The sequence below is a fragment of the Pseudoclavibacter sp. RFBG4 genome (assembly GCF_002931515.1).
Classification (GTDB): domain Bacteria; phylum Actinomycetota; class Actinomycetes; order Actinomycetales; family Microbacteriaceae; genus Pseudoclavibacter.
The window spans coordinates 1-53,407 of sequence record NZ_PSYC01000043.1 but is presented as its reverse complement, the minus strand read 5'-3'; the positions used below and the strand labels follow the sequence as shown (position 1 = coordinate 53,407).

66 protein-coding genes (1 of these 66 cut by a window edge) are annotated in these 53,407 nt (G+C 65.7%); 39 read left to right on the top strand and 27 right to left on the bottom strand.

The window, feature by feature from the left end:
• The 3 genes in view from C5E10_RS16010 to C5E10_RS16000 are tightly spaced (each overlapping or abutting the next) and all read right to left on the bottom strand, a layout consistent with a single transcriptional unit that may run on beyond the window.
• Positions 1 to 460, bottom strand: partial view of an ABC-2 transporter permease gene (locus C5E10_RS16010; protein WP_181062806.1) — the 5' portion only. Its footprint begins 179 nt before the window's first position; only the first 460 of its 639 coding nucleotides appear in the window; its start codon is at positions 458 to 460; its stop codon lies off the left edge, out of view.
• The gene (locus C5E10_RS16005) at positions 457 to 1,305 is read right to left on the bottom strand and encodes an ABC transporter ATP-binding protein (RefSeq protein ID WP_181062805.1); all 849 of its coding nucleotides are present in this window, start codon (positions 1,303 to 1,305) and stop codon (positions 457 to 459) included. Before C5E10_RS16005 ends, C5E10_RS16010 begins: the two co-directional genes overlap by 4 nt.
• On the bottom strand, positions 1,298 to 1,645 hold the full coding sequence (locus C5E10_RS16000) for a GntR family transcriptional regulator (protein ID WP_228496687.1): 348 nt from the start codon (positions 1,643 to 1,645) through the stop codon (positions 1,298 to 1,300). Before C5E10_RS16000 ends, C5E10_RS16005 begins: the two co-directional genes overlap by 8 nt.
• Positions 1,646 to 1,832: 187 nt before the next feature.
• On the opposite strand from C5E10_RS16000, the gene C5E10_RS15995 reads away from it, so the two are divergent.
• The 3 genes from C5E10_RS15995 (at position 1,833) to C5E10_RS15985 (ending at position 3,784) form a co-directional block, all read left to right on the top strand.
• A complete protein-coding gene (locus tag C5E10_RS15995; protein WP_104332477.1) occupies positions 1,833 to 2,744 on the top strand; it encodes a MerR family transcriptional regulator in 912 nt (303 codons plus the stop codon).
• 265 nt (positions 2,745 to 3,009) lie between these two features.
• Complete coding sequence (locus tag C5E10_RS15990; protein ID WP_104301194.1) at positions 3,010 to 3,204, top strand: hypothetical protein; 195 nt, start codon at positions 3,010 to 3,012, stop codon at positions 3,202 to 3,204.
• A 148-nt stretch (positions 3,205 to 3,352) separates the two neighbouring features.
• Positions 3,353 to 3,784, top strand: coding sequence for a TetR/AcrR family transcriptional regulator C-terminal domain-containing protein (locus tag C5E10_RS15985; protein ID WP_104332476.1), 432 nt, complete (start codon positions 3,353 to 3,355; stop codon positions 3,782 to 3,784).
• Between the two features lie 47 nt (positions 3,785 to 3,831).
• Here C5E10_RS15985 and C5E10_RS15980 read toward each other — a convergent pair whose 3' ends face one another.
• The 3 genes from C5E10_RS15980 to C5E10_RS15970 all read right to left on the bottom strand — a co-directional run bounded on the left by C5E10_RS15980 (position 3,832) and on the right by C5E10_RS15970 (position 5,071).
• Entirely contained in the window at positions 3,832 to 4,050 is a 219-nt protein-coding gene (locus tag C5E10_RS15980) for a helix-turn-helix transcriptional regulator (RefSeq protein WP_104332475.1), read from the bottom strand.
• A gap of 3 nt (positions 4,051 to 4,053) precedes the next feature.
• Positions 4,054 to 4,530: a hypothetical protein gene (locus C5E10_RS15975; RefSeq protein ID WP_146080313.1), complete on the bottom strand. Its 477-nt coding sequence runs from the start codon at positions 4,528 to 4,530 to the stop codon at positions 4,054 to 4,056.
• A 157-nt stretch (positions 4,531 to 4,687) separates the two neighbouring features.
• Positions 4,688 to 5,071: a GntR family transcriptional regulator gene (locus C5E10_RS15970; protein ID WP_181062804.1), complete on the bottom strand. Its 384-nt coding sequence runs from the start codon at positions 5,069 to 5,071 to the stop codon at positions 4,688 to 4,690.
• Between the two features lie 177 nt (positions 5,072 to 5,248).
• Between C5E10_RS15970 and C5E10_RS15965 the strand changes: the two genes are divergently transcribed.
• Positions 5,249 to 6,115 (top strand): chromosome condensation regulator, encoded by an 867-nt coding sequence (locus tag C5E10_RS15965; protein WP_104332472.1) that lies wholly within the window; start codon positions 5,249 to 5,251, stop codon positions 6,113 to 6,115.
• Between the two features lie 52 nt (positions 6,116 to 6,167).
• On the opposite strand, the gene C5E10_RS15960 is transcribed toward C5E10_RS15965, so the two are convergent.
• Positions 6,168 to 6,761 carry a class I SAM-dependent methyltransferase gene (locus C5E10_RS15960; protein ID WP_104332471.1) on the bottom strand — a complete coding sequence of 198 codons (594 nt, stop codon included), beginning with the start codon at positions 6,759 to 6,761 and terminating at the stop codon, positions 6,168 to 6,170.
• Between the two features lie 226 nt (positions 6,762 to 6,987).
• Here C5E10_RS15960 and C5E10_RS15955 point away from each other — a divergent pair, with 226 nt between their 5' ends.
• Together C5E10_RS15955 and C5E10_RS15950 are read left to right on the top strand one after the other, a co-directional pair.
• Positions 6,988 to 8,460: an MFS transporter gene (locus C5E10_RS15955; protein WP_104332470.1), complete on the top strand. Its 1,473-nt coding sequence runs from the start codon at positions 6,988 to 6,990 to the stop codon at positions 8,458 to 8,460.
• The gene (locus tag C5E10_RS15950; protein ID WP_104332469.1) at positions 8,453 to 9,439 is read left to right on the top strand and encodes an alpha/beta hydrolase; all 987 of its coding nucleotides are present in this window, start codon (positions 8,453 to 8,455) and stop codon (positions 9,437 to 9,439) included. The genes C5E10_RS15955 and C5E10_RS15950 overlap by 8 nt, the downstream gene beginning before the upstream one ends.
• Before the next feature lie 40 nt (positions 9,440 to 9,479).
• Here the strand turns inward: C5E10_RS15950 and C5E10_RS15945 are convergent, their stop codons facing one another.
• Positions 9,480 to 10,130, bottom strand: coding sequence for a Type 1 glutamine amidotransferase-like domain-containing protein (locus C5E10_RS15945; protein ID WP_219820383.1), 651 nt, complete (start codon positions 10,128 to 10,130; stop codon positions 9,480 to 9,482).
• 95 nt (positions 10,131 to 10,225) lie between these two features.
• On the opposite strand from C5E10_RS15945, the gene C5E10_RS15940 reads away from it, so the two are divergent.
• On the top strand, positions 10,226 to 10,852 hold the full coding sequence (locus tag C5E10_RS15940) for a hypothetical protein (protein WP_104332468.1): 627 nt from the start codon (positions 10,226 to 10,228) through the stop codon (positions 10,850 to 10,852).
• Positions 10,853 to 10,924: 72 nt separating this feature from the next.
• On the opposite strand, the gene C5E10_RS15935 is transcribed toward C5E10_RS15940, so the two are convergent.
• Both C5E10_RS15935 and C5E10_RS15930 read right to left on the bottom strand, forming a co-directional pair.
• Positions 10,925 to 11,416, bottom strand: coding sequence for a hypothetical protein (locus C5E10_RS15935; protein WP_104332467.1), 492 nt, complete (start codon positions 11,414 to 11,416; stop codon positions 10,925 to 10,927).
• Positions 11,417 to 11,531: 115 nt separating this feature from the next.
• Positions 11,532 to 11,909 (bottom strand): hypothetical protein, encoded by a 378-nt coding sequence (locus C5E10_RS15930; RefSeq protein ID WP_146080312.1) that lies wholly within the window; start codon positions 11,907 to 11,909, stop codon positions 11,532 to 11,534.
• Between the two features lie 79 nt (positions 11,910 to 11,988).
• On the opposite strand from C5E10_RS15930, the gene C5E10_RS15925 reads away from it, so the two are divergent.
• Positions 11,989 to 12,399 (top strand): hypothetical protein, encoded by a 411-nt coding sequence (locus tag C5E10_RS15925; RefSeq protein ID WP_146080311.1) that lies wholly within the window; start codon positions 11,989 to 11,991, stop codon positions 12,397 to 12,399.
• A gap of 134 nt (positions 12,400 to 12,533) precedes the next feature.
• Here the strand turns inward: C5E10_RS15925 and C5E10_RS15920 are convergent, their stop codons facing one another.
• Positions 12,534 to 13,067 (bottom strand): GNAT family N-acetyltransferase, encoded by a 534-nt coding sequence (locus C5E10_RS15920; RefSeq protein WP_104332464.1) that lies wholly within the window; start codon positions 13,065 to 13,067, stop codon positions 12,534 to 12,536.
• A gap of 236 nt (positions 13,068 to 13,303) precedes the next feature.
• Here C5E10_RS15920 and C5E10_RS15915 point away from each other — a divergent pair, with 236 nt between their 5' ends.
• From C5E10_RS15915 to C5E10_RS15880, 7 genes are all read left to right on the top strand, one after another.
• Entirely contained in the window at positions 13,304 to 14,305 is a 1,002-nt protein-coding gene (locus C5E10_RS15915; protein ID WP_104332463.1) for a hypothetical protein, read from the top strand.
• Entirely contained in the window at positions 14,302 to 14,661 is a 360-nt protein-coding gene (locus tag C5E10_RS15910; protein ID WP_104332462.1) for a GntR family transcriptional regulator, read from the top strand. Before C5E10_RS15915 ends, C5E10_RS15910 begins: the two co-directional genes overlap by 4 nt.
• A gap of 177 nt (positions 14,662 to 14,838) precedes the next feature.
• Positions 14,839 to 15,507 (top strand): hypothetical protein, encoded by a 669-nt coding sequence (locus tag C5E10_RS15905; RefSeq protein WP_104332461.1) that lies wholly within the window; start codon positions 14,839 to 14,841, stop codon positions 15,505 to 15,507.
• Positions 15,504 to 16,061: an RNA polymerase sigma factor gene (locus C5E10_RS15900; RefSeq protein WP_219820381.1), complete on the top strand. Its 558-nt coding sequence runs from the start codon at positions 15,504 to 15,506 to the stop codon at positions 16,059 to 16,061. The genes C5E10_RS15905 and C5E10_RS15900 overlap by 4 nt, the downstream gene beginning before the upstream one ends.
• Positions 16,058 to 16,663, top strand: coding sequence for a hypothetical protein (locus C5E10_RS15895; RefSeq protein WP_146080310.1), 606 nt, complete (start codon positions 16,058 to 16,060; stop codon positions 16,661 to 16,663). Before C5E10_RS15900 ends, C5E10_RS15895 begins: the two co-directional genes overlap by 4 nt.
• A 346-nt stretch (positions 16,664 to 17,009) precedes the next feature.
• Positions 17,010 to 17,795 carry a thioredoxin domain-containing protein gene (locus tag C5E10_RS15885; RefSeq protein WP_104332458.1) on the top strand — a complete coding sequence of 262 codons (786 nt, stop codon included), beginning with the start codon at positions 17,010 to 17,012 and terminating at the stop codon, positions 17,793 to 17,795.
• 251 nt (positions 17,796 to 18,046) lie between these two features.
• On the top strand, positions 18,047 to 18,307 hold the full coding sequence (locus C5E10_RS15880) for a hypothetical protein (RefSeq protein WP_146080309.1): 261 nt from the start codon (positions 18,047 to 18,049) through the stop codon (positions 18,305 to 18,307).
• A gap of 73 nt (positions 18,308 to 18,380) precedes the next feature.
• Here C5E10_RS15880 and C5E10_RS15875 read toward each other — a convergent pair whose 3' ends face one another.
• The gene (locus C5E10_RS15875; RefSeq protein ID WP_104332456.1) at positions 18,381 to 18,878 is read right to left on the bottom strand and encodes a CGNR zinc finger domain-containing protein; all 498 of its coding nucleotides are present in this window, start codon (positions 18,876 to 18,878) and stop codon (positions 18,381 to 18,383) included.
• A gap of 85 nt (positions 18,879 to 18,963) precedes the next feature.
• On the opposite strand from C5E10_RS15875, the gene C5E10_RS15870 reads away from it, so the two are divergent.
• The 4 genes from C5E10_RS15870 (at position 18,964) to C5E10_RS15855 (ending at position 24,744) form a co-directional block, all read left to right on the top strand.
• Positions 18,964 to 19,836, top strand: a complete 873-nt coding sequence (locus tag C5E10_RS15870; protein WP_104332455.1) for an alpha/beta fold hydrolase — start codon at positions 18,964 to 18,966, stop codon at positions 19,834 to 19,836.
• Between the two features lie 866 nt (positions 19,837 to 20,702).
• Entirely contained in the window at positions 20,703 to 22,478 is a 1,776-nt protein-coding gene (locus C5E10_RS15865; RefSeq protein WP_104332454.1) for an oleate hydratase, read from the top strand.
• 100 nt (positions 22,479 to 22,578) lie between these two features.
• Positions 22,579 to 23,928 (top strand): threonine/serine exporter ThrE family protein, encoded by a 1,350-nt coding sequence (locus C5E10_RS15860; protein WP_181062803.1) that lies wholly within the window; start codon positions 22,579 to 22,581, stop codon positions 23,926 to 23,928.
• 288 nt (positions 23,929 to 24,216) lie between these two features.
• The gene (locus C5E10_RS15855; protein ID WP_104332452.1) at positions 24,217 to 24,744 is read left to right on the top strand and encodes a hypothetical protein; all 528 of its coding nucleotides are present in this window, start codon (positions 24,217 to 24,219) and stop codon (positions 24,742 to 24,744) included.
• 192 nt (positions 24,745 to 24,936) lie between these two features.
• Here C5E10_RS15855 and C5E10_RS18950 read toward each other — a convergent pair whose 3' ends face one another.
• Positions 24,937 to 25,260: a hypothetical protein gene (locus C5E10_RS18950; RefSeq protein ID WP_146080307.1), complete on the bottom strand. Its 324-nt coding sequence runs from the start codon at positions 25,258 to 25,260 to the stop codon at positions 24,937 to 24,939.
• Positions 25,261 to 25,445: 185 nt separating this feature from the next.
• On the opposite strand from C5E10_RS18950, the gene C5E10_RS15845 reads away from it, so the two are divergent.
• The 6 genes from C5E10_RS15845 (at position 25,446) to C5E10_RS15825 (ending at position 28,955) form a co-directional block, all read left to right on the top strand.
• Positions 25,446 to 25,913: a hypothetical protein gene (locus tag C5E10_RS15845; RefSeq protein ID WP_104332450.1), complete on the top strand. Its 468-nt coding sequence runs from the start codon at positions 25,446 to 25,448 to the stop codon at positions 25,911 to 25,913.
• Positions 25,914 to 26,065: 152 nt separating this feature from the next.
• Positions 26,066 to 26,569 carry a hypothetical protein gene (locus tag C5E10_RS19485; RefSeq protein WP_258071177.1) on the top strand — a complete coding sequence of 168 codons (504 nt, stop codon included), beginning with the start codon at positions 26,066 to 26,068 and terminating at the stop codon, positions 26,567 to 26,569.
• Entirely contained in the window at positions 26,566 to 26,904 is a 339-nt protein-coding gene (locus C5E10_RS19480; RefSeq protein ID WP_258071176.1) for a transcriptional regulator, read from the top strand. The genes C5E10_RS19485 and C5E10_RS19480 overlap by 4 nt, the downstream gene beginning before the upstream one ends.
• A gap of 214 nt (positions 26,905 to 27,118) precedes the next feature.
• Positions 27,119 to 27,613, top strand: a complete 495-nt coding sequence (locus tag C5E10_RS15835; RefSeq protein ID WP_104332448.1) for a MarR family winged helix-turn-helix transcriptional regulator — start codon at positions 27,119 to 27,121, stop codon at positions 27,611 to 27,613.
• A gap of 107 nt (positions 27,614 to 27,720) precedes the next feature.
• The gene (locus tag C5E10_RS15830; RefSeq protein WP_104332447.1) at positions 27,721 to 28,527 is read left to right on the top strand and encodes an MBL fold metallo-hydrolase; all 807 of its coding nucleotides are present in this window, start codon (positions 27,721 to 27,723) and stop codon (positions 28,525 to 28,527) included.
• Entirely contained in the window at positions 28,518 to 28,955 is a 438-nt protein-coding gene (locus C5E10_RS15825; protein ID WP_104332446.1) for a nuclear transport factor 2 family protein, read from the top strand. Before C5E10_RS15830 ends, C5E10_RS15825 begins: the two co-directional genes overlap by 10 nt.
• A 572-nt stretch (positions 28,956 to 29,527) precedes the next feature.
• Here C5E10_RS15825 and C5E10_RS15820 read toward each other — a convergent pair.
• A complete protein-coding gene (locus C5E10_RS15820; protein WP_104332445.1) occupies positions 29,528 to 30,091 on the bottom strand; it encodes a TetR/AcrR family transcriptional regulator in 564 nt (187 codons plus the stop codon).
• Positions 30,092 to 30,169: 78 nt separating this feature from the next.
• Between C5E10_RS15820 and C5E10_RS15815 the strand changes: the two genes are divergently transcribed.
• Both C5E10_RS15815 and C5E10_RS18945 read left to right on the top strand, forming a co-directional pair.
• The gene (locus tag C5E10_RS15815; protein ID WP_104332444.1) at positions 30,170 to 31,312 is read left to right on the top strand and encodes a zinc-binding alcohol dehydrogenase family protein; all 1,143 of its coding nucleotides are present in this window, start codon (positions 30,170 to 30,172) and stop codon (positions 31,310 to 31,312) included.
• A gap of 217 nt (positions 31,313 to 31,529) precedes the next feature.
• Positions 31,530 to 32,117, top strand: a complete 588-nt coding sequence (locus tag C5E10_RS18945) for a hypothetical protein (protein ID WP_146080306.1) — start codon at positions 31,530 to 31,532, stop codon at positions 32,115 to 32,117.
• Between the two features lie 96 nt (positions 32,118 to 32,213).
• Here C5E10_RS18945 and C5E10_RS19475 read toward each other — a convergent pair whose 3' ends face one another.
• The gene (locus C5E10_RS19475) at positions 32,214 to 32,348 is read right to left on the bottom strand and encodes a hypothetical protein (protein WP_258071175.1); all 135 of its coding nucleotides are present in this window, start codon (positions 32,346 to 32,348) and stop codon (positions 32,214 to 32,216) included.
• A gap of 784 nt (positions 32,349 to 33,132) precedes the next feature.
• Here C5E10_RS19475 and C5E10_RS15805 point away from each other — a divergent pair.
• Positions 33,133 to 33,696 (top strand): N-acetyltransferase, encoded by a 564-nt coding sequence (locus tag C5E10_RS15805; protein ID WP_104332442.1) that lies wholly within the window; start codon positions 33,133 to 33,135, stop codon positions 33,694 to 33,696.
• Positions 33,697 to 33,883: 187 nt separating this feature from the next.
• Positions 33,884 to 34,537, top strand: coding sequence for a hypothetical protein (locus C5E10_RS15800; RefSeq protein WP_104239815.1), 654 nt, complete (start codon positions 33,884 to 33,886; stop codon positions 34,535 to 34,537).
• A 9-nt stretch (positions 34,538 to 34,546) separates the two neighbouring features.
• Here C5E10_RS15800 and C5E10_RS15795 read toward each other — a convergent pair whose 3' ends face one another.
• Positions 34,547 to 35,923, bottom strand: coding sequence for an Imm61 family immunity protein (locus C5E10_RS15795; protein WP_104332441.1), 1,377 nt, complete (start codon positions 35,921 to 35,923; stop codon positions 34,547 to 34,549).
• Between the two features lie 302 nt (positions 35,924 to 36,225).
• Here C5E10_RS15795 and C5E10_RS18940 point away from each other — a divergent pair, with 302 nt between their 5' ends.
• Positions 36,226 to 36,693, top strand: a complete 468-nt coding sequence (locus C5E10_RS18940; protein ID WP_146080305.1) for a hypothetical protein — start codon at positions 36,226 to 36,228, stop codon at positions 36,691 to 36,693.
• A 210-nt stretch (positions 36,694 to 36,903) separates the two neighbouring features.
• On the opposite strand, the gene C5E10_RS15790 is transcribed toward C5E10_RS18940, so the two are convergent.
• The 11 genes from C5E10_RS15790 to C5E10_RS15740 all read right to left on the bottom strand — a co-directional run bounded on the left by C5E10_RS15790 (position 36,904) and on the right by C5E10_RS15740 (position 43,500).
• A complete protein-coding gene (locus tag C5E10_RS15790; protein ID WP_104332440.1) occupies positions 36,904 to 37,656 on the bottom strand; it encodes an ABC transporter in 753 nt (250 codons plus the stop codon).
• Positions 37,653 to 38,570 carry an ABC transporter ATP-binding protein gene (locus C5E10_RS15785; protein ID WP_104332439.1) on the bottom strand — a complete coding sequence of 306 codons (918 nt, stop codon included), beginning with the start codon at positions 38,568 to 38,570 and terminating at the stop codon, positions 37,653 to 37,655. The genes C5E10_RS15790 and C5E10_RS15785 overlap by 4 nt, the downstream gene beginning before the upstream one ends.
• Positions 38,567 to 38,794 carry a PLD nuclease N-terminal domain-containing protein gene (locus C5E10_RS15780; protein ID WP_104332438.1) on the bottom strand — a complete coding sequence of 76 codons (228 nt, stop codon included), beginning with the start codon at positions 38,792 to 38,794 and terminating at the stop codon, positions 38,567 to 38,569. Before C5E10_RS15780 ends, C5E10_RS15785 begins: the two co-directional genes overlap by 4 nt.
• A gap of 26 nt (positions 38,795 to 38,820) precedes the next feature.
• Positions 38,821 to 39,399 carry a hypothetical protein gene (locus C5E10_RS15775; protein ID WP_146080304.1) on the bottom strand — a complete coding sequence of 193 codons (579 nt, stop codon included), beginning with the start codon at positions 39,397 to 39,399 and terminating at the stop codon, positions 38,821 to 38,823.
• Positions 39,400 to 39,629: 230 nt separating this feature from the next.
• A complete protein-coding gene (locus tag C5E10_RS15770) occupies positions 39,630 to 40,343 on the bottom strand; it encodes an ABC transporter ATP-binding protein (protein WP_104332436.1) in 714 nt (237 codons plus the stop codon).
• A complete protein-coding gene (locus C5E10_RS15765) occupies positions 40,343 to 40,882 on the bottom strand; it encodes a helix-turn-helix domain-containing protein (RefSeq protein ID WP_104332435.1) in 540 nt (179 codons plus the stop codon). Before C5E10_RS15765 ends, C5E10_RS15770 begins: the two co-directional genes overlap by 1 nt.
• A gap of 281 nt (positions 40,883 to 41,163) precedes the next feature.
• Complete coding sequence (locus tag C5E10_RS15760) at positions 41,164 to 41,499, bottom strand: nuclear transport factor 2 family protein (protein ID WP_104332434.1); 336 nt, start codon at positions 41,497 to 41,499, stop codon at positions 41,164 to 41,166.
• A 3-nt stretch (positions 41,500 to 41,502) separates the two neighbouring features.
• Complete coding sequence (locus C5E10_RS15755; RefSeq protein WP_104332433.1) at positions 41,503 to 42,096, bottom strand: GNAT family N-acetyltransferase; 594 nt, start codon at positions 42,094 to 42,096, stop codon at positions 41,503 to 41,505.
• Entirely contained in the window at positions 42,093 to 42,440 is a 348-nt protein-coding gene (locus C5E10_RS15750) for a transcriptional regulator (RefSeq protein ID WP_104332432.1), read from the bottom strand. Before C5E10_RS15750 ends, C5E10_RS15755 begins: the two co-directional genes overlap by 4 nt.
• The gene (locus tag C5E10_RS15745) at positions 42,437 to 42,862 is read right to left on the bottom strand and encodes a hypothetical protein (RefSeq protein WP_181062802.1); all 426 of its coding nucleotides are present in this window, start codon (positions 42,860 to 42,862) and stop codon (positions 42,437 to 42,439) included. Before C5E10_RS15745 ends, C5E10_RS15750 begins: the two co-directional genes overlap by 4 nt.
• 266 nt (positions 42,863 to 43,128) lie before the next feature.
• Positions 43,129 to 43,500, bottom strand: a complete 372-nt coding sequence (locus C5E10_RS15740) for a MerR family transcriptional regulator (RefSeq protein ID WP_104332431.1) — start codon at positions 43,498 to 43,500, stop codon at positions 43,129 to 43,131.
• A gap of 159 nt (positions 43,501 to 43,659) precedes the next feature.
• Here C5E10_RS15740 and C5E10_RS15735 point away from each other — a divergent pair, with 159 nt between their 5' ends.
• From C5E10_RS15735 to C5E10_RS15695, 9 genes are all read left to right on the top strand, one after another.
• Entirely contained in the window at positions 43,660 to 45,171 is a 1,512-nt protein-coding gene (locus C5E10_RS15735; RefSeq protein WP_104332430.1) for a SulP family inorganic anion transporter, read from the top strand.
• A 355-nt stretch (positions 45,172 to 45,526) separates the two neighbouring features.
• A complete protein-coding gene (locus tag C5E10_RS15730; protein ID WP_104332429.1) occupies positions 45,527 to 46,801 on the top strand; it encodes a 4-hydroxybenzoate 3-monooxygenase in 1,275 nt (424 codons plus the stop codon).
• Complete coding sequence (gene pcaH, locus C5E10_RS15725) at positions 46,798 to 47,601, top strand: protocatechuate 3,4-dioxygenase subunit beta (RefSeq protein WP_104332428.1); 804 nt, start codon at positions 46,798 to 46,800, stop codon at positions 47,599 to 47,601. The genes C5E10_RS15730 and pcaH overlap by 4 nt, the downstream gene beginning before the upstream one ends.
• Positions 47,594 to 48,181, top strand: coding sequence for a protocatechuate 3,4-dioxygenase subunit alpha (gene pcaG, locus C5E10_RS15720; RefSeq protein WP_104332427.1), 588 nt, complete (start codon positions 47,594 to 47,596; stop codon positions 48,179 to 48,181). Before pcaH ends, pcaG begins: the two co-directional genes overlap by 8 nt.
• Before the next feature lie 2 nt (positions 48,182 to 48,183).
• The gene (locus C5E10_RS15715; RefSeq protein ID WP_146080303.1) at positions 48,184 to 49,395 is read left to right on the top strand and encodes a lyase family protein; all 1,212 of its coding nucleotides are present in this window, start codon (positions 48,184 to 48,186) and stop codon (positions 49,393 to 49,395) included.
• Positions 49,392 to 50,666, top strand: coding sequence for a 4-carboxymuconolactone decarboxylase (pcaC, locus tag C5E10_RS15710; protein ID WP_104332425.1), 1,275 nt, complete (start codon positions 49,392 to 49,394; stop codon positions 50,664 to 50,666). Before C5E10_RS15715 ends, pcaC begins: the two co-directional genes overlap by 4 nt.
• Positions 50,659 to 51,474, top strand: coding sequence for a CoA transferase subunit A (locus C5E10_RS15705; protein WP_104332424.1), 816 nt, complete (start codon positions 50,659 to 50,661; stop codon positions 51,472 to 51,474). Before pcaC ends, C5E10_RS15705 begins: the two co-directional genes overlap by 8 nt.
• Positions 51,474 to 52,130: a CoA transferase subunit B gene (locus C5E10_RS15700; protein WP_104239807.1), complete on the top strand. Its 657-nt coding sequence runs from the start codon at positions 51,474 to 51,476 to the stop codon at positions 52,128 to 52,130. The genes C5E10_RS15705 and C5E10_RS15700 overlap by 1 nt, the downstream gene beginning before the upstream one ends.
• The gene (locus tag C5E10_RS15695; protein WP_104332423.1) at positions 52,127 to 53,341 is read left to right on the top strand and encodes an acetyl-CoA C-acetyltransferase; all 1,215 of its coding nucleotides are present in this window, start codon (positions 52,127 to 52,129) and stop codon (positions 53,339 to 53,341) included. Before C5E10_RS15700 ends, C5E10_RS15695 begins: the two co-directional genes overlap by 4 nt.
• The last annotated feature ends 66 nt before the right edge of the window (positions 53,342 to 53,407 follow it).

Below are 53,407 nucleotides of genomic sequence, written 5' to 3'. Positions count from 1 at the left end.
CCGGGGCGTAGACCATGAAGCGTCCACGGGTGTATCCGACGCGGAAGAGCACGGGCAGCTGCACGCCGACCGCCAGGCCGATGATCGCGAACGCCGCCGCGTAGTTCACGAGGAGCAGCTCGGGCGCGAGTTCGCGGTTGCGCACCCACGCCATGACGAAGGTCACTACTGTCGCGACGGCCACCGCGGCGAGGCCGTAGAGGAGTACCGAGATCGCGCGCCCGACGACAACTGCGCCCCGCGAGATCGGGAGCACTCCGTAGAGCGTGTCGAGTCGATCGCGTTCGTCGCCCAGGAACGGGGCGGACAGGATCAGGGATGTGACGAGGGCGGATGCGGCGATCGCCATCCCCGGTAGCGGGAGCACGATGCCGACCAGGGCGATGAACGCGAGCAGCAGCAGCGTCTGCTTCTTGACGGCCCAGGACATCAGGTCGAAGCGAGTGAATGCGAGCGTCATGCCGTTGCCTCCTCGTGTGCGGCGGCCAGGTGGATGATGATGTCGTCGATGGTCGCCTCGTCGATCACGACCTCGGGCCCGTACTGCGGTGAGTCGTCGACGCGGATGAGCGCGGACCATCCCTGGCCGGTGTGCTGGGGGCCGAGTGCGCTCGCGGGCACGGTGCCTGTGCCGCGCGCGATGGCGTAGCTCTCCTTGACGTCGGGGAGTGGGCCTCGGCGCGCGATGTGCCCGCCCACGAGCACGATGAGGTCATCGGCGAGCTCGTCGAGGTCGGTTGTGATGTGCGTCGAGAACAGCACCGCGTGCTGCGGGTCGACCATGAACTCGCGGATCACGTCGGTGATCTCCCGGCGCGATGCCGGATCGAGTCCGCTCGAGGGTTCGTCGAGGATGAGGAGCTCCGGCTGCTGTGCGAGGGCGCACGAGAGCGCGAGCTTCACGCCCTGGCCGCGGGAGAGTTCGCCGACTCGTCGCTTCTCGGGGATGCTGAACCGGTCGAGCAGCTGCGCGAAGCGGGCGTGGTCCCACCGCGGGTAGAACGGGGCGAGCCTTCGGCCGAGCGACGTCACGCGCCAGTCCTCGGCGGCCGTCGGCCGGTCGAGGACGATGCCGGTCTTCGCGAGGGCCGTGCTCGCTCCGGCTGGGCCGCCGAAGACCTCGATGCGTCCCGCGTCGGGGGTGATCAGGCCAAGCAGGGAGCGGATGATCGTGGTCTTCCCGGCGCCATTCGGGCCGACGAGTCCAACCACGGAACCGCGCGGGATGCTGAATGAGATGTCCTCGACCGTGAAGTCGGGTCGAGTGATGCGCAGGTCTGAGATCTGCGCTGCGTCGTCAGTCATTGTTCCTCCAAGCCTCATCAAGGCGTCGGTGCATTTCGTCGATGTCGATGTGTGCGCTTCGAGCTGCGATGAGCAGCTCGTGCAGTGCGGCGGCGACTCGCTCCTCCAGGGCTCCGGAGGCGATCGTGGGGTCGACCTCCAGCACGACGAATCCGCGGCCGTGCTCGTTGCGGACCAGGCCCTCGTGGACGAGGTCGTTGTACGCGCGAGTCACGGTGATGACGCTCACTCGGAGGTCTGCCGCCAACTGGCGCAATGAAGGCAGCGTCTCGCCTGCCGCGGCATCTCCGGACAGGATCGCCGACCGTACCTGCGTCTTGATCTGTTCGTAGATGGGCAACGATGCGCTCGTTGAAATCAGTACTTTCCGCATGCGAACTCCACTGTACATAAACACCATAACACCAGAACAGTTCTCATTCTAGACCCCGCCGTCTTCGGCTCGGATCGACTGCGGACTTGCACCTTCCGCAGCGTCATGTGGTGCAGTGGATGCATCCAGCCACCCCCCCCGAGGAAGGCCCCACATGCTGTCGTCGTTCATCCCGCCCCGCCAGGTCACGATCGGCGGAGCCGCCGAATTCGTCGGGACCACGCCCCGCGCGATTCGCCACTACCACCAGCTGGGGCTGATCCCGGAGCCAGCGCGGGGGAGCGACGACCGCCGCCGCTACGGCTACGACGAGATGATCCAGCTGCTGTGGATCCGTCGGATGGCCGACGCCGGCATCGCCCTCGACGACATCCGCGATGCCTTCGCGGACGCGGACGTGGCCGACTCAGCCGGCAGCGGCGGTGATGTCGCACGCATCCTCGAGCGGCTGGAGGAGTCCCTCGTCGCGCGCCAGGTCGAACTCGAGCGGCAGCGGACGGCTGTGCAGCGCATGCGCGCGCAGGGCAGCAGGGTGGGCTTGCTCTCCGACATCGTGAGCGACCGCCTGGCAGAGCTGCCAGAGGGGGCACTGCGGCAGGACGACCTGGACACCCTCCTCGTGACCGAGCGGATCTTCGGCGCACTCGGTGCCTCCGTCCAGGCATCTCGATTCATCGCCCTGGCCAGCCACCCGGAGCTGCGGGAGGAGGCCGACCGCATCGACGCCGCCGAGGAGGCGCTCGACGATACGGTCGCCGTCGACGACCCCCGCGTGGCCGAGGTGGCCGCTGAACGGGCCGCCTTCGAGGCCGCCCTCAACGGGGTCATCGAGAGCTCCGGCCTCGCGCAGGCCGACAACGACCGTTTCGATGCCTGGGAGGAGTCGCATCCCGCTCCTGCCGATGACGACGAGGGCACCGAGTGCGCCGCCGAAGATGCCGAAGACGCCCGTGCAGCGCGCGGGACGAGCCTCGCCGAGGCCGTCCAAATGATGCCGTACGACTTCTCGCCGGCGCGCTGGCGGAGCATGGAACTCGCCCGGGAACTGGCGCTCGAGCTCTACTGACCCACCACAACGCGAGTCATCGTCGCACATCCTGCCTTTGCGGAGGCGGCGGTGTAGTGAGGTGTCTGAGAGCTGAAACGAGGAGAAGACCATGAGCGCACCGCGAACCCCGCGCGCTTCCCGGCGACCAAAGTTCGGCGCCCGGTGGTGGCTGCCGCTTGTGCTGGTCTCGGCCCTCGGCGGGGTTCTCGTCTGGCTGGCTCAGGGCTGATTCAGGCACACATCACGACCACACTCAACCGTGCTTCAACCAAAGGAACACTGCATGCGACTTCTCGGAACGATTCTTCTTGCCATCGGATTCATCGCACTCGCCTCGGCGGTCCTCATCACCGACCCGACCGCGCTCGATGCGAACATCGGTGCCGGGATCCTCCAGATGGCGGGGTTCGTCGCCGGAGGCGCAGGTCTCGCCGTTCTCCTCATCACCCTGCTCGTTCCGAAGCGCACATCTCGCTGAGGACTTCGCGGACGGAGACCGCCGTCGGTCTAGGTGAGCGAGCCGAAGGCCAGCTCTCCTTCGAACAGGACCGCCGACGGGCTCACCTGGCCGAGCTGGTCGAGCTCCACGTCGCCGCTACCTGCATGCCGAAGAACGGGTTTCCCCGGTGGAGCTCGAAGTTCGTCACGACGTCGCTCACGAAGGTCATCGAGGCGCCGGCCTGCAGGACGCCCCGAAGTCGTACATCCGATTCCACCGCTCGTCCCCGAGGTGGCTCTTCGCTTCTTCACCGAAGTACCTCGCCGACCAGTGGACCGTCCAGTTCACGATGGAGCTCGCGTCGGGCTTCTACTCCAGCGGGCCACGGGGGTACGTCACGCTGCTCGCGCAGCACCTCTCTCCTGCGAGCGGGCTCGTGCAGGTGAAGGCGGAGGCGCTGCCGCTAGCGGAGGCACTGTTCGGGCTGCTCCTCGGTGAGCCGCACCGACGCCGCCTGCTCGGGCTGGCGCCCGCACCGAGCGCGGCGGCTGCGCGCGCGCACGCCGAGCAGGTCATCACCCTCCTCGGGCTGACGGAACGCCCGCGCGACGACGGCTGACGCGGCCCTTCTCGCGGATGTCTGCGGGAGTCGTCAGAGGGGACCCGTCACTCGGTGTCGTCGGCCCCGTCGGCGTCATCGTCGTCGAAGATGCTCTCGATCGGGCACTCGAAGACGCGCGCGAGTCGGAACGCGAGGGGTAGCGAGGGGTCGAAGCGGCCGCGCTCGATGGAGATGACCGTCTGGCGGGAGACGCCGAGCTCCTCCGCGAGGCGCTGCTGCGACCACCCGCGTTGCTTGCGAAGGTCGGGGAGCGCGTTCTTCACGAACTAGCCTCGCCTTCGCTCGAGGCCATACCGGATGCTCACCGATCCCATCGCGACGACGATCACGGCGACCAGGGCCAGGAGTGCGGGAATGTCGAGGTTTCCGACCGCGATGACCGCGGTGCCGAGACCGGTCACGAGCAGGGTGTCGCCGAACGCTCCGCTCGTCGCGCGTTCGATCCACGCCGACTCCACCGACTGCTCGGGGCGCGGGGTGGCTCCTCGGAGGCTGTCTCGGTCGACGGACAGCGCCCACACGAGGCCAGCACAGGCCCAGAACGACACCAGTACCGTCGCGAACCACCCGACGAGCGGGTGCGGGCCGGCGGACCCAGTCAGTACCAGAATCGTTGCGATGACGCAGGCGAGGAGCAGGCCGGAGGGGATCGCCAGCCAGAGCGCCGACCAGCGCCTGCCGAACTTCACTCGGCCCCACCGGCTTCGAGTGTCCGCTGTGTACGAGGAACTCTCGGTGTCCATATTCCGCACTCCCATGTGTAAAGCTAACTTGACTGTCGAGACAGTTATACACGTCAAGCACGCTTGACACAAGGGTGGGGCCAGCGGCCCGTTCAAGCGGGCTCAAGTGAGTCGGCAGATGGCAGTGCCTGCAACCTCGGACGCCGACAGGCGAAGGTCAGAACGCGATCGGCCGCACGTAGTGCGACCCCCGCTGCGACCTGCCGGATGCTGACACCGTGAAGCGCACGATGTCGCTCCGGTAGCGGTCGTCGGAGACCTCGAAGACGCGGCCATCGTTGTCTCGCGTCACCCGGCGCAGGCGCAGGACGGGGGAGCCTTCCTCGATCTCCAGCAGTCTGGCGTCCAGTCCATCGGCGGCCTTCGCGTCGATCTCGTGGTCGATGTCGGTGTAGCCGTAGCCGCGACTGTCGAGGAACTCGGTGATGGACACGGTGTTCAGGTCGACCTCGAAGAGGTGGCGTCCGACTTCCTCCGTGAATGTGAGCCGCTCGAGCATCGTCGGCCGGCCATCGAGGCTGCGGAGTCGAAGGACGTGCACAACAAGCTGGCTCGGCTCGATCCTTCGAAGCTCCGGAGCACCGAGAGCTCCTCCGGCGACTCATCCGCTGGTTGCGTCCCCAGGGCGACGACGAGCTGGCCCCGTTGTCGGAATGACGCCGGAGGGCACCACACGTCGATGAGCGCGGTACGACGAACTGGCTGAGACGATCAACGTATGAGCTTCGACCAGCACGCGAAACCTGCCCGCGCGAAGATCGCGGCCGGTCGGCGACACTCTGCCGGTGTGATGGCAGGCGGCGCTGTGTGCACCGCTGGTCGAGCGCGCTCTGAGGAGGGACGGGTGGAAAGCTGGTCCGACGTGATCTCGGTCGCTGTGGGTGGGGTGCATACCGCCGCGAACACGGGCCGATCTCACACAGTTGGGTTGCGCGCGGACGGCACCGTGCTCGCCACCGGTTGGAACAATGAGGGGCAGTGCGACGTCGGCGACTGGACACAGGTCGTGGCTGTTGCCGCCGGCTGGCGGCGCACTCTCGCCGTCTCCGCGGACGGGCGAGCCCTGGCCGCGGGGAGGCGGAACGAGGGAGCGAATGACGTCGAAGGATGGAGTGAGCTGGTCGCCATCGCTGCGGGAGACTGGCACACGGTCGGGCTTCGCGCAGACGGCACGGCTGTCGCTGCGGGCAACGATCGGAGGGGGCAATCCTCCGTCGCGGACTGGCGCGGCGTGCGAGCGGTGGCTGCGGGCTACCTCCACACTGCCGGTCTGACTCGAGAAGGCCGGGTGGTTGTCGCTGGCGATCGGGCGGCAGGCCTCGTAGATGCGCTGGAGTGGCGCGACGTGGTGGCCCTCTCAGCGGGGAGCCGCCACACGGTTGCTGTCCTCGGGAACGGTCGGGTGCGCGCATCCGGCGACAACAGGCGTGGGCAATGCGAGGTCGCAACGTGGCGGGACGTCGTGGCGGTGGCCGCGGGGTCAGCGCACACGCTCGGCCTGCGCGCAGACGGGACAGTGCTTGCATCCGGCAACAACGACGACGGGCAGTGCAACGTCGCCGAGTGGAAACTCGAACTCGCCTGAAGGGCTGGGCCGAGGCTTCCCTCCTGCCATGCCGCCAGCCGTTCAGCCAGGCTCAAGCGAGTCGGCAGACGACGGCGCCGTGCGGTCTGTGGGTTCGGCTGGTTCGCCGATGGGACTCGAGCACTTCGAATCCGCACGCCTCCAGGGCTTGCTCAAGCTCGTCTGCCGGCCATCGGTACGCGGTTGTGATGGCGTGATCGAACGCTTCACGCGCGGCGCCTTCGAAGTACCCGATGGCGAGCAGGCCGCCTGGGCGCAGGACTCGAGCGAACTCGGTGAGGGGTTCGGAGATGCGAGACGGGTCGTGGTGGATCGTCGAGTACCAGGACAGGACGCCCCCGAGGGAGTCGCCGGGCTCGTCGATCTCGTCGATGCTCCCAAGGTCGTATCGCACGCCGGGATAGGAGGAGCGCGCACGTTCGATGAATCCCGGGACCAGGTCGATGCCCCGGACGTCGAGCCCCCGACTGGCGAGGTAGTTCGTCCAATGTCCGGGCCCGCAGCCGGCATCCAGCACCCGACCGTCAACTGCCGCCGCCCAGCTGTCGATGAGCTGACGGTCGGAGTCGTGCACCGACTCCATCGAACCCAGGAGGCTGCTGTACTCGTCGGCTCGCAGGGAGTAGGCGTCCGTGGTGTTCGACATTCAGCCGATGCTAGTGAAGCGCGAACTCAGCGCCAAGACTCCCGGAGGGCGCTCAGGACAACGGGCACGACAGGCCTGGAGAATGCGGCGCCCGTCACCACGCTCAGGACAGGGCGGTGATGCGCTAGCCTTCACGCAGAGGGAAAAATCCCGTCCTGCTGAGGCAGACGGAAACGCACAAGCGGTCTCGTCGGAGTCGCCACTTCTTCATCGAAGGAGTGCGCTCATGTTCGAATCGACGACGCCTGCCGCCGTACAGGCTCCCCCGCCACGTCTGCGCGATGCGTGGGTTGCGCTGACCGGCCTCTCTGCGGTGTTCCTGTTCGAGATGCTCGACAATTCTGTCCTGAACGTTGCGCTCCCCTCCATCGGGCGCGAGCTCATCGCACCCACCGCCTCGCTGCAGTGGGTCTCCGGGGCGTACTCGCTCGCCTTCGGCGGCCTCATGCTTCTGTTCGGTTCGGTCGCTGACCGGTTCGGTCGCCGCCGCATCATGCTCGCTGGCCTGACGTTGCTCGCGATCGTGAGCGCGCTGACCGTGTTCGTCACGTCGATCGAGCAGCTCATCGCCGTACGCGCGCTGATGGGAGTCGCCGCGGCGATGACAGCCCCAGGCTCGATGGCGTTGGCTTTCCGGCTCTTCGCTCGAGACGAGTTGCGCGTGCGGGCACTGGCGGTCATCTCGACTGCTGGGTTGGTGGGCCTCGCCGCCGGGCCCACGATTGGCGGGTTCGCTCTTGCCGTGTCACCGTGGCAGGCACTGATGGTGGCCAATGCTCCGATCGCAGCGATCGCCTTCGTTGGCATTCGCGCGGGGATCGCCGCTGACCAGCAAGCAGATCCTCACCGCGACCGCATCGATGTGATCGGCGCGATCCTCGGCACGGCAACCGTCGTCGGCGTCCTGCTCACTCCGACCCTGTTCGTCGCTGGTGCCGACGTCACTGTGGAGTGGAGCACGGCGACGGCCACGGTCGCCGCGGCCGTCGCATTCGTGGTCCGTGCCCGCACGGCGCGCCATCCGCTGCTGGACTTGCGACTCGTCGTACAGCCTCAGGTCGCGAGTGGTCTGGCGTACAAGGCCGCCGCGGGCCTTGCGATGGCGGGGCTGTCGTACCTGGTCACAGTGCAATTGCAGCTCGCGTGGGGGTGGCCGCCCGCCCTCGCCGCGATCGCTACGCTGCCGCAGGTCGTGGTGCTTCTCGTGAGCGGCCGCTTCGTCGGCCCGGTTGCCAGACGGCTGGGTCTTGATCGAGCAGCCTGGATGAGCGCGACCGCTGTCGTCGCGGGCCTTGCCGTGTTCGCGCTCCTGGGTCGCTTCGGTTACGCCTGGATCCTGCTTGCGCTCGTGCTCGTCGCCGCCGGGATGCGGGTAGTCGGCGCCGTCGCCGGGAACAACGTCCTGCGCGGCCTCCCCGAGAACCGCACCTCCATCGGTGCCGCCCTCGTCGACACCGCGAGCGAGATCGCCACCGCAGCCGGGATCACCGCTGCTGGCACGATCCTGGCCGCCCATGTCGTCGGCACTATCGCGACGGTGACCTGGACCCCGGACCGACTCGCATCGTTGCAAGACGCGATGCTCATCGCCGGTCTGAGCATCACCGCCCTCGCTGCGGCGCTCGTCGCCATCGGCATCCAACGTTCGCGTCGCACCCTTCCCACGTCGATCACCACACAGGAGTCCACCGATGTCTGACCTCACACCTCGCCCGGCCTTCGATCCCGAGCTGGCCACCTTCCTCACCGCACTCGAAGCGCACGGGCCTCTCACCCTCACGACCGAGATGCTCCCGCACCTGCGCGGCCTCGACATCACGGAAGATGAACTCGACGAGCGGCTGCGGGCTCGCGGGTACGAACGGCGGACGCTCACCGTGCCAGGCCACCTCGGTGATCCGATCACCCTCGCCGTTGTCCAGCGCATCGGCCGCACCGGGATCACGAGCGCGTTCTACACGATCCACGGCGGTGGCATGGTGTTCGGCCACTACCTGGGGAATCTGGACTCATATGAGGACTGGCTCCTGAACGACCACGACGTGGTGCTCATCAGCGTCGACTACCGCCTCGCCCCCGAGTATCCCGACCCGTATCCGGTCGAGGACTGCTACGCGGGGCTGGCCTGGGTCGCAGCGAACGCCGATGCGCTCGACATCGACCCAGAACGCATCGTCGTCGTCGGCCAGAGCGCCGGCGGTGGGCTCGCCGCAGGTACTGCCCTTCTCTCCCGGGAACGGAAAGGGCCAGCCCTGATGGCGCAGATCCTGGTGTCGCCGATGCTCGACGACCGGGACTGCACGGTGTCGACCAGGCAGATCGACGGCATCGGGGTCGCGGATCGGCAGATGACTCGCTTCGGATGGGACGCCTATCTCGGATCCCGCCGCGCCGGCGAGGATGTCTCCGTCTTCGCCGCCCCCGCCCGAGCAACCGATCTCTCCAACCTCCCGCGCACCTACATCGACTGCGGCAGCGTCGAGGTCTTTCGTGATGAGACAGTCGCGTACGCGAGCAGCATCTGGGCAGCAGGCGGCGACGCGGAACTCCACGTGTGGCCGGGTGCCTTCCACGGATTCACGAGCATGATGCCGGGCGCGGTCATCTCTCGAAGCGCCACCGCCGCGCTGGCCGACTGGACGAGGCGACTTCTCGGCATCGCGACGCAATCACGATGAGAGATATGCACATCGTTCGGTGAGGATCGGAGCACTCCGATCAGCAGCTTGAGTCGATCACTCGCGTACTCGTTCCATCGGCGAGGAGGGCCTGGTCGTCGGCGAGGGGGAGCAACGGGTAGTCGGCTCCGTACGTGTCCAGCGTCGTGCGAATGAGGTCCGGTGGGTAGGGCGGCAGCTGCCCATCCGCATGCGGGATGACGGTCTGCTCGACCAGCCCGAGGCCGGTGAGATCAGTGAGCAGGGGCCCATCTGCGGGGTCGTCCATCAGGGAGGCGGGCGTGACATCGGGCCCCGCGATGATCGATCCGGCGCTGGACCCGACATAGGGGAGCCCCGCTCGCACGTGCTCGACCAAGGGGGCGTCGCAGCCAGACACGCGCAGCGCCTCAAGGAGCGCGAAGGTGCTCCCGCTCGCCACGTACAGCGCATCCAGCCCTCCGAGCACGCGCTCGAACTCGGCGACGCTCAGGCCCCGAACGGTGATGCCGACGACCTCGTGGCCCAGCTCCTCCACAGAGTCGCGTTCTGCTCGCACGAACGGAGCCTCCGAGAACGCCACCTGGGCGTCGTCGATGTAGCCGAGGCGGAGCGGGCCTTCGCGATCTGTCGACTCCGCGAGGAAAGACGACAGCGCACCCGGACAGCGAGACAGCAGGAGGATCTTCACGCCGGGCACGGTATCAGCCACCGCCGACAGCTCCATCGAGCCCAGGGTGCGGTGCTCCTCGCAGCGGTAAGCAGCTCACGCGGGCGGCGAGCTCAGAGACCTGGGATGCTGGGGGTGTGGCTCTCTACGACGCGACGCTTTCGCGGACTCCTGGCTTCGTCTCTCGGCGTTCGCTGCCGCGCACGATCGTGGCGACGGGCGCGCTGCTGCTGTGCCTAGCAGCGGTGGTGTTCGCGGTGGTGAACTTCGCCGGGTTGATCGAGTACTCGAGGGAAAGCGCTCAGGAGGCGTCGCGCCCGCGATATCAGGCGCTACGGGGGCTGGGCATTCTTCCCATCGCGATCATCATCCTCGCCGTGACCTTCGGCGTATTCGCTATCGGGGCGATCGCGGGGTCCTGGTCACGAGTGTGGGTCCGCGAGCAGACCGGCACACCACTCCGAAAGCGTTTCGAGGGGTACCACGCGTTCAGTCCGGACGCATTCGAGCGGCTCCACGCGGCGTTCGCATCCGGAGACCCGACCCGGTACGTGCCGCTTCCCGAGCAGACCCGAGGAGGTGATGGCGTCGTCTTCATCTGGACCGCCGACGCCGACCAGCTCGCATTCGTCGGAATGACCTGGGGGAGCAAGCGGAAGGCCACCCTCAACGCACCCCTCATCGTGCTCAGCGGTCGTCCGTTCGGCGACCTCGATCGTGCCCTCCGAGTCGGTCTCACCGTGGGTCGCCGGCCAGGAAGCTGACGAGTCGAAGGGCTCACCAAGCCGGTTGACCTCACGTCGGATGCGGACGCAGCCGAGCTGATCCGACGGCGATCAGTGCCAGGCCTGTGAGCTGTGCACGGCGCCGACGGTGAACGGGCGATCCGTGACGATCGTCGACCATCGCAGCGCGCGGTGAATGCTGTGCCAGAGGACCGAATCCTGACCCGCCCCGAGGGGCCGCCCCGCCGCATCCGCCGTGGTCGCGACGTATCCCAGTGGTTGACGTTCGCCAGGCCACAGGCGCGCAACGCGACCACCGATGACGACCGCGCGCTTCTCGAGCAGCGTCAGGCTGGTGTACCCCATGGGCACGTTCTCGAACAGGACGTCTTGGGTGAAGTCGCCCGCCGTTCCACACCGGGAGACTCCGCGGCGGGTCTCCGCGAAGAGGAGCGTCTCGTCGTGATCTGTGTCGAAGACCGATGGATGGCCCCGCAGCCAGGTCGCGGGCCCGGCAGGCTCATGGTCGATCTTGGGCACCTCGACGCCCTCGTCCCACCACGAGCTCGAATCGACGATCATCGGAACGTTCACGCTCTTCACGAGGCGTGATCATACGGGCTCAGCTCTTGCACGGACAGGGGAAGGTCAACCCTTGGCGCCCGAGATTGGTTTCCGATCGGCGGGTGTCTACGAGTCCGTCGCCGTGATGCTCCGACTAGGCAATTACTCGCGGAAGGCGGCCGTGCCGACTGAGATAGTCCCCGGCGAGCTCCTCTTCGGTGACTCGCCCGCCAGCATGCAGTCGCCGAAGGTACGGGACCAGCCAGCTCCCTTCGGCCTTCACGATGTGCGCAAGTGAGCGCGTTTGCAGGGCTTCGTCAACACTGACCACGCGGCCGGCAGCCCCGTGACCCACGCCCTCGCTCAGCCCGATGGTCCACACCTGGTCTTCGCTCAGCATGAAGTCGACGTCGTAGGGCCAGGCCGGCGAGCCCGCATCTCCCTGCCGCGGCGAGCTGGAGGCCAGGCGCAGAATGCGCTTCTTCGGTTCGCTGCTCACCATCACAACATCATGACCGAGGAACCCCGTCACCGTCGTCGCCTCGCAAAACCCAGGTGCTTTGGTGCGTCTCACGCTGGACGCTCTCCGGTCCCTGTTGTTGAGTGAGTGCATGTCGCAACGCATCCTTGATCCGGTGACCCAGGTCGAGCTCATCGTGCCTGATGGCATCTCCCGCGACGACGCTATCGAGCACGCTCGATTGCGCAGGGCAGGGAAGCTGCGGCGTCTGCGCCTTTTCCCTGACTGGGGACACGACTACTCGCTCTGGGGAGACGGGGGAGCAATGAGCCCCGAACATTTCGGTATCTCTGACGGGCTGGCCGAGCGCCTGCGTGAGTGGACGGCGTTCTGGGCGGCTCGAGCCGACCCCTTCGAACCATGGACCGACCTCGAAACCTTGCACGCCTGGTGGCGGGAAGGCTTGAGTCTCGCGACCGACCTCCAACGAGAGCTCTACAAGACAACCGTCGTCATTCCAGAGTTCGGCCCTCACCCCGAGCAGGGGTGGGAGTACTCGTAACCCCGCGGTTGTGCACGGTGTCATCGCGGAGGGGCGGGCGAGAACTCACGCGTTCAGTCCAGCCTCGGGCGCGACATCGCCTCGCGACCCTCGGCTGGACCAGAGCCCCGAGGCGACCAGCAGTGCGTTCCCGGTCAGGGCCCCGGCTGGCGGGCGGTGTCGAGGCTGAGTTTGAACCCGGTGTGCGAGGGCTGGAAGCCGAGGCGGTCGTAGAAGCGGTGGGCGTCGGCGCGGGCACTGTCGGACGTCAGCTGCACGAGCGTGGCGCCGAGTGCCGGCGCGGCCACGCCGACCGTCCAGTTCATGAGGGCCGTGCCGATCCCGGACGAACGGTGGTGGGTCGCAACCCGAACCGCCTCGATCTGGAGCCGCCAGGCTCCTCTGCGGGCCATCCCGGGGATGAGGGTGAGCTGCAGGGTGCCGACGGCTGCTCCGGCCAGGTCGGTCGCCAGAATGACCTCGTTGCCAGGGTCGGCGATGATGCCCTCGAGCGCCCTGCGGTACAGCCTCTCGTCAGCGTGATCGGCGACGTCGCCCCGAGACGCGCTGATCGGGTCATCGGAGAGCAGTCCCATGAGCGCGGGCAGATCTCCGAGCGTCGCTCGCCGGATCGCGATGGGCTCGGCTGCCGTCGGAAGTTCGGCCGGAAGCGTCAGCAGATTGAGCATGACCTCATGCTCGCACCGGGAGATCCGCCCAACACTCGCGAAGCTCAGAGCGTTCGCCAGTGCAGCGTCGGGTGAGGGGTTCTTCGAGATTTCGGCCCCCCCTGCGCCCCCGGAAGCATCTGGGGCACCAGGGCTGACGTGACCGGCGATGGTTGCTGTCAGCCTTAGATTGTGTTCTATTGTGTAGACACAAAGTTTGTTTCAACAAGTCGAAACAATTGACGGACGGACTACACATGCCTGCATGGCTTTTCATCCTGGTCGAGGACCCGTGGAGTGCTCTCTACAACCATGCCTGGGTGCCGGCTCTGGTGCTCACCATCGGTACCGCTACAGCGTTGAGGCGGCGAAGCCACGGGGTCCCGATGGCCGTCTGGTCACCACGCGAGAGGTGGGTGCTTTGGGTCCTGACAGCCGGGGCGCTGTTCGCCTTCATCGCGCAGCAGCTCGGACGCGACCTCGCGGCGGTCCGGTTCGTCAACCCTGACTGGACGACGAACTTCATCTGGTGGAAGTACGTGACGGTGCTGGCTGCCGTTCTCCTGCCGCTGTTGGCGGTGGCCGTCATCCTCAGGTCGGCACGTCGTGATGTCGAGGAAAGAGTGGCACCGACAACGGCGCGCGATTGGATGACGTTCTCAAACCGGAGCGCGCTAGCCGGTGCGGGCTTCCTGCTGGCGGCCTTCGCTGTTCTCATGATTTGGACGGGGGTCACATCGACGCAAGCGTCTGATGGGGCATACCGGCTCCTTGTCGCACCCGGCTCTTTTACGGGCGCGGGTTTCCTTGAAGAAGGACGAGACTTCTTTGGTTGGTCCTACAGCATTCCCGTGGTCGCCGCGGTGCTCGTCGTCGCAGCTGCCTCTTGGGCAGTGCTCCGAGAGAATGCGTTACGCCCGTTCCGCCGCCCATCGACGCTGGAACGGGAGCGGCAGGCTCGTCGCAAGATCAGTTCGACAGTGCTGACTCTTTCCGGGGGAGCCGTTCTTCTCACGCTCGCGATTGTGCTCCGCGATACCGGTGGTGCCGGTATGCCGCATCAGGGCATGATGCTCGAGGATGGAACTCACGTGGCAGTTGGGGCCTCGTACGAGGCTCTCGGGCGCCTATTCATCGCTTTGGCTGCCATCCTCCGAACGGCTGGCCTCACGTTGCTCCTTGCCATTCCTCTCCTCAGCTGGCTCCCGAGCTTCGCCTCGCATCGCGATGTCGCGGCTCAGGCGGGCGCCCTTCGATGAAGGACTCGCCGGTCAATAGCGCCGACACGTTGCGCACCGCGGAGCAGATCTTCGGCTACTTCAAGGGGCTCATTCTCTCGGGGCGGCTCGGAGCGGGAGAGAAGCTCCCGACTGTGCGCCAGACGATGGTCGATCTTGACGTTGCTCTCGGCACAGCCGCCAAGGCATACAAACTCCTCGAGCAGGAAGGCCTGGTCGTGTCGCGGGGTCGCGCGGGCACCCGAGTTGCGGATGCGTCCGCCGCGCTTCCGGGGGCCGTTGCCGCCCAACTGCGGGCCGCCGTATCCGCCGCGAAGTTTGCGAACGTCCCTCATGGCGACCTCATCAACGCACTCAGCGCGTACTGGACGGAGTAAAGCCTGACGTCATCGCGCACGCTCGAGCATGCAGCTCCCGACTGATCCGTCGGAGTGCCAAGTCGTATCTTCTGGGAAATCAGTCGGACGCTCGATGAGCAATTTGCCGTCCCGCGTTAAGAACGGGTCGCACCTGGACATGTTCACAGTGAAGGGTAAACGCTGAGGAGGAACGACATGGACGACATCGACGACCTGGTACGCCGAACGGCGCCGCCAGCGCTGGGCTCGGAATCGACGAACGCAACGGAGGCGCGGAAGATCGCCCACGCCGTTGCGGCCGACAGGCGGCCGCGACGCTCCAAGCTGCAAGCGGGGCTCTGGGCCGCGATACTCAGCGTTGGGCTCGTGGGTGTCGGCACCACAGCCGCGGTTGCAGGGCCCGCTCTGCTGGACTGGGTCGGTTTCACGCCGGACGTTGTCGTGCAGCGGACGTTCGAGCTCAGAACAGGGAGCGACGAACTCGGGCTCTGCACCGTCGTCGCGCGCGTCAGCCCCGAGTACGGCGGAGAGCTGTCGGACGTCGAAGTGGATAAGCGCACTCAGGCCGCGCGCGAACTCCTCGCTGACTACGACTGGGATCCCTTCGTCGCGGCGATCACCGCCGAGGATATCGAAGCTGAGTTCAACGATCAGCAGGCTGAACAGCAAGCGCTCAAGAACCAAATCGAGGCCGGGGGAGGGGACTCGGCGGATGTCCCGGACGCGGAGCACGGCATCGCCGCGAGCTCGCTCGTGGGCGACGAGATGTTGCGGGTATTCGAGGAGGCCGGTTACCTCGACGGCGGAGTCTCCCTGGAGATGGCTGGCCGTTGCGGAGACGAGACTCCCGGGAGCTCCGAGTGACCCGGCGACGCGGACGTGACCAGCGGGAAGCGACGATCGAGGCGCTTCACCAGGCCAACGCGGCGGACCTCCTCAGCTATTTCGGGAGGCGGGTGAGCATTCCGGCCGACGCCGCTGACCTGCTGAGCGAGACGTTCGTCGTCGCGTGGCGACGAGTCGACCACATGCCCTCGAACCCTGAGCAGGCGCGGATGTGGCTTTTCGGAGTCGCCCGTCGAGTTCATGCAAATGCTGTCCGCGGATCGCTCCGACGCACGGACCTAACTCTCAAGCTCCGTCGGCAGCTCGAAACGCAACCTCTCGCAGCGATCGATTCCACGACGCTCGAGGTGCGCGAAGCTCTTGGTCAGCTGCCGGTCGATCAGAGCGAACTTGTGCGCCTGATCCTCTGGGACGGCTTCACTCTGCCGCAGGCCGCGTCGATCCTCGACATCAGTGAGTCGACGGCTCGCGGTCGCTACCAACGCGCCCGCATTCGACTTCGAGAACTCCTCCGTCCCGAAGAGCCTCCTATTACAACGTTCGCTTCTCAACACGGAGAGGGAAGCGATTGAAGTCAACGAGCAGGAAGAGTGACCAGGAAGACTTTCGCGCACGCGACAGTGCTTCAAGCGAGCGTCTTCCGTCACCCGGTCTGCGACCGACACCCCGGCACCTAACGAACCTCTACGGGATCATCGGGCTCCTGGCCATCGTCGCCGCCACCTTGGGTATGTTTGCTTTCTGGCCCGAGGATGCAGAGAGAAGGCCAGTGGGGTCCATATCTACGGACTTTGTGGAAGGGAAGCCACTCGAGCAAATACACCCCCTCGTCACGAGTGTCAGCGCGAACGTGGACATCGTGGACACCGAGGGGCACCCAGTGGATGCGTCGGTATCGCATTACACCGTCGTCTCGATCACCCACGAAGACAATCACCGACCGAAGATCATCGTGACCCGCGAGCCGTGGGAGGCGCAGAACAGTCTGGGGGAACTGCTCATGCTCTACGAGCGATCGGTGCACACAAGCATCATTGTCATCGACAACACGACTCAAGAGATCCTGCCTCAAGACGTCCGGGGGTACACCGTAGTCAGGGAAGAGCAGGTGTCTGATCACCGGACCGAGAACGGCAGGAAAATCTATTTCTTTGTCGAACGAATCCACGAATAGACGCGGCCCACCGAACCTCGCGATGGCGGGGTGTCCGGTGAGGCCTTCCCGCTTGCGGATCTCGTAGGCGGCGGCGTCGAACTGTGTCTTGAGTTCGTCCATCGTCACGCCCGTCTTCCTTACGCCGTCGACGAAGCCGACGTTGAAGGTCTCGCCATCTTGTTCGCACCAGACGTCGGCGGTGTCACTTCGTTGACTGTCTCAGCATCGGTGCAGTCTGACGTGAGTGTGTTGATGACCGTGCTCCGCGCTGATGTTCAATGAGCCTTAAGGATGAGTGAGGTGATTTCGGCGAGGCTCGCCCCTTAGCATCAAGGGCATACTCGCACCCAGGGGGAAATTAGGCATGGCAGGCAAAGACCGGGAACGCGTCCAGAAGTTCCGCGAGGAAGCAAACGCGATACGTCGAGCCGAAGAGAGCCGCTCCCGACGGAACCGCTGGCTTGCACAGCTCGGGATAATCAGCGGGTCCGTCGTCGTTCTTGCAGCGATTGTGCTGCTCGCCGTCTTTGGCTCAACGTGGTTCGGATCAAGGACCGTGCTGGAAGCGCGGGGTTACGTGGAAGTGCCTTCGGCTGACGGCAGTTCTGTTGAGCAACCCATCAGTGCGTCCGCGAGTGGCATCGCAGTGGGGCGATCTGATGCCGCCATGAAGATCGATTACTACTTCGATTTCTCCTGTCCTCACTGCGTCGACTATCACGCCGCGACTGGTCAGGCGTATAACGACCTCGTGGCTTCCGGGACTGCCCAAATCACGTACCACCCCATGAACATCATCGCGCCGTACGGAGCGCAGGCTGGGGCTGCGCTTGCGGCGGCAGTTTCCGCCGATCCAGCATCGTTCTACGAGGTCCGTGATGGACTCTACGGAATTCCCGGACAGACACAGAGCGCATGGGGGCCCGAGGACTACGCCACGGCGCTCACTCAGATGGGTATTGCAGACGACGCGGCGCTGGAAGCAACAGCGAAGGGCGAGTACGTGGACTGGGTCGCAGGAAATACCTCCTTGTCTAGAGAAGCGGGCGTGACCTCGACCCCGACCATCGCGATCGACGGCCAACTACAGCTCAATGACCAGGGCCAATCTTCGCCCCCGGACGCGGAAGCCATCGCGGCGCTCAACTAAGACACCACCGAGGAGCCAGGACTTCTGCGGCTCCGAAGTGATTGAGCCGACGTCCCTGAGGGCATGAGTACCAGCAGATCACCTTCTGACGAGTGGCCATCAAGGAATGAAGCGCTCATGGCCGTCTGTGGATTTCTCCATGCCCGAGGGTTTGTCGTACTCGACAACGGCGGTTGTAGGATCCCGGAATGAGACGAGCTCGCAGTGTTGCTGTCATCGCCTGGGGGCTGGCCGCGGTAGCAGCCTGCGTCATGATTCTCGCCCTCACGCTTCCTGCGTCGGTCACCGTCTCTACGCAAGACCCTGTCAAGGTCATGTGCACCCCCGCCCTCGGCACTGACCCGGATTACCGTCTCGGTGTTCGCGACACGGGTGGGAACGGGATGCAGGAAGTGATCGGTGCCTGCGCGGCGTCACGCGACCGCAGCTTGGGAACCGCATTGGTGCTGGGAGTGGCGATCACGGGATTGACGGCCGTTGGGCTGGGTTCCCGCCGTCGCAGCGAGGCCTGACGGGGCCCACAACCTTCAGCCGCCCGACCCGACCAACGTGATCGCTTGGCGCTGCGCTCGCGGGCAGCTTCGCTCAGACCCTGGAGCGGCGAGCGTGCGTGCGGGCCTTCATCCGGTTGCCGCAAACCGCCATCGAGCACCACTTCGCGGTGCCAGGGCGACTGTGGTCGACGAGGAACTGGGTGCATTCGTGGTTCGCGCAGGCGCGGAGGCGCCCGGGAAACTCTGCGATCACGCCCGACCACGCCAGCACGGCCCCTGCCGCAAGACGGTCGTCGTCGGGAACCTGGAGCTCCCAGGCCACGCCATCCGGGGTGACGCGCGGCGTCTGCACAGCATCGTCGAGGATGCCCGCGAGCTCTCCGACCGCCCCTCCGTCATCTCCACGGATGACGGCCTGCAGTGCCTGTCGCGCGCGTCGAAGGCCCGCCAATTCGCTCGCGGACCCTGTCCCACCCCAGCTGCGAGCGACGTTTCTGCCCGTCTCGCCCTGGAGCCTGTCGGTCGGGGTGCCCTCGATGACCGGTGCGCTGTTCAGCAGGCTCAGCAGCAGTTCCTCGTTGCGAAGCACTTCTCCTCGCTTTCCCGCACCGTTCGATGCGATGGATCCATGCTACCGTCCTGCTAACCAGTAAAACAAGTATTAGGGGTTAGTCATGGTCACCGTCCACCACCGCACCGTCTCCGTCGATGGGCTCGACGTCTTCTACCGCGAAGCCGGCCCCGCCGACGCTCCCGTGCTTCTGCTCCTGCACGGGTACCCGAGCAGCTCCCACATGTTCCGGCACCTCATCCCCGCGCTGGCCGATCGGTACCGCGTCATCGCTCCGGACCACATCGGCTTCGGCCGTTCCGCTGCGCCTTCCGTCGACGAGTTCGAATACACCTTTGCGGCCCTCGCGCAGGTGACCGGTCGGTTCCTCTCGACCATCGGGGTCGCGCAGTACACGATGTACGTCCAGGACTACGGCGCCCCGGTTGGCTGGCGCCTCGCTCTCGCCGAACCCGCTTCGGTCGTCGGGGTCATCTCCCAGAACGGCAACGCGTACGAAGAGGGCTTCGTGCCCGGCTTCTGGGACCCGATCTGGGCCGACGCCGCCGAGCGGACCACCGAGACGCGCGACGCACTCCGTCCCGCCCTCGGCCGGGAGGCCGTCGAATGGCAGTACACCCACGGCGTGCCCGACACGACGACCGTCGACCCCGACGCGTGGGAACACGACCTCGCGCTCCTCGCCCGGCCGGGGCAGGACGACGTGCAGCTGGCACTCTTCCGCGACTACACCACCAATCGTGAGCTGTACCCCGCGGTGCACGCCTGGCTCCGTACCTCGCAGGTGCCGGTTCTCGTCGTCTGGGGGCGCAACGACGAGATCTTCGACGCCGCCGGCGCCGAGGCGTTCACCCGCGACGCTCCGCACGCTCGCGTCGAACTCATCGATGGCGGACACTTCCTGCTCGAATCTCACCTGGATGAGGTCGCTGACACCATCAAGTGCTGGCTCCAGACCAACGGCCGAGGCGCGTAGAACGGCGGGCTGGTCTGTTTGCCACGGTCAACCCTGGTGAACGCTCCGAGAAATCGAAAAGCGACTCGCAGATCCCATGGTTTCGAGCGCCCCATCTCACCATGCCGCTAGGGGCGCCAAGATGCCAAAGTCGGGGCAAGTCGATGCTTCCGATCACCGAGCCCGGAATTCTCAATATTCCCGCCCCGATTGGGTCTACAGCAGGGTGAGGTCCGGGTGAAAAGGCTGATGATCTTCTCCCTCCGGAAGCCTTATAGCAAGTACTCTCTCGTTGCATGACACGGTCGACTTCAGCCTCTTCGTGAGTATGTAGTTGTCAGCAGAAAGTGGCCATGCGGCCGAGGTTCAGTTTCCTCGGCTCGCGGTAACCGTGGGCTCGCACGCGGACCGCGAAGTTCAACTCAATCACCGAGGATGCCTCAGAGAGGGATCCAGTCGAGATTCGTTTACCACTCTCTGAGTTTCGCGTACGAAAGAACAACGATGAGTATCTTCAATTCCACGAACAGGGGCTTGAACCTCAGGCCGGCGCACATTGGCGGGCCCTCCGATCCGGGACCAACTCGGCGCAGGGTGGTGCAGTCAGCCTCATATCTCGGTGTCTCGACGGGACATCGCGAGCGTGTCTCCCCTGGCCCATCTCGGAGTACAGCGCCATCTTGTGTCGGAATCTGCATGCGAGACCTCTCAGGACACCTGCACTTGCTCGAGAGTGCGAAGAAGCAATCGCACTCCGCTCATCCATTGAATTCTCTGCGTGCACTCCCCGAGAGCGTGGAGGTGTTCCACCCCATCAACGACGACGGCGGCTGAAACCAGGCGTTGCGTCGACCCCACACACACACCTAGTACGTGAAGGAGTCCCCGTGTATCACTCGAATGGCAATTTCGAGGCGTTCGCTCGTCCGAAGAAGCCCGCCGCCGTCGAAGGCAAACGAGCCCACCTCGTCGGCTCAGGCCTCGCTTCCCTCGCCGCCGCGGCCTTCCTCGTCCGCGACGCCCAGATGCCGGGCGGCGACATCACCATCTATGAGGAGCTCGCCCTGCCAGGCGGCAGCATGGACGGCATCTTCGATAAGCACAAGGGCTTCATCATCCGGGGCGGACGCGAGATGGAGGCGCACTTCGAGACGCTCTGGGAGCTCTTCCGATCAATCCCCTCCCTCGCAGAGCCGGGCGCTTCCGTGCTCGACGAGATGTATTGGCTGCAGAAATCTGACCCCTCGACGAACCCCATGCGTGGCATCTGGAAGCGTGGTCAGGAGATCGAGGACATGGGCGATCTGACCCTCACCCCGAAGGCCGTCGAAGAGCTCCTCAAGCTCGCCATGACCCCCGAGAAGGATCTCGACGACAAGCGCATCGACGAGGTCTTCACAGAGGAGTTCTTCCAGTCGAACTTCTGGTTCTACTGGGCCACCATGTTCGCGTTCGAGCCGTGGGCGAGCGCACTCGAGATGCGCCGCTACACGCTGCGCTTCGTGCACCACATCGCATCGCTGCCCGACCTCAGCTCCCTGCGCTTCACCCGCTACAACCAGTACGAATCGCTGATTCGTCCACTCGTCGCCTACCTCGAGGAGGCGGGCGTCACGTTCGTGTACGACACGCAGGTCGACAACGTCGTCGTCGCAGTCGAGGGCGCTGCGAAAGTCGCAACCGAGCTGCAGCTGACCACCGAAGGTGTATCCCGCACCGTCCCGCTTCACCCGGAAGACCTCGTGTTCGTGACGAACGGGTCCATCACCGAGTCGTCGACGTTCGGCGACAACACCTCGCCCGCACCCGTCGTCACCGACCGCGGCGGTGCTTGGTCGCTGTGGAAGAACCTCGCAGCCCAGGACCCCGCCTTCGGCCACCCCGAGAAGTTCTGCGAGAACATCCCCGAGGCGAATTGGACGATCTCCGCCACTGTTACCCTCACCGACGACAAGATCGCGCCGTACATTCAGAAGATCACTGGCCGCGACCCCCGCGACGGCAAGATCGTCACCGGCGGCCCCTGCAACTTCAAGGACTCCTCCTGGCTGTACGGCTACACGATGAGTCGTCAGCCGCACTTCGAGGCGCAGGACCCGCAGAAGGAGCTCGTCGTCTGGCTGTATGGCCTCTTCTCCGACAAGCAGGGTGACTACATCAAGAAGACCATCCGCGAGTGCTCCGGCTGGGAGCTCACCGCTGAATGGCTCTACCACATGGGGGTTCCCGTCGACCAGATCGACGATCTCGCCAAGAACTCCGCCACCACAGTGCCTTGCAACATGCCGTACATCACCTCCTACTTCATGCCACGTGCTGCCGGTGACCGTCCGCTTGTCGTACCGGAGGGGTCGAAGAACCTTGCGTTCCTCGGCAACTTCGCCGAGACCGAGCGCGACACCGTCTTCACGACTGAGTACTCCGTGCGCACGGCGATGGAGGCCGTCTACACGCTGCTCGAGATCGACCGTGGTGTGCCCGAGGTCTTCGCGTCATCGTTCGACGTGCGCACGCTCCTCAAGGCCGTCTACTACCTCAACGACCGCAAGCAGCTGCACGAGGTGAAGCTGCCATTCGCGGCGCGGGTGCTCGAGAAGGCGGCCCTCGCGAAGGTCAAGGGCACCTATGTCGAGGAGCTGCTGCACGACGCGAAGCTCATTTGACCGCCTGCCGGTCTTGGCGCCGGAGAGGGTATGTCCGTATCCGCGGGTGCCCCTCTCGCCAGCTTCGAACGCACCCCACTCTGGATGGTTGGTCGACCGCATGAATCTCCGCAAGACACGCCTGCAACGCATGCTCGCCGCGCTCGAGCCCGCGAACTCGACGGGACCTGCCTCCAGCAACGTCGATCTCCGCGCGACGCTCGGGGCACTCGGGCCTGCCCTCCTTGAGGGAGGGCAGGCGACGAACGAAGTCGAAGCATCGCTGCAGGCACTCGCCGACGCCTATGGTCGCCCTGACGTGCGAGTCTTCGTTCTTCCGACTCTCATCATCATCGATGACCCGGAAGCGGAGAAGACCGCAGTATTCCCGGCGACGGGGGAACCCTTGCGCCTGGATCAGGAGGGCTTGATCGAGCACCTCATGCACCGGGCCGCTCGCGAGCAACTCCCGCCCGAAGATGTGGTGAGCGAGGTGCAGCGCATCACAGCGTTGAAGCCCCGCTTCGGTTTCCTGCTCTCGGTCGTCGGCCACATGCTGCTCACGCTCGGATTCGGGATGGTCATGAACCCGACCGCCGCGGCGCTCCCCGTCTACGCCGTGCTCGGTCTTGTCGTCGGAGTTCTCGTCATGCTCGGATCGAGAATCCGCACACTCTCGCTTGTCCTCCCTGTCGTCGCTGCGTTCGTAGCGACCGTGACGGTCTCCCTGGCGAATGAGAGCGTCACTGATGGAAACGTTCTGCTGCTCGTGGCGCCAGCCGTCGTCAGTCTCCTGCCGGGACTGACGCTGACGATCGCTGCGGTCGAACTGACCAATGGCCAGATCATGGCCGGCGCAAGTCGACTCGTCTACGGCTTCGCGCGGCTCGGGCTGCTGGCGTTCGGCGTGTACGTCGGAATCGCGGTCACGGGAGCATCTCTCGCAGAGAAAACCTCGAGCGACCGCCTCGGGTCGTGGGCACCTTGGGTTGGCATCCTGCTTGTCGGGGTCGGGTACTACTTCTACGAGATCGCGCCGAAGCATTCTCTGCTGTGGATCGTCTTCGCGCTCGCCCTGGCATACGGAGCGCAACTGATCGGGCATGCGCTCGTCGGCGCAGAACTCTCCGGGATGATCGGAGCGCTCGTTGCGGTCCCCGCCATCTACTTGGCCTCACACCTCAAGGCGGCACCGCCGCCCGCCGTGATGTTGACGTGCGCGTACTGGATGCTCGTTCCCGGCGCACTCGGGTTCATCGGCCTCAGCGAGGCAGCGTCGGGAACAGCCGGGGCATCGAGCACGCTCATGCAGACGATCGGGTCGATCTTCGCGATCGCCATCGGCATGGTCCTCGGCACCGGCCTCAGCCGTGACACAGGAGCCGCCGCAAGAGCGTGGAATCGTCGCGGACCAGCTGCACGCCCCACCTCGACGGGGCAGGGTGGCCGAGCAGACAAGTTGCTCTCTTAGGCGCGTCGTGACGCGGAGCGCACCTCCGCCGCCTCATCGCCTCAGAATGAATCGCTGAGCTTTCGGTGATAGCAGCAATAACGCGACCCATCATCGATCTGCATCGATCCCGTCGAGACTGATGAGGCCAACCACGATGAATACCGCTTCCCTGAGTCTGTGGCTTATGTAGTTAAGGGTGAAGAGGGGGTGTAAGGGGGATGAAAAGTCGTCCACGCGGTCGACTGCTCACATACGATGCATATTACGGAAAGAAGGAACTTAAGCTTAGTCAGGAGATAGACGAACATGAGCGAAAATACCCACAAATGGGCCAAGCAGGTCTCCGCAGCTGCTGATAAGGCAGTCAAGACCTACGAACAGGAAGTTTCTCGTCTCGAGAAACGAGTAGCCGAAGCCGACAAGCGTGAAGGCAAGGAAGCCGCGCACGTCGCTCGTCAGGTCGATCGCGACATGAAGTTCGCGGAACACCACATCGAGCACCTGCAAAAGGTCGTCGCCAATGAGGACGCTCGAGTCGAGAGTGCATACGCGCGCCTCGCGAAGCGCGCAGATTCCGGTGCCTCTGACGAAGCAATCAAACGAGACGCCGCGCACGTCGCGAAAGTAGAAGCCTCCGCCGAAAAGCGCATCGAGCTCGCCCTGGAACGCGCAACCGCTGACATAGACCGTGATGCCAAGGCCGCCGCGCGCCACGTCGTCGTGGGACTCGAGAAGATCGATGAGTACGAAGAAGACCTCGGGGATGAAGCGAACGCCGCTGCTGAGCGCGTCACGAAGGCGCTCAACAGCCTCGGGAAGAAGGTCAACGCCTAACAAGCCACGGACCGAGCCTCTCGACGTATTCGAGTAAGTCGATGCCACGCAGGCGTTCCGGCAAGGACCTATCAGCGATCTGCGACTCCCGATCGTTCCTTGGTGTCCCGTGAATTCGGCAATATCGGCACTGGCTGCATCAGACGGGGTCGGGAGCAACGACCTCTCGACCTCCGTCGCCAGGCCTGTGCCTCATGCAGGGGCAGAGAAGTTCAGAATCGCGATCCCCGACCGTCGCGAGGCGCTCGAGAGTTCGACCGCAGTGACAGGAGCCGATGGATGATGCGCGAACATGCGCCCAAGGCGGGTCTGCTCGAGCTCCGAGCGCTGCTTGTGCTGCTCCAAGATCGACAACAGTGATCTGTTATCGCTGCCCTCCTCACCCATGAGGACGGCGTTCTCCGCGACTCGATCCTTGACGAAGCCTCCCGCATCGGTTTCACTATCTCTAACGGCGCATCCCTGCACGTGCGCGAGACCTTTCTCACCGAAACCCTCAGCGAGATTGATGCGCACCTCAGCCAGTGCACCCCGAATAGGATGTCAGTGCCGGCCGGATCTTCAGAACGACAGCAGTGAGTGTGGTGGCTTCGAGTTCGAAAGTGGTCTTCCGCTGCTTCCAGGTGACTGAACGGCAAGCCTCACGCCCCATGGGTTTTGGGGCGCTGAGTTCTCGAGGTGGGAGGGCATGCGCCGCGTTCATGCTCGCATCCACGCTGCTGCTGTTCTCCGGCTGCGCCGCCACGGACAGTTCTGCGGAGCTCACGCCAGCCGTCCTCACCTCAGTTGAGGAATCCACGCGGGAACACATGACCGCCGTGGCTGAACAGCTCGGAACCGACGTCAGCGTCCGAACTCAGGAGTGGATACCGTGCCTGGGTTCGCCCGAGGGGAGCGACCGAAGCGAGTACGTCTACGGCACCCGAGTAGAACTCAACGGAAGCGAGAGCTTCGACGAGATCGCTGATCGGATGCACGCCCACTTCGAGGAAGAGGGGTGGGCGTGGCAGGACACCAATGAGAGTCTCTCGCTCGTGCGCCTGACGCACGAGGACTACATCGTGGCCGCATCCATCTTCGTCGACGACGGCTACGCATCCATCACCGGCGGTGCCGGCTGTATCGGGTCAATTGATGATGTCCCCGAACGCGACCTGCTCAGCGAATAAGGAATAGGCGGGCCGCAGGGTGGGGCAGCACCACGGGGGCGGTTTCGATCTGCAGACGCGCGGTGGCGACCTCGAGTCGCTGGGCAAGTGTCGCTGTGACTTCGCACTGGATGACTTGCCACGCTCGCAACTGACTGGATAGAGTTGCGATCATGGCAAGTGACTTTGAGGATCAGACACCGGATAGCCAGGCCAAGTCGCCCAGTCGGGATCAGGCGCTGGCTGCGCTCGACGATCTCGAGCACGACAGTCAGGAGCTGGCTACTCGCATCGTCACGCCATGGTGGTACCACCCAGCCCTTGGGGTGATCACCGCGGTCTTCGCGGGGGCGCAGGCGCTTCCCGGGGTGTGGCCCATGGTGCTGCTCGTGCTGGGGATCATCGCGATCCCGATCCTGACCACGACGTACTCCCAGCGCTTCGGAGTGGTCGTGACGAAGCCGGCCGGCCCGCGAAGCAAGCGCCTACTCTTGGCAACGCTTGGTGTGCTCGTTGCCGCGATGATGTCGAGTCTGGCGTTCAAATTTCTGGGCGTCGATCCGTGGTGGGCGCTCATCCCTGCTGGGGTCACCTTCGTGGCCACCGTCGTCCTCGGACGCCGGTACGACGAGGCTCTCCGCCAGGAGGTCGCCGCTCCGAAGGTGGCTGGAGCGTGACGGCCGGTCGCGCTCCCGCGTTCAACGAGGTCATCCATGCGCCGCTGCGACTGCGGATCTGCGGACTACTCCGGAGCGTCGACGAGCTGGAGTTCTCGGTCGTTCGCGACGCGCTCGCCATCGATGATGCCAAGCTCTCAAAGCACATCAAAGTACTGACCGACGCCGGTTTCGTGTCGCTCCGCAAGGAGAAGTCAGCCAGTCGAGCTGACTCGCGGCGTCTCACCTGGGTCAAGCTCACGCCGGTCGGCTCCACCGCGGTGGAAGCTCACCTCGCCGCGTTGACCGCTATCGCCAACGGCGCCGACTTCGACGCCATTCCGGGTCAGGCGTAATCCCCAAGCGGAGACGGCTCCAGCGCACGGAACCGCGAAGCGACTCGCGGGCTCGAAGTCTGGGGTCGTTGTCTGCCGCTGAAATTGTTGAGCACCGGGCTTCGTTGCTGTCTCGCACGGTGCGTAGCGGTCTCTCCAGCTCCTTATCGTGGTCCGGGGGCGTTCTTAGGGGCACCACGATCTTCTTGGTGATGAGGCGGATTAGGGTGAGTTCATGAGTTCAGCGACCGTCATTCCGAGTGTGCGCGAGGCGGTGAGCGACCCACGGATCCTTCTCTTCGGCCGACTCCTTGGGGCCGCCAATGGGTGGGAGCATCTTCTCGGCAAAGCGCTCCAGGACGAGACGGGTCTAGAGCACACCCTGTTCGAGCTCCTGGTCGTCGTCGGGAGGGCTGGCCCAGACGGCATCGCGGTTCGAGATATCGCTCAGGCGCGCGTGCTCACGTCGGGAGGCGCGACTCGGCTCGTGCAGCGCGGTGTGCAGCGCGGTTTCGTCACGCGCAAACCCTCGACGGAGGATGCGCGCGTCCAGCTGGTCAACCTCACCGAGGAGGGGGAGCGGATGCTGTTGCACTCGAGTGCTGTGCACGCTGCCAACATCGAGCGGACGCTGCTCGCGGTGCTTCCGGAAGAGCACCGCGCGGCATTCGCAGTCTCGGTCGAGGTGCTCAGCAGGGAAGCCGCACGGGCACTGCCCATCATGCCCTGACCGGGGTGGAGTCATGCCGCGAAAGCCTCGGGAATAGCTGACTGCTCAGCTAAGTTGCCTCTTGTGTGCGGCAGACGCTGCACAGCCAAAGAAAGCGATCACCGACCATGACACTCTCCTTCGAAGTCTTCGATCTCAACTTCCCCGTCGGCTCCCTCAACAAGTCCGCCGTGCTGGTCACCGGGCCGACAGAGGCGGTCCTCGTCGACGCTGGCTTCACTCGAGATGACGGGCACCGGCTTGTGGCTGCCATCCTCGACTCCGGCAAGACCCTCACGACCGTGTTCGTCAGTCACGCGGACCCGGACTTCTACTTCGGCCTTGAAGTCATCGCCGAGGCGTTCCCCGAGGCGACCGTCACAGCGACCCCCATCGTCATCGAGCACATCTCGGCCTCCTTCGAGGGCAAGCTCAAGGCCTGGGCCGCGCTCGGCACGAACCTGCCGACACGCCTCCCCGAGATCTCACCGCTCACCTCCGACACCATCACGGTCGACGGCGAAGAGCTCGAGCTCCGTGGCGGCTCCGAGCTCCTCCCCGACCGCCACTACCTCTGGTACCCCGAGCAGCGCGTCATCCTCGGCGGTGTTCTCGTGTTCCAGCAGGAGCACGTCTGGACCGCAGACACCGCCACGCCCGAACTGCGCTCGGCCTGGGTCGACCAGCTCGACGAGATGTCGGCCCTCGATCCGATCACCGTCATCCCAGGTCATCGCCTGCCTGACACGGCGACCGATGCGAGCGCACTTCGGTACACCCGCACCTACCTTGTCGGATTCGAGAAGGTGCTTTCCGAAGCATCGGATGGTGCCGCGGCCACCGCCGTGCTGGCCGAGAAATACCCAGACTCGGGGATGATGATCGCCGCCCAGATCGGGACCAAAGTTGCCAAGGGAGAGATGACATGGGGCTGAACCAGAACACAAACGACGACGAAAACGAGACGATCAGTGCTGCACCGCGGGATGTGGTCCGCCGTCAGTACCTCGCCTCAGCGGCGGGCGATCTCGACGCGCTCCGGGCCACCCTGGCCCCCGACGTCGAGTGGACCGAAATGGCAGGATTCCCACTCGCGGGGACGTATCGAACGCCCCGAGGGGTGACCTCGAATGTCATGGAAGTCCTCGGCCGCGACTGGGAGGGCTGGACTGCCCACGACGACTCCTACATCGTCGAGGGGGAGAATGTGGTCGTGCTTGCGCGGTACACCGCAACCCACCGCACCACGGGCAAGGCGCTCAATGCGCGGGTCGCCCACCATTTCGTGGTTCGCGGCGGACTCATCGTGCGGTTCGAGCAGTTCGTCGACTCTGCCCTGGTCGCGGAGGCGGCAGCAGGGTAACTCGGCGCAGCGGTCGACGTGAGCTGGGGCGTCTTGTGCTGTGCGCGAGGCGCCCTGGCCTCGGGGTCGGGTCCCTAGAATCACCCCATGACGCAGCCGACCTTGCCGCAGCCACCTCGCGACGTGGCAGAGCCGAGGCGGGCTCATGGGTGGTGGGCACTCGTCCTGACGGTGCTGATCTTTGGAACGTTGCTGTTCCTGGTTGGTGCGTTCTGGATGCTGAGCATTGGGGAAGCCGTCCACTACGGCCACGGCTCTGGCGGCGACGCCCACCTGCGTTTCGGTGAAGCACTCTCCGGAGTGGGTTTTGGCGCCGTGCTCGTCCTGCTCGCACTGGCAGGAGCGACCCTGATCTCTGTGCAAACGTGCCGAGCATTCGGCATCAGGCCCAGCGGGGGGTGGTCTTCGTCGTCGGTCTTCTCGCCGCTGAGGTCACCTGCTTCCTTGCTGCGCCGTTCGTCTTGGAAGCCCAAGGCGTCTACCAGGGCTGATGCTCGACGATCTCGGACCGCTGTCCGTGGGGTAGTGGCCACGCGCGTCCCCCCTCTTGGGCTCATCCGATGCGCGCGGAGTCACTCGCGCATGCACTCGCGCATGTCGTCCCAGGCCGACGTCACCCACTCCTCGAGCGGGTGATCCGTGGGCCCCGCAAGCCACTGATCCATCGCGAGGTCGAAGCAGGTCACAGCAAGAGCGGCCAACGTGCGCGACCAGCGTGGGGCGGTGCCACGTTGCTTCAGTGACTCCTCGATCGCGAGGGCGAGGTGGTGGCTCTGCAGGAGTTCGCGCTCGTGCAGTGCTGGCTCGCTGCGGACGATCAGGCGCCGACGAGCGATCGACGCTCGCCAGTCCTGAATCCCGCGAGATGCCGCGACCAGCCCCGCGCGGACCGTGGCAGCCCCGGTGGCGTCGGGCGGGACCGAGCTCATGAAGTCGCTGACGGCTTGGGGGAACTCGCGATCTCGGAGGAAGAGCACGTCGCGCTTGTCGGCGAAGTGGCGGAAGAACGTCCGAGTGGTCAAATCCGCTGCTGCGGCGATCTGGGGCACCGTCGTTGCGGCGAAACCCTGTTGTTCGAACAGGACTATCGCTGCACTTTCGAGCCGAAGCGCGGCGTCGGGGGACCATCGAGGCATACGAACATGATGTCACGAAGTGTCATCAGGTGTACAGTGACGGCACGAGATGTCATCACCTGTGGAGAGCGAACGGTCATGAGAGAAAACACTGCGGCGTGGATCGATGCCCCATACGCCGATCTGACGATTCGGGACGCACCCGCACCCAAGCCGGGCCCGGGGCAGCTGCTGATCGCGGTGCGCGCACTGGCGGTGAATCCGCTGGATGCGATCATCCAGTCCAACGGCCGCCTGATGTACGGGTGGCTGCAGTACCCGGTGGTTCTCGGCGAGGACGTCGCGGGTGTCGTCGTCGAGGTCGGCGATGACGTGGGTGCCTTCGAGGTCGGCGATCGCGTCACGGCGTACGCGATCGGTTTGGAGAAGGGCCGCGACGCTGTGTCCGAGAGCGGCTTCCAGGCATACGTCACCGTCGACGCGAATCTTGCCGCGGCTCTTCCGGACGCAATGGCGTTCGAGGAGGCCGCCGTCCTCCCACTCGCGCTGTCCACTGCTGCAGCCGGCCTCTTCGAAACCGCGCAGCTGGGGTTGGACTACTCCGGCCTCGGGGACTCAGGATCTCGCGACGAGGTCGTCGTGGTGTGGGGTGGTGCGACGGCCGTGGGAGGCAACGCGATTCAACTTGCCCGAGCGGCGGGCTATCGAGTCGTCACGACTGCCTCTGCCCGCAATCACGAACAGATGAAGCGGTTGGGAGCTGAGGCTGCCTTCGACTACCGCGATGCGGACGTTGTCGACCGGATCATCGAGGCTGTCGACGGTTCCGTCGTTGCGGGTGTCCTGGCCATCGCCGTGGGGTCAGCCGAACCGTGCCTGAAGATCGCTCGGGCGACCGGTGCGACGAAGATCGCGATGGCGAGCCCACCCGTGTCGTTCTACGAGCAGCCCCGTCGAGGTGGCCTCTCCCTCACCCGGATCCGCCTGCTCCTGCGCTTGGGAACACGGAGCGCCCTCCTGCAAGTACGCAGCCGTGCCCGCAACATCAGCGCCTCGTTCATCTGGGGAAGCGCCATCTCGACCTCTCCCGTGGGTGCGGCCATCTGGGGCAGCTACCTCCCTGAAGCGCTCGCAACTGGCCGGCATCGCGCCTACCCGGATGCCCACGTTGTCGGAGATGGCCTTTCTGCCCTCCAGGGAGCGATCGACACGCTCCGCGGTGGCGTGTCTGCTCAGAAGCTGGTCGTCACCCTGAACGACGCTGCGTCGGGGGACTCCTGATCACCCGCAGAGGGAAGGGGCACCCGCGGCACACGCAGCGCTTTCTACATGGATGCGAGCGGCTGCGCGTTTTCAGCATTCATGGCAGTCACCGGACGAAGCCACATTGTGGCGAGGGCCGGCGGACCGCATTCGCCCTTCGCTCGAACAATCAGCATTGATCGTGATTGGGGGCCGGTACTAGTGCATGCGCTTGGGGCGTCACTACACTCGAGCCATGTCCGAGCGAAGCAGCGCCTCCTCAGGAGATGATGACGCGACTGCGAATAGCCACAGCCTGAACGGAATCGGTGCCCGGAGCGCAACGAACCGAGGGTATGAAGTCACGCGGCGAACGATGATAACCGCGGGAATATGGTCGGCACCGGTCCTGACTGCCGCCGTTGCAATGCCCATGGCGGCGGCCTCAGAAAATGGGGCAAGAGCAACGCTGGCTTGGGCGCCGACATCAGTGACCGTGTCGCAGTCAACGGCGACGCTGGTGGTCACCATCCCGAGTGGATGGGAGGGTGTGGACAAAAGCGGCTATGTGGTGATCCGCGGTATGCCCTACTACAACGTCCGCACGATCAGCTCGTCGTGGGCTCCGCGACTGAATTTCCCGAACATCGAACAGGCCTACTTTTCCGACCCGGGCGAGTCTCGCCTGCCCTCCGGGCGATTCGAGTTCGTCGTTGATTTCCCCGTCTGGAACCCCGAAGACGCCGCTCTCGGGTCAGCAAGCGCTTCCCTTATCTACTGGGACCCGGTCACGTCGTCAAGCGTCGTCACCCCTGCGCCCGAGCTGCCGCTGACCGGCTACTGAGAGGCGCTCGACGAACCGCCGCCACCCATCGACAACGCCCACAGAGCTCAGGGTGTTGCACTCGCCATCTGGTTCCGGCGTACCCACGGGTGCGGCTCAGTTGTCCTCGTCGGGCAGAACGAGCGAGTCCTCGGTGATGGGTGAGGGCACAGCAAGCAGGGAATCGAACTCGACCACCGGCGCACCTGTCGCATCGCAGGGCTGATCACCCGACACGGTGTCGAACAGCACCAGATCGGCGCCCTGGTGGGAGAGGAGATAGGAAGTCCTTCAGCCACGCCTCGGATCCAGCTCTGGCTCATGGAGACTGGGGGAGCGGGACACTCCGACCCCGTCTCCACCATGCAGGGCTGCGCCCGATGTCGATCAGCCGGCCGTGCGCGAACAGCACGCGCGCCCTTCGGCCTACGCTCGTGAGATGAGTCCGTTCCTCCCTGGTGCCCGCGGAACACAGCCCTGCCCGAACTGCGGCACCCACGTCGTCCAATCCGATCGGTACCCCGAATACCTGTGCCTCGAATGCGAGGCTCGCGCAGTAGATGCGAACGGTGCACGCGTGACTGGATCGAACGCGTCGTTCAGCGGCGGGTTCGTGTTGCACTGGCCAAACGGCGAGCACGAACCGCTGCCCTGCATTTCGGCGCGGGTGTGGGTTGACGGACGCGAGTGGGACTACTCCGAAGCACGATTCGGCGGGGTCCTGATCACGCCAGTGCGAGAGCACTAACCAACGTCATGCCATCAAACGAGGATAGAAAGATGCTCACGCTGCTCGTGAGCCTAGGAGCAGCGGTCATGCTCGTGTGGTTCATGCTGACCAGCGGAGTTTTGGGGCACGTTCTCGACCCAGGGTAGGGCGAATCGATGCGAAAGTATGCTCGCAAAACCCAGAGGTTTGGAGACCGTCTCACTACGTTCTCCAAACGCCCCAGTCAAGGCTGACACCAGCCGTGATACACCTACGGCGCTCGGGACCCGCTGTCTGGGGAACAGTCACTGAGCATAGGATTTTCGGGTGCCGGTAGCGATACGAAATGCAACTCATTCAGACCTATCTCAAGCGGCAGCCACCCTTGCTGCCGCTTTCGATTCGTACCCGTGGACGCGCTGGAGCATTCCAGACGACGACTACTCAGCTCGACTCACGCAACTCCAGGCCATCTACCTGACGCATGCGCTGCAGCACGGCGTCGTCGTAGTCAGCGACGATCTCGCCGGAGTCGCCGCCCTGCTCCCACCCGGGGTCCCCGACCCTGCCGAGTCTCTACAGGTTGAAATCACCGAGCTCATGGGCGATCGTCTCGACGCTGTATTCGGGGTCGAGTTGCCCCCCAGGCTCGAGAAATCATGGGACCTCGCGACGATAGGAGTGCGTCCTGAGCGGGCTGGGCAGGGCCTGGGTTCTCGACTCCTTGAAGAATGCTTGCGTCAGGTAGCCATGTCGCCATCCCCACGCATCTCCCTCGAAACCTCTGCAGAACGGAACGTCTCCCTCTACAGGCGACACGGCTTCGAGGTCGGTCACGAGACGCAAATCGCGGATGGGCCTCTCGTCTACACGATGAGTATCGAGCTCTAGCCAGGGACGCACGGCGAGCTTCGCGGCGCTCTCCCTCCCCGGTCCCACGTTGTCGCAGAACCCATGGGTTGCGAGAATGAGGGTGATCCCCACGAGTACGTGTTTCCGCACCACCTCCCGCTAGTCGTCGTGAACACACCGCCGGACCGTGTCCGCCCTAGGCCAGCTCGAGGGAGAGTATGGTGCGGTGAGCACCCATTTCGACAAAACGTTCCGGGCCGATCCGCGGTTTGCGCGCAAACGAGTCGCAGGTCTCACCTGGTTCGGGATCGCGCTCATCCTGGCGGGCTTCGTCTGCATCGTGTTCACTGCGCAGAACTTCATCCCTCTCGCCGAGTGGGCCCGCGAGGGAGGCGAGGACTCGGCACTGGTTCGCAATCGCATGGCGGGCATCACGCCGCTTGTCATGATCGCGATCGAACTCGTTGGCATCGCTTGGGGGGTGTACCTCCTCATCGTCGGCGCTCGCCCGTGGCATGTCGCTGCGACCGGGACCCGGCTGCGCAAGCGCTACTACGGCTTCCATCTCAGCGATCAGACCTTCTTTCACGAGGCGCACCGGCGATTCGCGACCGGTGATCCGTCAGTGTTCGCGCCCTTTCCTCACCAAGTAGATGGCGGGCAGACGGTCGTGATGATCTGGACAGCCGACGCCGACCAGACCGCGTTCGTCGGCATCTCCTGGGACCAGAATCGGCGACGCACGCACAATCTGCCACTCATCTCGCACACTGGCCCGCGCTATCAGGCACTCGACGCCGCGCTCCGGAACAAGCTGTACAAGCCGCTGCCCGACGAGCACAATCCACTGCTGCGCCCCGGCACTCGACCAGCAGACTGAGCGAGCCGATCAGCCGCCGAACGAGTCCAGCGGTGTCCGCTGCCCTTCTCGAAACTCGTCTAGGGCCCGCTCGAAGGAGTACGACGAGGACCGGTAGAGCACGGATCCATCGTGCGCGACGAGGATCATGCCGCCGCCGCGAATCGATCGGAACACCGCGACTCCCCCATCGAACGGGGCCGCGGACACGGGATCATCAAAGACCTTCCCCCGCTTCTCGTTGAGGGAGCAGAAGAGACGAAATCCCGAGTCCGCGAGTCGGCGGTCCGATGCCGAGAGCCGTCCCCAATCGACCGAGGGTGGCACGGCATCCCCACGGCTGACGGGAACGAGGATGGGCGATAGGGCCGGTGATCCCGCCGCGTCGAGGTACGACTCGCGGATCTCCTGCGGCGTCGAGCGCAGCAGGTGGGTGAAGTCGCGGGCATCCCTTGCTGCGGTGATTCCAGCATCGGCGATCTCGATGCCCCGTTCGGAGCCCTCTGTCCCGCGCACGGACACCCACCCGGGTGCGACGGGCTCAAACCGCAGGCCTTCCGCGATCTCGACGGGAGGAGCGGGCTCGACGAGGAGGGGGAGCCTGAGCTCGGGAGCGTGCCGGGCAGCCGGACCGAACTGCAGCAGCAGATAGCGCTCAACGTCTTCGGCGCCGCGAGCTCGCATCCTCGTGTCATGTAGGCCACGGGAGTACCGGCGGACGCACCACCATCCGTCAGCGTCCGAGACTTCATAGCCGGTCTCGAAGTCACCGACGAGCACCGTGTCGCCACGTGCGGTCACCTCGGCGCCGCCGAGCGCGACGAACTCCCGGAAGGCCGTCGAGAACAGCCACTCGGGCGACCACGACAGAACGACGGGCGGGTTCACCTGGGGTTGACCGACGTCGAAGACGGGAGATCCGTGTGGGTCCAGCAGTGCTCGTCGAAGGGTCCCGAGGGGCACGGCCATGAGGTGACTGAACGTTCGGGGCTCCCAGGGAACCCCGCGAAGGAAGATCACTGTTCGGCTCGGATCGGCCACGTTCCAGAGACGAACGTTTCCCTTGCCGTCGGTCGCCGACTCGGTGCCAGCGGCGAGCGCTGGCTGAGTGCTTGTCGCCAGCAGCCCGAATCCACGCGTCCCCCGGACTGATGCGTTGCCGATGAGGAAGGTCAGGTAGCGCTCGACGTCCTCGAGCCGTGACGCCTGAAACTCCGTGACATAGCTTCCCGATCGCGACGCTCCGGCCACCAGATAGCCGGCATCGCTTGATCGGACTCGGTGGCGCTCCTCGCCACCCCTGCTCCACACTTCGACGTCCTCATCGTCGCTGCCGACCGCGTACCCAGCCAGCCCGATGAACTCGGCGAACATCGACGAGGGACCGAGTGCGTTGAGAAGCGTCACGCAAGCGACGGTAGCGTGCCCGGGCCGAGGGAACCCTGCCGGGTCTACCCGACCCCACCGTGCCTCGAGTGCCTGCAGTCGAGGCTCATCGCTGGGGTTTACTCGGCCGCGTGAAGCAATGTGGTCGATGCAGCTCCTTGTAGGCGGTGCATCTGTCTCAGAACCTCCTTCGTCTCGAAACCCATGGGTTTTGCGATGTCTCACTGGAAGGTATCTGCGCCCGAGAGCTCGACCGAGGAGGGGCGCGGCCGATCTGACACCTGACGTGGGACCCTGTTCTCATGATCCGAGTGACTTGCAGCGTGACAGAACTCGAAGAAGACGGCGAGATAATCGCAGTTGGCGACAGAATCGAACGCCTAGCCGAGAAGGCGACCTGGCAGTACTACGGCAACGAACTCGACGAAATCTGTTGGCACTTCGACCAATACGCTCCACTACACAGCGCGTCGCCATGGTCGATTCTTGGAACCGTTGCATCGATAAGCGCCGTCTACGTCAGACTCGCCCTGACAGGTGCTCGAGAGCAGATCCTTCGCCCGGAACCCGGATCAGCGCATCTCGAGGAAGTTCTTACAACACGGAACACGCGAAACCCTCAACGAGAACACGAGCAACGCGAACTGGCGAAGCATGACCCTCCGGCAGGTGCGACTGGCTGGTACGGGCCCGAGACTCTCCGAGCGAACGAAGGTGACGAGAATCTGACCGGGTGGCTCATCACGCTCGTCGACGAGCGGGTACAGCCAGTCGACCCCTGGGTCCTCTGATTCTCAGAAGCCATGGGTTTTGCGACAAGAGGGTTTTGAGACATGCCGGCTGCCGGAACCGCCCCCGGTGCCGATCTCGCGGACAAGAGTTCCTCGGGAGTGGTTCGGCATCAACTGGCGGCCACCGTGTCTCGGACTGCTAATAGTTGTTGACACGCGGATAGCCGCTTCCTGCCCAAGGAGATTGGGGCGTCCTCCTTCGAAGGGTGTTTAAGCATCGCGACGGAGCGTCTGTTGTCTTGCGATCCTCTCTGCCGCCAGTACGCAACCAATGATCACGGTTCCTGCTATGAGCAGGGGTGGCGTAGTGAGTTCTGTCTGCGCGAGAAGGGCCGTGGGTGTCCAGCTTGCTGTTGCGCCCACTTGGTTGAGGAGGGGCAGCGCGAGGAGCAGGACCACGGACACTGCGAGAGTTGCCGCGGTTCGGCGGAAGACGGTCATGAGCAGATAGCCGATGCTCATGGCCATCGCGAGATACAACGATGAGGAAACCCAGACTGTTGCGATGAGCGTCGGGGACAGTGGCCCGATGACCGCAGTGGTGACGATGCCAGCACACGCGAGGCCAAGGGTGTAGCTCGCCACCGCCGCGAGCCCGTCGACCCCAAGGCGGGGCACGGTCAGGTATGAGAGCGTTCGTACGCGAGTGCGGTAGAAGATTGACGAGCCGGGTCTCGTGTCCCACGTCAGCGATGTGATCGCGGTGGCAACGGACAGGATGAGGCCGAGTTGCATGGCACTCTGGTTGTAGAGCGCGATCCCGTCGGCTGGGGTGGCTGCTGAAGCGGTCATGCTGATCTGTTCGGTATTGGCAGCTGCGCTGAAGATCTCCTGCATATGGGTTGCGAGCACTGGTGCCGACAGGCCGAAGAACATGAACGCGACGATCAGACCCAGCAGGAGCCCCGACCGCGTGAGGCGGCGGATCTCAGTGTTTGCGGAGGCAAGAACGGTCTGTCTCATGAGCGGGTACCTCCGATGATCCGAGCGAATGCGGCGTCCAGATCTCGATCCTGGAGTGAAACCTCGAGGAGTGGCGCGGGCAGCTCGGCGATCAGTCGAGGGAGCTCGGTGTCCGCTTGTTCGAAGCTCGGGAACTGCACCCGACAGATCGCGTCGGTGAGGAACCGGATGTGTGCCGTCGGGAATCGTGAGCGGAGTGCCTCTTCCGATGTGCGCGTTTGCTCTGTGGTGAGCGCTGAGGTCAGCCGGATGTTCCAGGTGGGACTGGCGGCGCGTGTGAGCAGCTGCGCCGTCGTTCCGGACGAGACCAGGCGCCCCTCGTTCAGGACTACCACTTGGTCAGCGAGGTGTTCCACTTCGCTGAGTAGGTGACTGGAGAGGAGTATGCACCGGTGCTTTCGTTGCTCCTCAAGCACAGCTCGGATGTCCGCGCGGCCGATGGGGTCGAGCGCGCTGTTGGGTTCGTCGAGGATGAGCACGTCAGGATCCAGCACCAGTGCAGACGCCAGACCGAGGCGCTGGAGCATCCCTCGAGAGAAGTTCGCGACACGGCGTGCCTCAACCTTCTTCAACCCGCAGAGCCGCAGGGCGTCCCGCGGCGCGATGCTGCTGCGTGCACCGGACATCAACGCGGAGTTTTCGACCACTTCGCGGGCCGTGAGCCACGACTCGAACTCGGGGACATCGGGGCAGTACGCCGTTCGCGTCCCGGGTGGCGACACGACTTGTCCGGAATCGGGGGAGGCGAGCCCCGCGATGATGGTGAAAAGGACAGTTTTGCCAGCCCCGTTTGGACCTATGACGGCGGTGACACCCTGACTGTTCGCCTGGAACGTGAGGTCGCGGATCCCCGTGCCGTTGGAGAAGATGCGCGTGATGCGATCGACCTGGAGCGCGACGTTGTTGGTGTTCACCGGAGGTCCTCGTCGCGCAGAGGGGCTTCCGAAGTACGGCCGAGAATGAAGTAGGCGATGGCGCCAAACGGGATCACGACGATCGCGATCAGCGCCCAAACCGGTTTGGGCAGATATCGCACATCGGGACGCCGAATCAGATCGACGAGACACCAGCCAAGAAGCAGGATCAAGAGGACAAGAAGAGGGAGGAGCGGGACGACCAGGTCGAGGTCGAGATTCATGGGGTGTCCATTCTGGGGAGACGTGGTCAGCTGCCGAGGATGCGGGTACTTCGAAAGCCCCGCGCCATGAGGTGAACCGTGAGCAAGCTGGCTGCCAGGGCGCCGAGGAACATTGCCCCGAGGGCGGGGAGGGCCAGATCCGGGAGAAGCACTATGGCAGGGAGGCCAAGCAGGGAGGGGGTGATCGCAAAAAGTCGTATCGGGCCCCCATTCATGCCAGCCCGCGATTCGAGACTGCGCGGGTGGAAGAGAGCGCCGCACAGGGTGACGGCCGAAGACCATAATCCCAACGAGAGCGGGAGGACAATGAGCGCAAGCACGAAGGGGAGCGTCACATCCACCACCGTCGAGGTGACAATCAGCGAAGCGGCGGTCGTCGCCGCGAATGCGAGCGTCGCTGCGAGCCACGACACGGCAGCAAGGACGCAGCCGGCAGCGAGGTAGGACAGGAACAGGTCCCGACGCGGCAAGGGCCCTGCCAGCAACACTTCGATCCCACCGCCCTGCACGTCGTCTGCGACGACACCGGGCAACGTCAACGTCGCGATGATCGAGACAAGGGAGCCCAGGAGAATGGGCGTCAGCGAGAACACGAAGGAAGCCACGGGAAGAACTGCCCCCGCGGAATCTTTCACCGTCGCCAACTCGGCCACTCCAGCAGGTATCAAGCCGTCCGCCCCGGACAACGCATTCGCTCCCGGCCCAACTAGGCACGTTAGAAAACCCACCCCAGCCCCGATACCGATCGAGAACAAGAGCAGCGCGGCTCCTTGCTGTATCCAAGCCCGCTGAGTGAACGCGCGGATCGCGAGCGAGCGACGCACCCGTCGCCCCGTCACGCGGCAACCTGCAGATGCCGCAGGATGGTCTGCTCGCTGACAGCGAATCCATCACCGCCGAGCTCCACGATCGAACGACCTCGCACGACCAGGAATCGATCGGCGAGCGCCAACGCCTCGGGCACGCTGTGCGTGGAGTACAGCACAGTTCGCGTCTCTCCCCAAGAACGAAGAAGTGAGCGGACCTGGGAAGCGAACAGAGGGTCGAGCCCGGTCAGCGGTTCGTCGAGCACCACGAACTCTGGATCGCTCATGCTCATACGCGCAAGCTCGACACGCTGACACTGTCCGCGGCTCAGGGACGCCACCCGCCGATGCAAGATCGACCCCAACTCGAACTGAGCCACAATCTCATCAATCCCGCGCATCCTGGCACGTGCCGATGCACGTGAGATGTCGCGCCAGAACATGAGATTCTGCTGCACGGTCAAAGCGCGAGCCACCGCGAGCTCGTGGCCGAGGTACCCCACTCGCGTCCGTACCGCGGCCCCGTCTGCGATGATTTCGCCCAGCACGGAGATTGTGCCGGAAAGGGCGGGAATGATGCCGCAGATCGTGCGCATCAGCGTGGTTTTCCCTCCGCCGTTTCGCCCAAGAAGCGCCGTCACACCGACCCCGATACCGACGTCCACGGGGTCGAGCACCGGAGTCGTGCCGTACCCAACCACGAGCCCGTCCGCAATTGCGGTGAACTGCCCGACTGTCGACATCAGACACCGTCGATCTCGGGGCGGGGCAGCGTTATCGTCGTCAGCGCGCGACGGCGACGACCCCCACCCGGTTGATTCGCCAAAACCTTCCCAAGCGCTTCCATGACCGATGCGAAAAACGCGTCCACTTCCTCATCAGTCGCCCAGAAATCCGCCTGCGCGAAGCTCACCCGATCGTCGATGAGATCCCGCGCCTCACCCTCCACGTACGTATCGAAATCACGAATGACCCCAGAGACGAAGACAGTGAACACCGTCATCAGCTCCTCAGACGACAGCGACCGCAACTCATCCGAACTTGGGTTCGCCAGACTCGCACTAACGCGGTACGAACGCTCACTCGCACCGCGCGCACGACGTTCGTCCGCGACCTCGATGAGCTCGTGCTCGAGCAGGTGCTTGATATGGCGATACAGGGTAGCGATCGGGACATCGCTCAACCGCCCATGCAGTTCGTGAGGCGTCAGCTCGTCACCCGCTAACAACGACTGGACGATACGAAGCCGGATGGGATGGAAGAGCGCAGACGAGGAGACCATGTTCGAACAGTATCATTATCAATACTGATACGAAAGCTGACCAGCAATGACGCGTCGACTCCCGCACGCAGAGCCCCGCGGTGTTAGCCGCCATCCAGCAACCCACACCCAGACCGACTGGCCCCCGTCCTCAGGTTCGCGAAACAGATGGGTTTTGCTACAAGGAGGTTTTGAGACATGCCTTCTTCCGGAACCGGTGTCGATCTCCTTGACATGGGCGACTCAAGGCGGTCTCTTCATCAATTCGCGGCCGACGTGTCTCACGCGACAGCAGCCGCTGGTTACTCCGGTGCGGCGTTGAGGTGCTCGTGCGCCAGTCGCCAGCCAACCTCGGTGCGCACGAAGGCGTTCGTGGCGCGCCCGGAACCTGATAGGGGCGAGCCCGAGGGAGTGCCGGCACACCAGTAGGTGCACGTTACTGTCGCTGCACCCTCGCTGACCGCCACCCACTCGACGTCCTCCGCCCAGTACCGCTCATCCGGAACCGCGGCCCAACTATGTTCGAAGCACTCCCGCACGTCGGGCAATCCGCGACGCTCACTGTCACCGAAGAAGTGGCTGGGGTCCTCGGTCAATACTTGGGCGACGTTTGTGAAGTCGTGCGAGTTTGTCGCCATGAGTTAGTCGTGCAACGCATCCGCGGCCGTTTTGGTGGTCAAGCGAGCCTCTAGCGACCAGAGCATGGGTGCATGTTCTTGATCGAGGTGTCTTGTCACTCGAAACCCGCACCGCTCGTAGAGTCGAACATTTCGTTCGTCGGAGGTTTCGAGTCGCATGGTCCGCGCGCCTCGCCTGCTAGCTTCCTGCAGAGCGAATCGCACCAGCTCTCCTCCAAGACCGTGGCCCTGTGCGTCCGGGCGCACGCCGAGCGTCTCCAGTGACCAGGCACGGGTATCGGGCGTCGAAGTGGACGCGGAAATCCGCTCGATGCGCTCTGCGTGCAGGGCAACAATCTGAGCGACGACCTCGTCGCCTGGAGCGGGTGCATCCGGGGGGAGTACGGCCACGACGCCGCTGAGATCGGCGACGACTCCGACAAAGCCATGGTGATAGGCGTACTTCAGGTAGATGCGCTGCAGTTGCTGCAGTCGTTCGGAGTATCCGCGCTCGGGGACTACCCACCTTGTCCACGGATAGTGTTCGAACGCTTCGGCGAGTGTGTCGGCGGCCGCGTCGAGGTCGTCGTGCCTCGCGAGAGTGATGGTGGCAGTCACGGGTCTACTTTCGTGTCGTCATGGTCTGGTTCGCGCGCGGCGTTCTCGTTTCCCGCGGCGACGATGGCCTGAAGGGCGTTCAAATGCTCGGTGAACGCTGCGCGGCCCTTTGGGGTGATGGCCGCCCAGGTTTTTGTGCGCCGACCGGTGATCTCCTTCGTGACCTCGACGAATCCGGCTTCCGCGAGGGTTGTCAGGGCCTGCGAGAGCGTCGAGTCGCTCACTTCCAGGAGCCCCACCAGAAATCGGAAGTCGACGGTCTCCAGATTGCAGAGAGCTGCGAGCAGGGAGAACCGGACGGGGGAGTGGATGAGCGCGTCGAGGTTCTTGCGCGGATGCGTCATACGCGGGAGCTCGAGAACACACAGGCCGCGATCGGGCTCGCAGCGATGACCCCGGCCAGAACCCACCACCACGGGGAGGTGAGGCCGAAGAGCTGCAGTGCCGGGTCGAGCATGAGCGTGTAGAGAGCGAACCAGGTCGCCATGGCGATACCCATGTTGCGCAGCCCATAGCGCGGAGCTGAGTGGCGAAGGAGGACGGCCTTGAACCAGAGCGATCCAGTTGCCAGCCCAAGGACCAAGAAGGCGGGCCAATACGGAGTGCCAGCGACATCCACCGACAGGGTAAAACTCAGGGCGAACAGCGCCTGCACGATAGCGAACCAGCGAAACCACCGAGTCGCCCGCTTGGCTTGCTTGGTGATCCGCGCCGTCGTGTCAAGTCGTTCTGCAGCCTCGGACATTGGAGCTGAACTTTCAAACATGTGAACACTTTAGGATCACTAAAGCACTCGAGCAAGTCGAGTGTGCAGACACCCACCCTTCGGTGTCGAGAAACTCCCTCCGATACCGAGCCGCACCTCATTGCCACCCAATGGCCGGTCACAACTGGTCGCGCTTATCGCAAAACTCATGGGTTTTGAGGTGTCTCATCAGGCACGGCGCTGAGGCTTCGCCCAACCCGCGAAAATCGACCCCGCGCGGACGCACCTGAGTTGCCCGATCGTCCGACGAGGGCGGTGAAAACGGACTAGGGGAGGGCAGCGAGTCGTTCGACGAACTCGTCGGCAGCGGTCACCTGCTTGCGGAGCTTCGCCTGGCGTTCAAGCGCTTCGCGTCGGATCTCATCGAGTCGAGCTCGGTTTTCGGTGTTCTCCGGATGCGCCTCGAGTTCGTCGACGACGTCCAGCAGCTCGCGCATCTGCTCCAGGGAGTAGCCCATCGGCTTCATCCGACGGATGAGCAGCAAGCGCTCCTCGTCCTCAGCGGTGTACAGGCGAAACCCACCCTCGGTGCGAGCCGAGGGCACAAGAAGGCCGATCTCGTCGTAGTGCCGCAGGGATCGAATGGACATGCCGGTGCGGTCGGCGAGCTTGCCGATCTGCATCGTCTCCTCGGCCATGCGGACACTCCTCTTGGCTTAACTCTCACGTTACGGTAGGTTTGCGTGAGGTTGCGGTTCTCCGCGATCCTCTCACTCTTTCCGAGACGCCTCAGGCTCTCGTGGTGCGCAACGGCGCGTGCTCCCTCGTCCTATTCCTGCACCCACCGAGGAGCTCCCGTGACCACCGTCACCCCTACTTCCGACCCATCAGCCCGCTACCGCATCGAGCCGACCGTGCTGCAGGCGCTGCGCAGCCCCCGCATCCTGACTCGCGAGGTGCTCGCTGGTCTGGTCGTGGCGATCGCGCTCATCCCCGAAGCCATCGCGTTCTCGATCATCGCCGGCGTCGACCCACGGGTCGGCCTCTTTTCCTCGTTCGTGATGGCCGTCGCCATCTCGTTCCTCGGCGGTCGACCCGCGATGATCACGGCCGCGACCGGTGCCATCGCGCTTGTCATCGCGCCCGTCGCCCGCGACTACGGCATGGAGTACTTCATCGCCACCGTCATCCTCGGCGGCCTCATCCAGATCGTCCTCGCCCTGCTCGGAGTCGCGAAGCTCATGCGCTTCATCCCGCGCAGCGTCATGGTCGGGTTCGTGAACGCCCTCGCCATCCTCATCTTCATCTCGCAGGTGCCGCAGCTGCTCGGCGTGCCCTGGCTCGTCTACCCGCTCGTGGTCGCAGGCCTCCTCATCATGTACCTGCTGCCGCGGCTCACGAAGGTCGTGCCAGCGCCGCTGGTCGCGATCGTGCTCCTGACCGGCGCCGCCGTGGTCTTCGGCCTGAACGTGCCCACCGTCGGCGATCAGGGAGAGCTGCCGCGCAGCCTGCCCGAGCTGTTCATCCCGAACGTGCCACTCAACCTGGAAACGCTGCAGATCATCGCCCCGTTCGCCATCGCGATGGCCGTCGTCGGCATCCTCGAGTCGCTCATGACCGCGAAGCTCGTCGACGAGATCACCGACACCCACTCCCGCAAAACTCGCGAGACCTGGGCGCAGGGCGTCGCCAACATGCTCTCCGGTGTCTTCGGCGGCATGGGCGGCTGCGCGATGATCGGCCAGACCATGATCAACGTGAAGGCGTCCGGTGCCCGCACTCGAATCTCGACGTTCCTTGCGGGCGTCTTCCTGCTCGTTCTGGTGCTGGCGCTCGGAAACGTGGTCGCGGTCATCCCCATGGCAGCCCTCGTCGCCGTAATGATCGTCGTCTCCATCGCGACCTTCGACTGGCACAGCATCACCCCCGCCACGCTGAAGCGCATGCCCAAGAGCGAACTCGCAGTCATGCTCATCACCGTCATCGCGACCGTCTGGACCCACAACCTCGCCATCGGCGTCGTCCTCGGCGTCCTCGTCGCCATGGTCCTCTTCGCGCGCCGCGTCGCGCACTTCACCAACGTCACCCGTCGCATCGACGGCGACACCGCCCACTACGACGTGGAGGGAGAGCTGTTCTTCGCCTCCAGCAACGACCTCACCACGCAGTTCGAGTACACGGCAGACCCGGACCGCATCGTCATCGACATGTCCCGCTCGCACATCTGGGACGCCTCCACCGTCGCCGCCCTCGACGCGATCGTCACGAAGTACGAAGCCAACGACAAGACCGTGCACATCGAGGGCATGAACGACGCGACCACCGCCTTCCACCAGCGACTCAGCGGGGGAACGACATCGAGTCACTAACACTCGGACACCTGGAAGCGATGCTCCGTGACGCGCTAGCCCTCGAAACGACTGCCTGACCCCATCGCGAAACCCTAGGGTTACGAGACGTCTCACCTCCGATTTAGGGCCCGGCCCAGGTCGCGCGTGGGTCTAAGTCGCGCGGTTCTCAAAACCATGTGTCACAACTTCATCAACGGACTCATGTAGCCGCCGTCGGTTTTGCGACAGTGCTGAGCCGTCGAGCGGGCCTCGCAGACTTCGCGGCCCGGGCGCCCCACGACTTCCGAACCTTCCACCCAGCGGAAACCCCCGCCCATCGCATCCGCCCGCCCTGCACACTCGTCTCATCCTTCCCAACGACGAGAGGCGTTCGATGACGAGCGACGAGAGCCACGGCCAGACCGCCGAGGCAGGCGAGAGCACCGCGACGGGCGTACGCCAGTCCACGCAGGTGGCGATCATCGGAGCGGGGCCCGCTGGCCTGCTGCTCGGCCACATCCTCGGCCAGGCGGGGATCGACTACCGCATCCTCGAGGCGCGCGACAAGGACTACGTGCTCGGGCGCATCCGCGCCGGCGTGCTCGAACAGGACTCCGTCGACCTCCTCTGCAAGTACGGCCTCGACGCCGACCTCAAGGCCAACGGCCTCACCCACCACGGCATCTACCTGCAGCACGAGGGGGAGCGGCACCACATCGACTTCGCCGAGCTCACCGGCCGCACCGTCACCGTCTACGGCCAGCAGGCGCTCGTCCACCACCTCGTCGCCGAACACGAGCGGCTCGGCTCGCAGCTCATCTTCGAAGCCACCGACGTTCAGCCGACGCAGATCGACGCAACGCAGATCGGCGAGGAACGCGCATCCGTCGCCTACACGGCCCCGAACGGCGAGCGCATCACCCTCGACTGCGACTACATCATCGGCGCCGACGGCTACCACGGCGTCTGCCGCCGCACCTTCCCGGAAGGCACCCTCGAGGTCGCCGAGCGCGTCTACGACTTCGCGTGGCTCGGCATCCTCGCCGACGTCGCCCCCTCCACCGACGACCTCATCTACGCGCTCCACCGCGACGGCTTCGCCATGCACTCCATGCGCTCCACCACCGTCTCGCGCCTCTACCTGCAGGTCAGCCCCGACGACGACATCGCCAACTGGAGCGACGAGCGCATCTGGGAAGCCCTCCAGACGCGCCTCGGCACCGAAGGCTGGACCCTCACCGAAGGCCCCATCACCGAGAAGTCGATCCTGCCCATGCGCAGCTTCGTCGTCTCCACCCTCAACTACGGCCGCCTCTACCTCGTCGGCGACGCCGGCCACATCGTGCCCCCGACCGGCGCGAAGGGCCTCAACTCGGCCATCGCCGACGTCGCCCTCCTCGCCGAAGCCCTCCAAGCCCGCTACGCCGGCGACGACACCGGCCTCGAGCAGTACAGCGACAAAGCACTCGACCGGCAGTGGAAGGTGCAGCACTTCTCGCAGTGGATGACCGACATGCTCCACGTGCACCCCGCCGACGGATCCGCCGAGCAGAGCGCGTTCGACTTCCAACGCCAGCTCGGGCAGATCCGCTACGTCACCTCCTCGCACGCCGCCCAGGTCAGCCTCGCCGAGCAGTACGCCGGCCTCCCGTTCGTGGATGCACGATGAGCGCCCCGCAGGAACAGCCGGAGCAGCTCGACGGCCCCGTCGACTTGCTGGTCACCCAGGCGCACATCTCGCAGCAGATCGCCGGCATGCACGCCGCGCACGCCGACGACACCGGCAGTCACCCGCTGCGCGACTTCGCGCCCTACCGCTCCGTCGCGCTGCGCCACCCCACGCACGAGCTCGTGCGCGCCGACCCCGAGGAGATCGAACTCGTCTCTCCCGCGTTCGGGCACACCGACGTCGCCGCCGAGGAATCCGACCTCACGATCCAGCACAACGGAGAGCCCATCGGCGAGCGCATCATCGTCTCCGGCCGCATCCTCGACGGCGAAGGCCGCCCCGTGCGCGGCCAGCTCGTCGAGATCTGGCAGGCCAACGCCGCCGGACGCTACGTCCACAAGCGCGACCAGCACCCCGCCCCGCTCGACCCGAACTTCACGGGCGTCGGCCGCATCATCACGGGCGACGACGGCGAGTACCGGCTCACCACCATCAAGCCGGGCGCGTACCCGTGGAAGAACCACCGCAACGCGTGGCGCCCCGCGCACATCCACTTCTCGCTGTTCGGCACGCAGTTCACGCAGCGCCTCATCACGCAGATGTACTTCCCCGGCGACCCGCTCTTCGCGCTCGACCCCATCTACCAGTCCATCGTCGACCCAGCCGCACGCGCAAGACTCGTCGCGAACTACGACCATGAGGTCAGCGAGCACGAGTGGGCGATCGGCTACAAGTGGGACATCGTGCTCACCGGCTCGAAGTCCACGTGGATGGAACCGGAGGACACCGACCATGCCTGAACCCACCACCACCGAGGCGGCACCGCTCGGCCAGACGCCGTCGCAGACCGTGGGCCCCTTCTACGGCTACGCCCTGCCCTACGAGCGGGGCGGCGAGATCGCCGCCCCCTGGCGGCCCGACGCGATCCGCCTCCACGGCACCGTCACCGACGGTGCAGGCGAGACGGTTCCGGATGCCATCCTCGAGTTGTGGGGGCTCGACGCCGACGGCCAGCCGGTCGCGCAGCGCGGCAGCCTCGAACGCGACGGCTACACGTTCACGGGATTCGGCCGCGCACCGGCCGACCGCGACGGCCACTACTCGTTCACGACCATCAAGCCAGGGCGACGGGATGCGGGAGCCGCCCCCTACCTGCTCGTCACGATCTTCGCGCGGGGCCTCCTCCACCACCTCTTCACGCGCGCCTACTTCGGCGACCAGCCCGCCGAGAACGAGGCAGACCCCGTGCTCGCCGGCCTGGCCCCCGAGCGCCGCGCCACCCTCATCGGGACCCCGGACGCGCCCGGCAGCTACCGCTTCGACATCCGCCTCCAGGGCGACGGCGAGACGGTCTTCTTCGACTTCGGCCAGGAGCTGTGACCGTGCGCCGGGAAGGTGGGGACGAGCAGGGCTCGCTCGTGCGCGGCATGCTCCGCGTCGAGGCCGAGCTGCTGCTCGCGTGGGCGGCGCTCGAGACGAAGGACGCCACCGCATCCGCACGTGCCGTCGAGACCGCCGACCTCGATGCCGACGCGCTGCGCGACGGCCTCGAGTCGGACGGCGTGATGGTTCCGGAGCTCGTGCGCCAGCTGCGCGCCTCCCTCGCCACCGCCGGCGTCGGGGCCCCGCGCCTGCACGCCGGCGCCACGAGCCAGGACATCGTCGACTCCGCCAGCATGCTGCACGCGCGCGAAGCGCTCGCCGCCGTGCGCGCCGACCTCGCCACGACCGGCACCCGCCTCCAGGGCCTCGCCGACGCCGAACGCCGCTCACCCCGCGTCGCCTACACGCTCGGCCGGCAGGCCGCCGCGAGCACACTCGGCGTGCAGTTCGCGGGCTGGCTCGACGGCGTCACCTCCGCCATCGCGGCCATCGACGCCCTCGACTACCCCGTGCAGTTCGGCGGCGCCGTCGGAACCGGCGAGGCAGCCGACCGGCTCGGGTCCGGCGCGCAGACCACGAGCATCCTGCGGGCGCACCTCGCGGCCGGCCTCGGCCTCGACGACCCCCGCCGCTCCTGGCACGCCGAGCGCACCCCAGTGCTCGCCGTCGCGAGCGCCGCGACGGCCGTGTGCACAGCCCTCGGGCGTATCGGACGCGACCTCGTCACCTCCTCCGGCGAACGCGTCGGCGAACTCTCGCTTGCCGGCGGCGGCGCCTCCTCGGCGATGCCCCACAAGCAGAACCCCGTCGCCACCATCGTCGTCGTCTCGAACGCGCTCCAGGCGCCCGGCCTCCTCGCGACCGTCGCTTCCGCCGCCATCTCCCAGGACGAACGACCGGCTGGCGAATGGCACGCCGAATGGGATGCGCTGCGCCGCCTCCTCGAGCTCGCCAGCGTGTCTGCGCGGCGCCTCGCCGCATCCCTCGACCGCGTCACCGTCGAGCGCGAGACGGCGCGGCACCACCTCGCCGACTCCGCCGTCGTGGGCGCCGACCAGGTCACGCTGCAGGCCGCGAACCGCGTCGTGAACGCCGCCATCAGCCGGTTCCTCTACCAGGACGCCAGCCAGGAGCGGGACACGGACAGCGACGTGGACAGCCACAGCCACAGCCACGTGGACGACAGCACGAACAGCGAGGAGACGGCATGACGATCCCACGGCTCAGGGGCGCCTTCGCCCCCGGCACGCAGCCCGCGGCCCAGAACGAGCTGCTGGTGCTGCTCCCATCGCTCGGCACCACCATGGCGCTCTGGGACGGCACCGTCGAAGCTCTGCGCGCCTCGACGCCCGGCAGCACGCTCCGCATCCTGCGCGTCGACCTCCCCGGCCACGGCTCCAGCCCCGCCGTCGCCGAGCCGTTCACGATCGCCGAGCTCGCGGATGCGGTCCTCGGGGTCGTCGAGGAAGCCGGCGGCGGCGCATTCCACCTCGCGGGGCTCTCCCTCGGCGGCGCCATCGCCCTCGAGCTGGCCCTCGCGCACCCCGAGCGCGTCAAGAGCCTCGCGCTCTTCTGCACCGACTCGAAGATCGGCACCACCGAGGGATGGGAGCAGCGGGCCGCCGCGGTGCGCGCATCCGGAACCGCGTCGCTCGTCACGGGCAGCGCCGAACGGTGGTTCGCGCCCGGCTTCCTCGAACAGCACCCGCTCTCTCCCGCCGCGCGATCACTCTCCACGCTCATCGACATCGACGACGAGTCCTACGCGCGCTGCAACGAGGCGCTCGCCGCCTTCGACCGCACCGCATCGCTCGGCTCGCTGCGCGCACCCGTGCTCGTCGTGAGCGGCGAACACGACGCCGTCACGACACCGGAAGCCATGCAGACGCTCACCGAGCGCATCCCGAACGGCTACCACTCGACCATCGCCGGCACCGCCCACCTCGCCGCGCTCGAAGACCCGGACGCCGCGGCCCGCCTCCTCACGACGCACCTGCGCGCATCTGCCACACCGGCGCGACCCGGCGCGACGAGCGCGCACGAGCAGGGCATGCGCGTGCGCCGCGAGGTGCTCGGCGACGCGCACGTCGACCGCGCCGTCGCCGGAACGACCGCAGAGACCGCGCCGTTCCAGGACTTCATCACCCGCTACGCGTGGGGCGAGATCTGGGCGCGCGACGAGCTGTCCCGCCGCGAGCGGTCCGTCGCGACGCTCGCGAGCCTCGTCACCGGATCGCACGAGGCAGAGATCCGGATGCACGTGCGCGCCGCCCTCACCAACGGCCTCACGCGCGCCGAGATCGCCGAAGTCATCCTGCACACCGCGCTCTACGCCGGGCTGCCTCCCGCCAACGCAGCCCTCGGCATCGCCAAGGAGGTCTTCGCGGGCCTCGACGCCGCCGGTGCCGCCGGCACCGCAGACGCCGCAGACACCGCAGAGTCCCCAGAATCCAGCCCCAACGAAGGAGCAGAACGTGGATAAGACCTACGCCTCGGCGGCCGACGCCGTCGCCGACATCCCGGCGGGCGCATCGCTCGCGGTCGGGGGATTCGGCCTGTCCGGCGTGCCCATCACCCTCATCCGCGCCATCCAGGCGCTCGGCGTCGACGGCCTCGAGGTCGTCTCCAACAACTGCGGCGTCGACGGCTGGGGCCTCGGCGAGCTGCTCTCCGAAGGGCGCATCCGCCGCGTCATCGCGAGCTACATCGGCGAGAACAAGGAGTTCGCGCGCCAGTACCTGTCCGGCGAGATCGAGGTCGAGCTCACCCCGCAGGGCACTCTCGCCGAGCGCCTGCGCGCTGGCGGCGTCGGGGTCCCCGCCTTCTACACGGCGACCGGGGCCGGCACCATGGTCTCCGAGGGCGGGATGCCCATCCGCTACAACTCCGACGGCACCGTCGGCCTCGTCAGCGACCCCAAGGAGCAGCGCCCCTTCGACGTGTTCGGGGCCGCCAAGGAGTACGTGCTCGAAACCGCCATCAGCACCGACTTCGGGCTCGTGCGCGCCGCCGTCGGCGACCGCCACGGCAACCTGCGCTTCGAGAAGTCGACCCGCAACTTCAACCCCCTCGCCGGCATGGCCGGGCGCGTCACGATCGCCGAGGTCGACCGACTCGTCGAGCCAGGCGAGCTCGACCCCGACGAGATCCACCTGCCCGGCATCTACGTCGACCGGGTGGTCGTGCTCACGCCGGAACAGTCCGGTGAGCTGCCCATCGAGAAGACCACCGTCCGGCCGCGTGAAGCAGCCGCAACGACCGCATCCACCGACTCGAGGGGACACGCCTGATGCCGCTGACCAGGAACGAGATGGCCGCCCGCGCCGCCAAGGAGCTCAAGGACGGCTCGTACGTGAACCTCGGCATCGGACTGCCGACGCTCATCCCGAACTACATCGACGACGGCATCGAGGTGGTGCTGCACTCCGAGAACGGCATCCTCGGCGTCGGCCCGTACCCGTGGGAGGGTGAGGCAGACCCGAAGCTCATCAACGCCGGCAAGGAGACCGTCACCGTGCTGCCCGGCGCGTCCTTCTTCGACTCGGCCGCGAGCTTCGGCATGATCCGCGGCGGCCGCGTCACCAACGCCGTCCTCGGCGCCATGCAGGTCTCCGCGCAGGGCGACATCGCCAACTGGGCCGTGCCCGGCAAGATGGTCAAGGGCATGGGCGGGGCCATGGACCTCGTCAACGGCGCCGAGCACGTGCTCGTCGTCATGGAGCACGTCGCGAAGGACGGCTCGCCGAAGATCGTCGAGCAGTGCACCCTGCCCCTCACCGGCAAGGGCTGCATCGACCGCATCATCACGGACCTGGCCGTCCTCGACGTGACGGATTCCGGGCTCGTGCTCGTCGAACTCGCGCCCGGCGTGACGGTCGACGAGGTTCGGGATGCAACCGGGGCCGCCTTCACGGTCGCCGATTCCCTGCAGGAGGTCTCGGCATGACCGAACTCCGCGAAGTCGTCATCTGCTCACCGCTCCGCACGCCCGTCGGGCGGCTCGGCGGCTCGCTCGCGCCGCTCTCGGCTCGTGACCTCGGCGTCGCCGTGCTCGAGGCGCTCGTCGCGCGCAGCGGGCTCGACGTCACCGCCGTCGACTCCGTCATCGGCGCGCAGGGGTACCCCTCCATGGAGTCTCCGGCCTTCGGGCGGGTCGCGGCACTGGATGCGGGCTTCCCCATCACCACGACGGGGTACCAGCTCGACCGCCGGTGCGGCTCGGGACTGCAGGCCGTCATGAATGCGGCGATGGAGGTGCAGACGGGGGTCGCCGACGTAGTCGTCGCCCTCGGCGCCGAATCGATGTCGAACGCTCCCCTCTATACGGAGCAGGGACGCCGCGGCACCCCGCCCGCCGGCCTCATGCTCCACGACGCCCTGGCCCGCGGCCGGGAGACCGTCGGCGGCGTCAACTACCCGAGCCCCGACGGCAACGTGGGCAGCGCCGAGCTGCTGCGTTCCGAGTACGGCATCAGCCGTGAGGCGCAGGACCGCTTCGCCCTGCAGTCGCACCAGCGCGCCGTCGCCGCGCAGGAATCCGGTGCGTTCGACGCCGAGCTCGTGCCCGTCACCGTGCCAGGCCGGAAGGGCGACGTGCTCGTCGACCGGGACGAGCATCCGCGCGCAGACTCGTCGCTCGAGGCCCTCGCCCGACTGCGGCCGATCCTCGGGAAGAAGGACCCGGCATCCACCGTCACGGCCGGCAACTCGAGCGGACAGAACGACGCGGCCGCCGCCTGCATCGTGACGACCCCAGAGCGGGCGGCTGCGCTTGGGCTCACGCCTTCGGTTCGGCTGGTTTCGTGGGCGGTAGCGGGCAACGACCCGCGCCTCTTCGGCGTCGCACCAGTGCCGGCGACGTCGCTTGCGCTGTCGCGCGCGGGCATCGGCCTGGCGGACCTCGACGTGATCGAGCTCAACGAGGCCTTCGCCGTGCAGGTGCTCGCGTGCCTCGCCGACTGGGGCCTCGACGCCGAAGACCCGCGCCTCAATCCGCGCGGCTCCGGCATCTCCATCGGCCACCCCATCGGTGCCACCGGAATCCGCATGCTCGCGACCCTCGCGAACGAGCTACCCGCCCTCGACGCCAGCCTCGCCCTCGAGACCATGTGCATCGGCGGAGGCCAAGCGCTCGCCGCCGTCTTCGAGCGCGTGTAGGCGGCCGGGCGGGGCGCTGGCCCTGCCCCGGCCTGCCCCGCCTGCCGTGCCCCGGCCTGCCCTGCC

Excerpts from the sequence above, each read along its gene's own strand:
- C5E10_RS15855 (WP_104332452.1), top strand. The coding sequence starts at position 24,217 with ATGAGCGAAAATACCCACAAATGGGCCAAGCAGGTCTCCGCAGCTGCT.
- C5E10_RS15975 (WP_146080313.1), bottom strand. The coding sequence starts at position 4,530 with ATGGACACCGAGAGTTCCTCGTACACAGCGGACACTCGAAGCCGGTGG.
- C5E10_RS15845 (WP_104332450.1), top strand. The coding sequence starts at position 25,446 with ATGCTCGCATCCACGCTGCTGCTGTTCTCCGGCTGCGCCGCCACGGAC.
- C5E10_RS15910 (WP_104332462.1), top strand. The coding sequence starts at position 14,302 with ATGAAGGACTCGCCGGTCAATAGCGCCGACACGTTGCGCACCGCGGAG.
- C5E10_RS15950 (WP_104332469.1), top strand. The coding sequence starts at position 8,453 with ATGTCTGACCTCACACCTCGCCCGGCCTTCGATCCCGAGCTGGCCACC.
- C5E10_RS15790 (WP_104332440.1), bottom strand. The coding sequence starts at position 37,656 with ATGAGACAGACCGTTCTTGCCTCCGCAAACACTGAGATCCGCCGCCTC.
- C5E10_RS15750 (WP_104332432.1), bottom strand. The coding sequence starts at position 42,440 with ATGACGCATCCGCGCAAGAACCTCGACGCGCTCATCCACTCCCCCGTC.
- pcaG (WP_104332427.1), top strand. The coding sequence starts at position 47,594 with ATGCCTGAACCCACCACCACCGAGGCGGCACCGCTCGGCCAGACGCCG.
- C5E10_RS15925 (WP_146080311.1), top strand. The coding sequence starts at position 11,989 with ATGTCGCAACGCATCCTTGATCCGGTGACCCAGGTCGAGCTCATCGTG.
- C5E10_RS15740 (WP_104332431.1), bottom strand. The coding sequence starts at position 43,500 with ATGGCCGAGGAGACGATGCAGATCGGCAAGCTCGCCGACCGCACCGGC.
- C5E10_RS15955 (WP_104332470.1), top strand. The coding sequence starts at position 6,988 with ATGTTCGAATCGACGACGCCTGCCGCCGTACAGGCTCCCCCGCCACGT.
- C5E10_RS15870 (WP_104332455.1), top strand. The coding sequence starts at position 18,964 with ATGGTCACCGTCCACCACCGCACCGTCTCCGTCGATGGGCTCGACGTC.
- C5E10_RS16005 (WP_181062805.1), bottom strand. The coding sequence starts at position 1,305 with ATGACTGACGACGCAGCGCAGATCTCAGACCTGCGCATCACTCGACCC.
- C5E10_RS15745 (WP_181062802.1), bottom strand. The coding sequence starts at position 42,862 with ATGTTTGAAAGTTCAGCTCCAATGTCCGAGGCTGCAGAACGACTTGAC.
- C5E10_RS15965 (WP_104332472.1), top strand. The coding sequence starts at position 5,249 with ATGAGCTTCGACCAGCACGCGAAACCTGCCCGCGCGAAGATCGCGGCC.
- C5E10_RS15780 (WP_104332438.1), bottom strand. The coding sequence starts at position 38,794 with ATGAATCTCGACCTCGACCTGGTCGTCCCGCTCCTCCCTCTTCTTGTC.
- C5E10_RS15770 (WP_104332436.1), bottom strand. The coding sequence starts at position 40,343 with ATGTCGACAGTCGGGCAGTTCACCGCAATTGCGGACGGGCTCGTGGTT.
- C5E10_RS15920 (WP_104332464.1), bottom strand. The coding sequence starts at position 13,067 with ATGCTCAATCTGCTGACGCTTCCGGCCGAACTTCCGACGGCAGCCGAG.
- C5E10_RS15825 (WP_104332446.1), top strand. The coding sequence starts at position 28,518 with ATGGGGCTGAACCAGAACACAAACGACGACGAAAACGAGACGATCAGT.
- C5E10_RS15700 (WP_104239807.1), top strand. The coding sequence starts at position 51,474 with ATGCCGCTGACCAGGAACGAGATGGCCGCCCGCGCCGCCAAGGAGCTC.
- C5E10_RS15960 (WP_104332471.1), bottom strand. The coding sequence starts at position 6,761 with ATGTCGAACACCACGGACGCCTACTCCCTGCGAGCCGACGAGTACAGC.
- C5E10_RS15695 (WP_104332423.1), top strand. The coding sequence starts at position 52,127 with ATGACCGAACTCCGCGAAGTCGTCATCTGCTCACCGCTCCGCACGCCC.
- C5E10_RS15835 (WP_104332448.1), top strand. The coding sequence starts at position 27,119 with ATGAGTTCAGCGACCGTCATTCCGAGTGTGCGCGAGGCGGTGAGCGAC.
- C5E10_RS15990 (WP_104301194.1), top strand. The coding sequence starts at position 3,010 with ATGCGACTTCTCGGAACGATTCTTCTTGCCATCGGATTCATCGCACTC.
- C5E10_RS15915 (WP_104332463.1), top strand. The coding sequence starts at position 13,304 with ATGCCTGCATGGCTTTTCATCCTGGTCGAGGACCCGTGGAGTGCTCTC.
- C5E10_RS15815 (WP_104332444.1), top strand. The coding sequence starts at position 30,170 with ATGAGAGAAAACACTGCGGCGTGGATCGATGCCCCATACGCCGATCTG.
- C5E10_RS15830 (WP_104332447.1), top strand. The coding sequence starts at position 27,721 with ATGACACTCTCCTTCGAAGTCTTCGATCTCAACTTCCCCGTCGGCTCC.
- C5E10_RS19485 (WP_258071177.1), top strand. The coding sequence starts at position 26,066 with ATGGCAAGTGACTTTGAGGATCAGACACCGGATAGCCAGGCCAAGTCG.
- C5E10_RS15730 (WP_104332429.1), top strand. The coding sequence starts at position 45,527 with ATGACGAGCGACGAGAGCCACGGCCAGACCGCCGAGGCAGGCGAGAGC.
- C5E10_RS15820 (WP_104332445.1), bottom strand. The coding sequence starts at position 30,091 with ATGCCTCGATGGTCCCCCGACGCCGCGCTTCGGCTCGAAAGTGCAGCG.
- C5E10_RS15860 (WP_181062803.1), top strand. The coding sequence starts at position 22,579 with ATGAATCTCCGCAAGACACGCCTGCAACGCATGCTCGCCGCGCTCGAG.
- C5E10_RS15995 (WP_104332477.1), top strand. The coding sequence starts at position 1,833 with ATGCTGTCGTCGTTCATCCCGCCCCGCCAGGTCACGATCGGCGGAGCC.
- C5E10_RS15880 (WP_146080309.1), top strand. The coding sequence starts at position 18,047 with ATGATTCTCGCCCTCACGCTTCCTGCGTCGGTCACCGTCTCTACGCAA.
- C5E10_RS15885 (WP_104332458.1), top strand. The coding sequence starts at position 17,010 with ATGGCAGGCAAAGACCGGGAACGCGTCCAGAAGTTCCGCGAGGAAGCA.
- C5E10_RS15765 (WP_104332435.1), bottom strand. The coding sequence starts at position 40,882 with ATGGTCTCCTCGTCTGCGCTCTTCCATCCCATCCGGCTTCGTATCGTC.
- pcaH (WP_104332428.1), top strand. The coding sequence starts at position 46,798 with ATGAGCGCCCCGCAGGAACAGCCGGAGCAGCTCGACGGCCCCGTCGAC.
- C5E10_RS15760 (WP_104332434.1), bottom strand. The coding sequence starts at position 41,499 with ATGGCGACAAACTCGCACGACTTCACAAACGTCGCCCAAGTATTGACC.
- C5E10_RS18945 (WP_146080306.1), top strand. The coding sequence starts at position 31,530 with ATGTCCGAGCGAAGCAGCGCCTCCTCAGGAGATGATGACGCGACTGCG.
- C5E10_RS15905 (WP_104332461.1), top strand. The coding sequence starts at position 14,839 with ATGGACGACATCGACGACCTGGTACGCCGAACGGCGCCGCCAGCGCTG.
- pcaC (WP_104332425.1), top strand. The coding sequence starts at position 49,392 with ATGACGATCCCACGGCTCAGGGGCGCCTTCGCCCCCGGCACGCAGCCC.